Annotated in this window: 50 protein-coding genes; 24 read left to right on the top strand and 26 right to left on the bottom strand. The window is 54.7% G+C overall.

Annotated elements, in window-relative coordinates; genetic code table 11:
• Positions 1-432 precede the first annotated feature (432 nt).
• Positions 433-2,472, top strand: coding sequence for a PAS domain-containing sensor histidine kinase (locus tag IXC47_RS15210; protein ID WP_175626274.1), 2,040 nt, complete (start codon positions 433-435; stop codon positions 2,470-2,472).
• A 17-nt stretch (positions 2,473-2,489) separates the two neighbouring features.
• Here IXC47_RS15210 and IXC47_RS15205 read toward each other — a convergent pair whose 3' ends face one another.
• The 8 genes from IXC47_RS15205 to IXC47_RS15170 form a co-directional block, all read right to left on the bottom strand.
• A complete protein-coding gene (locus IXC47_RS15205; protein ID WP_175626275.1) occupies positions 2,490-2,924 on the bottom strand; it encodes a response regulator in 435 nt (144 codons plus the stop codon).
• Positions 2,925-2,982: 58 nt separating this feature from the next.
• Positions 2,983-3,615 carry a response regulator gene (locus IXC47_RS15200; protein ID WP_124574916.1) on the bottom strand — a complete coding sequence of 211 codons (633 nt, stop codon included), beginning with the start codon at positions 3,613-3,615 and terminating at the stop codon, positions 2,983-2,985.
• 35 nt (positions 3,616-3,650) lie between these two features.
• On the bottom strand, positions 3,651-4,766 hold the full coding sequence (locus IXC47_RS15195; protein ID WP_175626276.1) for a sigma-54 interaction domain-containing protein: 1,116 nt from the start codon (positions 4,764-4,766) through the stop codon (positions 3,651-3,653).
• Positions 4,767-4,936: 170 nt separating this feature from the next.
• A complete protein-coding gene (locus tag IXC47_RS15190) occupies positions 4,937-6,049 on the bottom strand; it encodes a YbdK family carboxylate-amine ligase (RefSeq protein ID WP_175626277.1) in 1,113 nt (370 codons plus the stop codon).
• 17 nt (positions 6,050-6,066) lie between these two features.
• A complete protein-coding gene (locus IXC47_RS15185) occupies positions 6,067-7,269 on the bottom strand; it encodes a cation:proton antiporter (protein WP_175626278.1) in 1,203 nt (400 codons plus the stop codon).
• Positions 7,270-7,673: 404 nt separating this feature from the next.
• The gene (locus tag IXC47_RS15180; protein WP_195876176.1) at positions 7,674-9,044 is read right to left on the bottom strand and encodes an NAD(P)/FAD-dependent oxidoreductase; all 1,371 of its coding nucleotides are present in this window, start codon (positions 9,042-9,044) and stop codon (positions 7,674-7,676) included.
• Positions 9,045-9,196: 152 nt separating this feature from the next.
• Positions 9,197-13,144 carry a translocation/assembly module TamB domain-containing protein gene (locus IXC47_RS15175; RefSeq protein WP_230089590.1) on the bottom strand — a complete coding sequence of 1,316 codons (3,948 nt, stop codon included), beginning with the start codon at positions 13,142-13,144 and terminating at the stop codon, positions 9,197-9,199.
• Entirely contained in the window at positions 13,134-14,933 is a 1,800-nt protein-coding gene (locus tag IXC47_RS15170; RefSeq protein ID WP_195876175.1) for an autotransporter assembly complex protein TamA, read from the bottom strand. The genes IXC47_RS15175 and IXC47_RS15170 overlap by 11 nt, the downstream gene beginning before the upstream one ends.
• Positions 14,934-15,137: 204 nt before the next feature.
• Here IXC47_RS15170 and IXC47_RS15165 point away from each other — a divergent pair, with 204 nt between their 5' ends.
• Positions 15,138-15,980 carry a class I SAM-dependent methyltransferase gene (locus tag IXC47_RS15165; RefSeq protein WP_195876174.1) on the top strand — a complete coding sequence of 281 codons (843 nt, stop codon included), beginning with the start codon at positions 15,138-15,140 and terminating at the stop codon, positions 15,978-15,980.
• On the opposite strand, the gene IXC47_RS15160 is transcribed toward IXC47_RS15165, so the two are convergent.
• Positions 15,981-16,796, bottom strand: a complete 816-nt coding sequence (locus IXC47_RS15160) for a c-type cytochrome (protein ID WP_195876173.1) — start codon at positions 16,794-16,796, stop codon at positions 15,981-15,983.
• Between the two features lie 73 nt (positions 16,797-16,869).
• On the opposite strand from IXC47_RS15160, the gene IXC47_RS15155 reads away from it, so the two are divergent.
• Both IXC47_RS15155 and IXC47_RS15150 read left to right on the top strand, forming a co-directional pair.
• Positions 16,870-17,169 carry a GIY-YIG nuclease family protein gene (locus IXC47_RS15155; protein ID WP_195876172.1) on the top strand — a complete coding sequence of 100 codons (300 nt, stop codon included), beginning with the start codon at positions 16,870-16,872 and terminating at the stop codon, positions 17,167-17,169.
• Between the two features lie 16 nt (positions 17,170-17,185).
• Positions 17,186-17,779, top strand: a complete 594-nt coding sequence (locus IXC47_RS15150; protein WP_195876171.1) for a DUF938 domain-containing protein — start codon at positions 17,186-17,188, stop codon at positions 17,777-17,779.
• Between the two features lie 10 nt (positions 17,780-17,789).
• Here the strand turns inward: IXC47_RS15150 and IXC47_RS15145 are convergent, their stop codons facing one another.
• Entirely contained in the window at positions 17,790-18,524 is a 735-nt protein-coding gene (locus IXC47_RS15145) for a YbaY family lipoprotein (RefSeq protein WP_195876170.1), read from the bottom strand.
• 205 nt (positions 18,525-18,729) lie between these two features.
• Here IXC47_RS15145 and IXC47_RS15140 point away from each other — a divergent pair, with 205 nt between their 5' ends.
• Positions 18,730-19,818, top strand: coding sequence for a lipid A deacylase LpxR family protein (locus tag IXC47_RS15140; RefSeq protein ID WP_175626286.1), 1,089 nt, complete (start codon positions 18,730-18,732; stop codon positions 19,816-19,818).
• Positions 19,819-19,871: 53 nt separating this feature from the next.
• Here the strand turns inward: IXC47_RS15140 and IXC47_RS15135 are convergent, their stop codons facing one another.
• Positions 19,872-20,510 (bottom strand): carbonic anhydrase, encoded by a 639-nt coding sequence (locus IXC47_RS15135; protein WP_175626287.1) that lies wholly within the window; start codon positions 20,508-20,510, stop codon positions 19,872-19,874.
• 309 nt (positions 20,511-20,819) lie between these two features.
• Positions 20,820-21,101, bottom strand: a complete 282-nt coding sequence (locus tag IXC47_RS15130; RefSeq protein ID WP_124574929.1) for a TFIIB-type zinc ribbon-containing protein — start codon at positions 21,099-21,101, stop codon at positions 20,820-20,822.
• Positions 21,102-21,226: 125 nt separating this feature from the next.
• Here IXC47_RS15130 and nhaR point away from each other — a divergent pair, with 125 nt between their 5' ends.
• Complete coding sequence (gene nhaR, locus IXC47_RS15125; protein ID WP_175626288.1) at positions 21,227-22,126, top strand: transcriptional activator NhaR; 900 nt, start codon at positions 21,227-21,229, stop codon at positions 22,124-22,126.
• Here the strand turns inward: nhaR and IXC47_RS15120 are convergent.
• The 7 genes from IXC47_RS15120 to xseA all read right to left on the bottom strand — a co-directional run bounded on the left by IXC47_RS15120 (position 22,123) and on the right by xseA (position 30,074).
• Complete coding sequence (locus tag IXC47_RS15120; RefSeq protein ID WP_195876169.1) at positions 22,123-23,388, bottom strand: FAD-dependent oxidoreductase; 1,266 nt, start codon at positions 23,386-23,388, stop codon at positions 22,123-22,125. The two genes, nhaR and IXC47_RS15120, sit on opposite strands and share 4 nt — an antisense overlap.
• Positions 23,389-23,642: 254 nt before the next feature.
• On the bottom strand, positions 23,643-23,837 hold the full coding sequence (locus IXC47_RS15115) for a hypothetical protein (RefSeq protein ID WP_124574932.1): 195 nt from the start codon (positions 23,835-23,837) through the stop codon (positions 23,643-23,645).
• Between the two features lie 432 nt (positions 23,838-24,269).
• Positions 24,270-25,121, bottom strand: a complete 852-nt coding sequence (cysW, locus tag IXC47_RS15110; RefSeq protein WP_217703463.1) for a sulfate ABC transporter permease subunit CysW — start codon at positions 25,119-25,121, stop codon at positions 24,270-24,272.
• Positions 25,122-25,131: 10 nt separating this feature from the next.
• Complete coding sequence (gene cysT / locus IXC47_RS15105) at positions 25,132-25,968, bottom strand: sulfate ABC transporter permease subunit CysT (protein WP_175626290.1); 837 nt, start codon at positions 25,966-25,968, stop codon at positions 25,132-25,134.
• A 169-nt stretch (positions 25,969-26,137) separates the two neighbouring features.
• Positions 26,138-27,148 (bottom strand): thiosulfate ABC transporter substrate-binding protein CysP, encoded by a 1,011-nt coding sequence (gene cysP / locus IXC47_RS15100; RefSeq protein WP_175626291.1) that lies wholly within the window; start codon positions 27,146-27,148, stop codon positions 26,138-26,140.
• 627 nt (positions 27,149-27,775) lie between these two features.
• The gene (sodB, locus tag IXC47_RS15095) at positions 27,776-28,354 is read right to left on the bottom strand and encodes a superoxide dismutase [Fe] (RefSeq protein ID WP_124574935.1); all 579 of its coding nucleotides are present in this window, start codon (positions 28,352-28,354) and stop codon (positions 27,776-27,778) included.
• Positions 28,355-28,712: 358 nt separating this feature from the next.
• Positions 28,713-30,074 carry an exodeoxyribonuclease VII large subunit gene (gene xseA, locus IXC47_RS15090; RefSeq protein WP_195876168.1) on the bottom strand — a complete coding sequence of 454 codons (1,362 nt, stop codon included), beginning with the start codon at positions 30,072-30,074 and terminating at the stop codon, positions 28,713-28,715.
• 177 nt (positions 30,075-30,251) lie between these two features.
• Here xseA and IXC47_RS15085 point away from each other — a divergent pair, with 177 nt between their 5' ends.
• Positions 30,252-31,973 carry a methyl-accepting chemotaxis protein gene (locus IXC47_RS15085; protein ID WP_195876167.1) on the top strand — a complete coding sequence of 574 codons (1,722 nt, stop codon included), beginning with the start codon at positions 30,252-30,254 and terminating at the stop codon, positions 31,971-31,973.
• A 33-nt stretch (positions 31,974-32,006) separates the two neighbouring features.
• Here the strand turns inward: IXC47_RS15085 and rarD are convergent, their stop codons facing one another.
• Entirely contained in the window at positions 32,007-32,894 is an 888-nt protein-coding gene (rarD, locus tag IXC47_RS15080; RefSeq protein WP_195876166.1) for an EamA family transporter RarD, read from the bottom strand.
• A gap of 503 nt (positions 32,895-33,397) precedes the next feature.
• Here rarD and IXC47_RS15075 point away from each other — a divergent pair.
• Positions 33,398-35,023 carry an AAA family ATPase gene (locus IXC47_RS15075; protein WP_175626296.1) on the top strand — a complete coding sequence of 542 codons (1,626 nt, stop codon included), beginning with the start codon at positions 33,398-33,400 and terminating at the stop codon, positions 35,021-35,023.
• A 70-nt stretch (positions 35,024-35,093) separates the two neighbouring features.
• On the opposite strand, the gene IXC47_RS15070 is transcribed toward IXC47_RS15075, so the two are convergent.
• From IXC47_RS15070 to IXC47_RS15050, 5 genes are all read right to left on the bottom strand, one after another.
• Complete coding sequence (locus tag IXC47_RS15070) at positions 35,094-36,791, bottom strand: carbon-nitrogen hydrolase family protein (RefSeq protein ID WP_195876165.1); 1,698 nt, start codon at positions 36,789-36,791, stop codon at positions 35,094-35,096.
• Positions 36,792-36,939: 148 nt separating this feature from the next.
• Entirely contained in the window at positions 36,940-37,923 is a 984-nt protein-coding gene (locus tag IXC47_RS15065; RefSeq protein ID WP_195876164.1) for an ABC transporter substrate-binding protein, read from the bottom strand.
• A gap of 26 nt (positions 37,924-37,949) precedes the next feature.
• On the bottom strand, positions 37,950-38,735 hold the full coding sequence (locus tag IXC47_RS15060; protein ID WP_230089588.1) for an ABC transporter permease: 786 nt from the start codon (positions 38,733-38,735) through the stop codon (positions 37,950-37,952).
• Positions 38,732-39,550, bottom strand: coding sequence for an ABC transporter ATP-binding protein (locus tag IXC47_RS15055; protein ID WP_175626299.1), 819 nt, complete (start codon positions 39,548-39,550; stop codon positions 38,732-38,734). The genes IXC47_RS15060 and IXC47_RS15055 overlap by 4 nt, the downstream gene beginning before the upstream one ends.
• Positions 39,551-39,684: 134 nt before the next feature.
• Positions 39,685-39,990 carry a hypothetical protein gene (locus tag IXC47_RS15050; RefSeq protein WP_175626115.1) on the bottom strand — a complete coding sequence of 102 codons (306 nt, stop codon included), beginning with the start codon at positions 39,988-39,990 and terminating at the stop codon, positions 39,685-39,687.
• Positions 39,991-40,101: 111 nt separating this feature from the next.
• Between IXC47_RS15050 and IXC47_RS19485 the strand changes: the two genes are divergently transcribed.
• From IXC47_RS19485 to IXC47_RS14970, 16 genes are all read left to right on the top strand, one after another.
• Complete coding sequence (locus IXC47_RS19485; RefSeq protein WP_255485111.1) at positions 40,102-41,766, top strand: sigma-54 interaction domain-containing protein; 1,665 nt, start codon at positions 40,102-40,104, stop codon at positions 41,764-41,766.
• A gap of 279 nt (positions 41,767-42,045) precedes the next feature.
• On the top strand, positions 42,046-42,657 hold the full coding sequence (locus IXC47_RS15040) for a MotA/TolQ/ExbB proton channel family protein (RefSeq protein WP_175626301.1): 612 nt from the start codon (positions 42,046-42,048) through the stop codon (positions 42,655-42,657).
• A gap of 21 nt (positions 42,658-42,678) precedes the next feature.
• Positions 42,679-43,113, top strand: a complete 435-nt coding sequence (locus IXC47_RS15035; protein ID WP_195876163.1) for an ExbD/TolR family protein — start codon at positions 42,679-42,681, stop codon at positions 43,111-43,113.
• A gap of 63 nt (positions 43,114-43,176) precedes the next feature.
• The gene (gene lpxK, locus IXC47_RS15030; RefSeq protein WP_195876162.1) at positions 43,177-44,220 is read left to right on the top strand and encodes a tetraacyldisaccharide 4'-kinase; all 1,044 of its coding nucleotides are present in this window, start codon (positions 43,177-43,179) and stop codon (positions 44,218-44,220) included.
• Positions 44,201-44,383, top strand: coding sequence for a Trm112 family protein (locus IXC47_RS15025; RefSeq protein WP_175626304.1), 183 nt, complete (start codon positions 44,201-44,203; stop codon positions 44,381-44,383). Before lpxK ends, IXC47_RS15025 begins: the two co-directional genes overlap by 20 nt.
• 9 nt (positions 44,384-44,392) lie before the next feature.
• Complete coding sequence (kdsB, locus tag IXC47_RS15020; protein WP_175626305.1) at positions 44,393-45,145, top strand: 3-deoxy-manno-octulosonate cytidylyltransferase; 753 nt, start codon at positions 44,393-44,395, stop codon at positions 45,143-45,145.
• A gap of 155 nt (positions 45,146-45,300) precedes the next feature.
• On the top strand, positions 45,301-45,957 hold the full coding sequence (gene adk, locus IXC47_RS15015) for an adenylate kinase (protein WP_195876161.1): 657 nt from the start codon (positions 45,301-45,303) through the stop codon (positions 45,955-45,957).
• Between the two features lie 252 nt (positions 45,958-46,209).
• Positions 46,210-48,357, top strand: a complete 2,148-nt coding sequence (locus IXC47_RS15010) for a sodium-translocating pyrophosphatase (RefSeq protein ID WP_195876160.1) — start codon at positions 46,210-46,212, stop codon at positions 48,355-48,357.
• Between the two features lie 189 nt (positions 48,358-48,546).
• Positions 48,547-50,325, top strand: coding sequence for a gamma-glutamyltransferase (ggt, locus tag IXC47_RS15005; RefSeq protein WP_195876159.1), 1,779 nt, complete (start codon positions 48,547-48,549; stop codon positions 50,323-50,325).
• Between the two features lie 56 nt (positions 50,326-50,381).
• Positions 50,382-51,584 (top strand): patatin-like phospholipase family protein, encoded by a 1,203-nt coding sequence (locus IXC47_RS15000; protein WP_175626309.1) that lies wholly within the window; start codon positions 50,382-50,384, stop codon positions 51,582-51,584.
• A gap of 149 nt (positions 51,585-51,733) precedes the next feature.
• Positions 51,734-52,108 carry a ribonuclease domain-containing protein gene (locus IXC47_RS14995; RefSeq protein WP_175626310.1) on the top strand — a complete coding sequence of 125 codons (375 nt, stop codon included), beginning with the start codon at positions 51,734-51,736 and terminating at the stop codon, positions 52,106-52,108.
• A 44-nt stretch (positions 52,109-52,152) separates the two neighbouring features.
• Positions 52,153-52,551, top strand: a complete 399-nt coding sequence (locus IXC47_RS14990; RefSeq protein WP_124574954.1) for a barstar family protein — start codon at positions 52,153-52,155, stop codon at positions 52,549-52,551.
• 180 nt (positions 52,552-52,731) lie between these two features.
• Positions 52,732-53,343: a phosphoribosylglycinamide formyltransferase gene (gene purN, locus IXC47_RS14985; protein ID WP_195876158.1), complete on the top strand. Its 612-nt coding sequence runs from the start codon at positions 52,732-52,734 to the stop codon at positions 53,341-53,343.
• A 95-nt stretch (positions 53,344-53,438) separates the two neighbouring features.
• Positions 53,439-54,695, top strand: a complete 1,257-nt coding sequence (locus IXC47_RS14980) for an RsmB/NOP family class I SAM-dependent RNA methyltransferase (RefSeq protein ID WP_175626312.1) — start codon at positions 53,439-53,441, stop codon at positions 54,693-54,695.
• Positions 54,696-56,060: a mechanosensitive ion channel family protein gene (locus IXC47_RS14975; RefSeq protein WP_175626313.1), complete on the top strand. Its 1,365-nt coding sequence runs from the start codon at positions 54,696-54,698 to the stop codon at positions 56,058-56,060.
• A gap of 105 nt (positions 56,061-56,165) precedes the next feature.
• Positions 56,166-57,359 (top strand): DesA family fatty acid desaturase, encoded by a 1,194-nt coding sequence (locus IXC47_RS14970; RefSeq protein ID WP_175626314.1) that lies wholly within the window; start codon positions 56,166-56,168, stop codon positions 57,357-57,359.
• A 44-nt stretch (positions 57,360-57,403) separates the two neighbouring features.
• On the opposite strand, the gene IXC47_RS14965 is transcribed toward IXC47_RS14970, so the two are convergent.
• A partial coding sequence (locus tag IXC47_RS14965) for a hypothetical protein (protein WP_230089587.1) occupies positions 57,404-57,671 on the bottom strand: 268 nt, incomplete at its 5' end.

The following is a 57,671-nucleotide window of genomic DNA, read 5'->3' as shown; positions in this document are numbered from 1 at the left end:
TTTTGTAAAAATTACCGGGTAGCTTGAACACGCTACATGTGGGAAAAGCGGACTTTGTTTGCCTCTCGGCAAGGGCAGGAGGCGACGCTGATCAGCAAAACGGATGCTACAATTTGTTGGCTTTTTGGAACCATTTCACAGGGGCAGCATCTGAACTGCTGTTTGCCGGAAAGCAGCGAGAACCGGCATCAAAAATTGCGTCGGTTTGCAGGTGTTTGCAGACTCTATGCATGCTGCTATGCTGATTCCGATCACATCTATATTCAGGTAGGAACAGCTGCAGTCACCATCGCTGCGTGTGCCGCCCGTATTGCGGTTAGTGCGCATAGTGTATTTTCGCAGTCCGGTTCAGTTCAGCAGCGTAGCCGTCGCCATCGCATGCATGGTTGTTCGTAGTAGCTGTTGCTACCCATTACTCACACAGGAATATTTATGCTGACTACCCCGCCGGTACGTACCACGTTCACTCCGTTGTGGGCGCCGCTATTGGCTGCATTGCTGATGGCGGGTGTGGGCGTGCTGGCTATGGTCAATGTGCGGCAAGACCTGTGGGTGCTGAATTACCGCTTGTTTGATTTGGTGCCTATCCTGGCAAATACCGCGCTGGCTTTTGTATTGGCCGGTCTGGCGCTGGTACTACGCTCCTTCAAGGTATCCACGCCGCGTGCCAGCACCGTATTTGCCGTACTGGCATCCATCGTTGCGCTTTGTGTCGCCTTGCTCGGTTTGTCGACCCTGCTGCAGTATATGTTTGGTGTGCATGTCGGTATCGAGCGCGTATTCCCGACCCTGGCAACATCTGAATACAAAGCCTATCTGGAGCGTATGGCACCGCTGCCTGCGCTCGGCTTTACGCTGGCTGGCCTAAGCTTATTACTGCTGGATTACCGTACTGCGCGCGATCACTATCCGTCCGAGTACGGAGCCTTCATCCTCGCCGGCGTGATGGGTATCCCGCTGATCGGCCATTTATACAATGTGATGTCGGTTGACGAGCTGAATGCCGCGCATACCGTCACACCGTTTATCTCCATCATCTTCTTCATCCTGGCGCTCGGCATTTTGTCGGCGCGGCCGGAGCACAGGCTGATGAGCTTGTGGAACAGTACTTCGCCCGGTGGCCCCTTGTTGCGACGTTTGTTGCCGAACAGCCTGATCCTGCTGGTGATCCTCGATTTCGCGATCAAGTGGGGTGTACAGAATCGTTACTACGATGCCGACAAGGCTTCGCCTTTGCTGATTCTGCTGAGCAGCTCGCTGTTGTTCATTATGTTTTGTCGTACCGCTGCATTGCTCAACCGCGAGTATGAAGGGCGGCAACAAGGTGAGGCGGCGCTGGCAGAGAGTAATGCGCTGTTGCGTGCCGTCAGCGATAACACGCCGGATGCGATTTTCGTCAAGGACAGCAGTGGTCGCATGGTGTTTGCGAATCCGGCCAAGCTGCGTTTGCTCGGCAAGCAGCGTGATGAAGTCATCGGTTACCGCAGCATAGACCTCTATCCGTTGCGGGAAGACGCGGAGCAAGTCAAGCTGGAAGACCAGAGCGTGCTGGATGCCGGCGTGCCCAAGGTATTTGAAACGACGATACATTTTGCCAGCGGCGTGCATACGATGCATTCCACCAAAGCGCCTTGGCTGAATGCGAACGGACAAGTCATGGGACTGGTCGGCATCAGTACCGACATTACCGAACGCAAGCGCATGGAAGATTCACTGAAAGCGCACGAGACGCAACTGGAAGCACTGGTCGCGGCGCGTACTGCTGAAGTCAGCGAATTGATCGGCCATCTGGAAACTACACGTGAAGAAGAGAAGCGTTCGATCGCACGCGAATTGCATGACGACCTGGGCTCCGCACTCACAGCCTTGAATATGCATTTGTCTTTGCTGTTCCAGCAAATACCGGCAGAGCCTAAATTTACCGAGCGCTCACTCAAAATCAAAGCCTTGCTGAGTTCGATTACAGATGCGACACGCCGTATCCAGAATGGTTTGCGGCCGGACAAGCTGGATGTGTTTGGTATCAAAATTGCGATCGCTGAACAGGCTGCGGAGTTCGAGAAGTACACAGGTGTAACCTGTAATGCGAGCCTGCCGGACGACAGATTGATTTATGCGCCGCGCGTGGATATCGCTTTGTTCCGCATGGTGCAGGAGTCACTCAATAATATCGCCAAGCACGCACAGGCAACGCGGGTCGACGTGATCCTGGATGATGCTGACGATGAAATCATGCTGACCATACGCGACAATGGCGTCGGCATACCGACTGCACAATCGGGCGTGATTACACATGGCTTGCGCGGGATGCGTGAGCGCGCCGGTTATCTTGGTGGTTCAGTGCGGGTGAGCAGTAGTGCGGGGGGCGGGACGACTATCGCGATCAGCATACCGAAGACGGCTGAGAACATGCAGATAGAAGTGGATGACGAAAACGAAGAAGGTATAGAGGCGGAAAAATCGCGTAGTTGAATGGCGAGGGCAGGTGTTTAGCCGCGGGCGTTGTATTCCAGGTTGGCAGAGCTCAGGCTCTTGACCAATTCAAACAATTGCGGAAACTCGGACGTCTTGTCGAAGAAGTGGTTGACGCCGTATTGACGACCGACGCGGCGGAACACTTCGGTGGCATTGTTGCTGCATATGATTTTCAAGGCATTCACTGCTTTGGCTTTTTCGGAAATCTGGCGCAGCAGGTTGATGCCATTGCCTTTTTTCAGCTGGATATCAACGATCAGCACATCGCAGGGCAGTGCGTTCAACTGATTCAGTGCATCGCCTTCCGACTCCGACACACCAGCTACCACTACGCCGGGGATCATCGCCAGGTTCTCTATCATCAGTTCACGGACGTCCAGAGAATCTTCTACGAGGAAGACCCGTAAGGGCTGGCTCACTGTGTTTTCAAAAGTCGTCGCTTGAGTCATATTTCAACCACGGTTAAGAATTTCGATTGCTGTACTTGCCTTGCTACTTCCGGCTGCATCAATCAATCAGGTTTTGCTTGATTGCGTAATAAATGATGCCGGCGTTATTTTCCATATTCATCTTCTGCAATACGCGTGCCCGATAGGTGCTGACTGTTTTCACGCTCAGGCACAGTTCTTCCGCTATCTTGGTCACGCCATGCCCCTGACACAGCTTGTAGAAAATTTCATACTCGCGTTTCGACAGGGTTTCGTGCAATGGCTTTTCGGTACTGGTATCGAGTTCTGTCGTCAGTAATTCGGCAACGGTATGGCTGATGTATTTGTGGCCGCGCAGTATGGTCTGGATCGCGTTCACCAACTCTTCAGCCAGTGCTTCTTTCTGTACATAACCGCTGGCACCGCTGCGCAGGATCTGGACCGCATAGCGGCTTTCCGGATGCATGCTCAGGATCAGTACCGGCAGGTCCGGTTTCTCACGCTTGATCTGTTTCAGTACTTCGACACCACTTTTGTCCGGCATATTGATGTCGAGCAGCACGATGTCCCAATCCTGGGAGCGAACCAGGCGTATGGCTTCCTGTGCAGTAGCAGCTTCACCTTCGATTTTCATGTCCGGCACCTGGGCAATGAAATATTGCACACCGGCTCGTACTACTGCGTGATCATCGACTACAAGAATTTTTATCATTATGGTTATGCGCGTTTAACTGACTACCTGGCCGATTATTGATTCCGGCTTTGTGCGCCATAGGGGCGCACGTGCGGTATGACATCGCCCAGGAACAGCTTGGCCTGGTATTCATTCAAACGATTGTAAAGGGTTTTCAGGCTCACACCTAACACCTCGGCGGTCAGAGTCTTATTGCCGCCACAGTGACCCAAAGTGGCATAAATCAGGCGTTGCTCGGCATCCGCCAGCTTGCTGCCCAGCTGTACGGTGACGCAATCGCCGATCTGCTCACTGACCATGGTTTTGTTCGGATTGACCAGCGGTAACAACTCCAGCTCGTGGTCTGCCATGATGTAGGCGCGGTGCACGACGTTTTTCAATTCGCGTACATTGCCGGGCCAGCTGTATTCATTCAACAGACGCCACGACGCTTTGGAAAAGACGCGGTCGCGACCGTCTTCCTCATTCAGCTGATGCAGGAACAGGCTGGCCAGCAGGCGGATATCTTCGCTGCGCTCACGCAACGGCGGCAGATCCAGCGGGAACACTGCCAGGCGATAAAAGAGATCGCTACGCAGGATGCCGCTCTTCATGGCTTCCAGCGGATCGCGGTTGGTCGCCGCGATAACGCGGACTTTGACTTCGGTTTCTTCTTCTGCGCCGATACGGCAGAAGCGGCTGCTCTCGAGTACGCGCAGCAGTTTGACTTGCATATCGAGCGACATTTCCGTCACTTCATCGAGGAACAGGGTGCCGCCGTTCGCACGTTCGAAACAACCCTTTTGCATGCGGATTGCACCGGTAAAGCTGCCGCGTTCATGGCCAAACAATTCGGCTTCGATCAATTGTGGAGAGACGGCACTACAGTTCAAGGCGACGAAAGGTTGGTCCTGTTCGCGGCTCAGTTGATGAATGGCCTGTGCGACCAATTCCTTGCCGGTGCCGCTTTCGCCTGCGATCAGGACGTTGGCAGTGGTCGGCGCCACTTTGCCTATCATTTGGAATAACTGCTGCATGGGTGCGGACGCGCCATACAGGTCGCCGCAACGCGCCAGCTGGCTGAGCGTATGGGTGTGGGAGCTATTCTGGGCTTGCAATACGGCCATGTCATGAAGGCTGGAAATCGATATATCTGTGACTTCAGCGCTACCATTCAATCCGTTCGACATTCACTTCTCCTCTGTTAGGCAGCTACGACTTTTACAGAGTGAATTGTGAAGTAGTTGATAACATTGCAGAATCGGTGGTTTTCCGATTCTGCTGTGGGAAAGCGCTTACATGTGCAAGCAGCAGAGGGAGATTGGGGAGATTTGCTGTGCAGTGCAGCAAGGAAACATGCCTAGCGGGCCATCCACACCGCACTTTGTTGACGCACGACATCGCTTAGCGAACCCGATTTCTCGTAGCAAGCGCGCAGCCAGTCGGCGTCGGACTGACCTGCCTGTATGCGCTGGCGCAACAACTCTATCGCTTCGGTGGTACCTAGCTCCTGGGCAATATCGGCCAGCATATCGAAGGTTTGCAGTATGTCTTCCTTGATCGAAGTCTGGGTGCCGTTGATCGGATTGATGATGGCACCGTTGAAGCCGAAGCGGCAGGCCTGGAAGCGATTGTAGGAATAGGTCAGGTAAGTGTCTTGCGCCGGCTTCAGTTCCTGTTGCGCAAAGAAGAACTTGCTCAGCGTCTGTGCGTAACCTGCCAGTGCGACCGCCACTTCTATCGACAGCGGGGTATCGCAGACACGGATCTCTACCGTGCCGTATTCCGGCTTGGGCCGGATGTCCCAGTAAAAGTCTTTCATGCTGGCCACGATGCCGAGGCTGGACATCTTGTCGAAGTAGGCATTGAACGCATCCCAGTCGGTGACGAAAGGCATGTAGCCACTCAGCGGGAAAGCATTGATGCTGGTCAGGCGCGAGGACTGGAAGGTGGTATCCACACCCTGGTAAAACGGTGATGATGCCGACAGTGTGATGAAGTGTGGAATGTAGCGCGCCAGCATATGTGCCAGGCGTATCGCTTCATCACCGGTGGCACAACCTATGTGTATGTGCTGGCCGTACACGGTGAACTGTTTCGCGAGGTAGCCATACAACTCGGACACCAGGCGATAGCGATCAGTCGGATAAATGCGCTGGTCTTCCCAGTGCTGGAACGGATGCGCACCACCACCGGCGAGGCCGAGGTTGAGCTTGTCGGCAGCGCTCACCAGCAAGGTACGCATGGCGGTCAACTCGGCCAGCATTTCCTTGTGATCGGTATGCACGGAAGTGGCGATCTCGATCATGCTCTCGGTGATTTCCGGTTTGATGTCATAGCCGTGATCGGTCTTGTCGATAATGACGAGCAAATCGCTGGAGCCGCGTGTGAGGTTGTAGTCGCGGCGGTTGACGATTTGCAGTTCGAGTTCCACGCCCATCGTCAACGGAGTCGAATTATTGAATTCCAGCATAGGGTTTCCTTGTTTGCTTATTGCTTGGCTTCACCGGATGCAACGAGTGCATAGCGGGTGCAGACCGGGCCTATGATTTCCAGGATGACGAGTATCGATACGACCAGTGCCGCGAGTTGCGAACCGAACTGCGGATAGTAGCCGACTGCATGCTGCACCATGATGATGTTGAAGCCGGACAGCGGCATCAGGCCTATGCCCAGCAACGCACCTTTGCGCAGGGTTACGCCGTTGATACGTGCCATGGCGGTGGTGGTGGTCATCGCGATTGCGAGGCGCAGTGCGATGAAGGCCAGCACTGCCGGCCACAAGGTCAACAGGTGGGACAGTTCCAGCTTGGCACCGGCAAAGACAAACAGCGCGACATAGAACAAACCGCTGAACTGGCTCAGGTCAGGCTCAACAATCGCGTGGCGTGCATCGTAGCTGCGGCTGGCGATACCAAACACCAGCAGTGCGATTAGCGCCGACAAATTGAACATGACGGAGATACCGACTGTGGCGGCGATCAGCGCCAGCACCAGTATCAGCTGCGCCTGGCTATCACGACCCAGCCATTGACCTATCCATACCAGCAGGCGGCTGATGATCCAGCCAAGTGCAGCGGAGCCCAGCAACAGGTAGAGCGGGTGCAGGATGTAGCTTTGCCAACCTGCCGCGTATTCAACGTGTACCGCTGCCAGCCCCATAGAAAAGATAATGAAAGCCAGTGCATTACCGATCACGACGATGTTGAGCATGCGCTCGGTCAATTGTCCTTCAGCTTTGACTTCACGTACCACGTTCAGGATCACGGCAGGTGAGGTCGCCATGCCGAGTGCGGCGACCATGCTGGCGACCAGTTTGCTGACGCCGAATTGCGTCAGCAGCAGGAACAGTGCGAAGAAGGTAACCAGACTCAGCAAGACGCCGGTAATCAGCAAGCCGCGTTCACGCAGCAACCACTTATAGTCGACCCGGCGGCCGAGTTCAAACAATACCAGTCCCAGTGCGAGGTCGACCATGATGCTGATTTCTTCCAGCATGGCGGCGTCGATCAGATTCAGTACCGATGGACCTATCAATAAACCTGTCAGCACGTAGCAGCTGATAGCAGGTATTTGCGGAAAGAAACGGCGCAGCAAATGCGAGCCGAGGATACCGACGATGAGGATCAGGCCGGTGGCGGTCAGCACATTCAGAGCGTGCGGCATGGACGGAAAAAAACTATGTGATGTCATGTTGTTCCCGGCAATTTAAAGTAAGTGTCCACGCAAGATCAGACGACTTGTGTAGCAGGACGCCTTGTCTATTCCGCAGACAGTACAGCGGCGACCATGTGTTGGGTCGAGCAACTTTACTCACAGATTGTTTTGGATGTTACTGCCTGCACTCACTGCAGGTGTCATCCGGTTTGTTGTGTCGTGATACTAAGGACACATTAGCGAATAAGACTGTTAGGTTCTTAACGGAGATACCGTTTTATTAATTTGACTGCCGAAAGTGTAGCAGCAGTTTTAGCAAAAGGCCGTATACATTTTTCTGCGATGCATATTACGAAATACGCCGCATGCCCGATACACAGGCAGCGGCGCATTATAGTGCAATTACTTTTTTTCTACACCTGCACGCGATTAAGGTGTGTTTAGTGCAATTTTACGCGTGGTGAAGTTTTGCGCCTTAACCAATGTGCCATGGTATCAGCGCAAGTGCGTATCACACCGTGCAATGCAACCAGATGCATGCGATACAGCGAGATGTACAGCAGGCGCGCGAGCACACCTTCAATAAACATCGCACGGCCGAGCAAAGGCCCCATCAGGTTACCGACCGCATCGAAGCGACCGAGTGATACCAATGAACCAAGATCGCGATACTGGAACAGCGGCAACTCTTCATTGTCGAGGCGTTTCTTGATGGCATGGAACAGGAAGCTGGCCTGTTGATGTGCCGCCTGTGCACGTGGAGGCACCGTGCTATTTTTCTCCGGCCAGGGGCATGCAGCGCAATCACCGAAAGCAAAAATATTCGGATCGATTTCGGTCTGCAGGCTTTGTGTCACTACCACCTGACCGAGGCGATTCACCGGCAAGCCGAGTTCGCTGAGTATCTGCGGCGCGCGTATGCCTGCTGCCCATACTGTCAGGTCGGCTGGCACACTGTCGCCGTTCGCGAGCATGACTGCATGCTCCTGAACTTCGGAAACCTTGGCATCGATGAGGACATCGATTTCCATGTGGTTGAGCAATTCGGTGGTCTTGCTCGACACACGTTCCGGCAATGCAGACAAGATGCGCGGTGCCGCTTCTATCACGCTGATGCGGATATCGCGGTGCGGATCGAGGTGATGCAAGCCATAGGCACCGAGTATCTCTGCCGTGTTGCGCAGCTCGGCCGACAATTCGACACCGGTAGCACCACCACCGATGATCGCGATGTTGAGCTTGCTTTGAGCCTGGTCGGCACGTACGCACAGTCCTATCATGCGACGCCGGAAGTGCTCGGCCTGGTGCATGGTGTCTATCGAGATCGCATTCTTTTCTGCGCCTGGCACATTAAAGAAGTTGGTCACACTGCCGATCGACAAGACCAGCGTGTCGTAAGGAATCTCACGGCGTGGCAATAACTCGACGCCATCGTCGTCGTTCAGGCTGCCTATCGTAATGGTCTGGCGTGCCCGATCCAGCCCTTGCAGTTCACCCGGTTGATAGACGAAGCGGTGCCAGCGGGCTTGTGCCGCATATTCGAGCTGGTGTGAGTTTGCATCCATGCTGCCCGCTGCTACTTCATGCAGCAGAGGCTTCCAGATGTGGGTGGATGAACGGTCGACCAGTACGACACTGATGCGTCCGCTTTTGACGAGCTTGTCACCGAGCGCGGTGGCCAATTCAAGGCCACCGGCACCACCGCCGACGATGACGATGCGATGTACTGCCGCAGCGTTGTCGGTCAAGGTTTGTGATTCAGTGTTGGTCTGGCTACTCTGGTTTACATCTCCATCAAGATCGTTAGACATAGCTACTCTCCAATTGTTGAAAATCGTGAGCGGCGGGACGATCAGCCCCGCGATGCATGCCTTTCCTGGAAACGGCGGGTGTTCAGCACGGTTTCAACAGGAAAACATGCGCAATAGCGTTGTTATATCAGTTTCAGGCTGATTGTGCATAGTCAGTCGAAGGCAAAGTTGTAGAACACAGATAGCGCGCTACTGGTACCGGCTTCGCCTTCCAGTGTAATGCGTGGTGTCAGCGTATAGCGTAGCAACAGGACGCTGCCGACGGTATCCAGGCTTTGCTTGAAGCTGAGGTAGAGGCGCGACGAGATACGTTTGCCGAGGGTGATAATGCGATCCTGCAGGTCAGTGCCGCCTTTGCCTATGCTGACGTCGTCAAAGCCGAAAGCGCTGGCGATTTGCGACTGCAAACCAGCCGCTGCAGTACCGGACAGCAGTGAAGTGGCGGCACTTTGCAGTGCATCGCGGTCTGCATCGCCGGTACCGGACAAGCCGCGACCCAAGACCAGCCACGACAGTTTTTCCGCATCGCTGACAGTCGGTTCCGACACCAGCGTGATGCGTGGGGCGAGGGCAGTGCCGCGTATTGATACACCAGCTTCCACTTCCTGCCCGCGGCGCATGGCACGGATATCGAGTGCCGGATTATTCAGCGGGCCACTGAACAGGACCGAACCTTGCTCGATTTTCAATTCACGTTGATAGGCTTTGAAAGTACCTGATGAGACACGCAACGTGCCCACTGCGCGCAAGGTATCACCGGCATTCGCTTGCAAGCGTACCTGGCCGACCAGCGTCGCATCCAGTCCGCGGCCTTGCAGTTTGATGCCGTCGCCCAGGCTGATGCTGACGTCGAGTGCGATGGCTGTCTTCTTGCTGGTATCTTCGCCCTGGCCGACTATGATGACGTCGTCCGATAGCTCCGGCGTGCCGGACACACCGATATCAACCAGGCCGGAGTTGACTTCAAACTGTCCGTTCGCTTTGGCGACACCTGCCTGCCAGCCGACCACACTGTCGCCGCTGATGACCAGTTTGCGGTCGCTGCGGTCTATCAATTTATAACGCGTTACTTTGACTTTCAGTTCCAGTGCCAGTTGCTCACGCAGCAAACTGATAGGGCCGGAGATCAGCAGGTCGCCATCGTTCTTGAAACTGAGTTGGGTAATCATCAGCTGATCGGTCTGGAAGCTGCTGCGCAATACGCCTTGTTTCAGGTCTATGCCGGTGTCGGTAAACAACAGACGTAAACCATCTGCATTGACCGGCCCTTGCAGGCGCGGTTTGGCGAAACTGCCATCGAGTACGACGTCGGCTTGCAGATTGCCTTCCATCACCAGTGATGGCGAAATCAGCGGACCCAGCCAGGCAAGGGTAGGCGTATTCATCTTGAGCTTGCCTGACAGCGGTGCATTCGGTGCAATCGAGAAGCGTCCGTCGCCGCCTATGGTTGTTGCCAGCTGTCCTTCGATGCGACCGGTACGTTTGCCGTCAGCCAGCAGCTGTGCTGTGAGCTGACCTTTGTTGGCAGTGGCGTTCACTTCGAATGCGTTCAGGCCCAGTGCGGTCGATGCGCTACCGTGTATCGCGATATCACCGCTTTCACGGCGGATGCTGAGATTGCCATCGAGTTTGTCGGCCATCACCAGATTCCATTCGCCGCCTAAGGTGAGGTCACCGGTTGCGATAGGTGCCTGGTTCAGTAAATGCAGAATCTCACCCGGCCGCACACGTTTAAAGTTACCGCGTGTGCTGATGCTGCGTTCGGTGCGCAGGAATTGCTCGACCTGGATGCTGGCGTTGTTGGCGTTAATTTTGAACTGATCCAGTTGCACCTGCTTTTGCGAAATCAGCAAAGGCGCAGGTGCTTCCAGTTTGGCATTGAAACGTCCGGTGGTATCGAGGACGTTGATATTGCCTTCCCAGCGCGCCGCGCGGGCCAGGTTTTTCAAGCCGCCTGCTGCGCTGAACTTCCATTTTTGTTCACGCTCGTCGAGACTGCTGCTCAGTGTGTGTTGCGCCGTTGTGCCGCTGACCTTGAGATCAAAGGTGTTGGCGCGCAGCTGTCCGCTGAGATTATCTGCATGGACGAGGATGGAGAGTGGTGCATGGTCTTGTGCTGCGAACTGCGCTTGCGCATCCAGTTTGGCGAATTGCTGTCCACTGGACTGCACCGCTGTGGCATTCGTATTTAGCGTGAGATTGCTGAGCAGGAAAGCGTTGTCATTCAGGTTCAGTGTCAGGTCGGCTTTGCCCACTACAGTGCCGATGCGGGTCTGGCCGGGTACGCGTACCTGATTGCCTTTCCAGTCGGCGATGATGCGCGGTTGCTGCAACTTGCCGCGTACTTCGCCGTTGACTTGCAGCTCACCGACGAATTCCGATCCCAGCTGCGCCAATGCCGGTGCTTGCAGATCGAAGCTCAGGCGCGAGTTGTTTTCATCCAGCCTGCCGTTGGCGGTCAGGCGGTTTTTGCCTGCGATCAGCAGCAGCTTGGGGATGTTCAGCGTTTGCGCGCGCAAATGCACTTCGCCTTCACCGCTCAAAGGATTGCCTGCCAGCTGGCTGTCATGGATGCGGAAGCTGAGATCACTTTCCAGATGCGGCAGACGTGCGCCGCTGACGGAGAAGTTGCCGTTCAGGTTCAGCGTCGGCAATTGTGCGAAGTCACCGAGCACGCGCGGATTGAATTGACGGATAACGCCTTTCGCACTGTAAGCCTGCTTACCGCTGAAAGCGATATGTGCGCTGGCATCAATCGCGCTGGCATCGGCGCGCAGTTCCAGCTTGTCTACCGTCAATGCTTCATCCGCGATGACGCCGTGCGCGTTCAGGCTGAGCCTGCTTTTCTTTAATGGTTCGGTGGCAGCCAGCGTGATGACTTGCTTGCCTTCGCTATGTGCGATATCCAGCTTGATCGCCAGTTTGGTGGCACGCATGCGCTGATCCAGTTTCTTCAGGTCCAGCGCGTCGGTCTTCAGTGTGATGTTCAATGCGCCATCGGCATATTTACCATGGCCGTTGATGCTGCCCGCAGGGCGTTGCGTGCTGCCGAGCTTGATGACCAGCGGATCCAGCAGGAAGGCTTCCTCCTTTTGTGCGAAGCTGAGCGACAGATCTGTCAGCGGTATGCGACCTTCATCATAGGTACCGGCGGCAGCGTTGTTGATGCTCAGTGTGCCGGTACCGTTTTCAGTGGCATGCAGTTGCAGATTGATATTGGTCTTCGGTAAGTCCTTGCCGAGTTCGTTCAGGTTGAGTGCTGTTGCCGTCAGGTCGGCTGCGCCCAGCATGCTATCGGAAAACGGTTTGGCGACGACCTTGCCCTTGATGATGGCTTTGTTTACTTGTGCATCGATAGTGCTCACGATTTCGGCCAGCGAACCATCCAGGTCTATGCGTGCATTGGCACCCAGATGCTGTTCGTCGAGCATGGCTTCGGTGCTGCTGACCAGACTCGCCTGCAGCGGGTAGGGCTTGGTCGTCGACAGCGAAGCATGACCGTTGATTTTGCCGCTGTAGCTATTGTTGCCGGACGAAGAGCGTGCGGCCAGTTGATCGAGATCGAGCAGATAGCGCTTGCCATCGAAATCCAGCTTGACGGCGAACGCGCCCAGTGTCACTACATCGAGCGGCCCCCAGGCCACGCTACCGCCATTGACTTGCAGCTGGTCTACCTTGAGTTTGACGGGCAGGCTGATGCTATCCGGCAGAGTGGACGGTTCCTTGCTTTGGTCGATTTTGCTGATGATGCCCAGCTTGCCGATTTGCAGCAGCGGGATGTGTACCTTCCCGGCCAGCAAGGCTGAAAGCTGCGTTTCAAGCAGCACATCGTCCAGTGTGATGGTTTGATTTTCCAGCTTGATGTTGAGCTGTTTGATTTGCAGCGGGCCGCTCAGTTGACCGCTGACCTCGCGACTCTGCACCATGCCGCCGCTTAATTTGTCGACCAGGCCGAGGGCAAACTGCGCACCGCTTTCGCTTTTCAGCAGCCAGCCACCCGCCGCCAGCACGACAATGACGACCGCAAGCAAACAGAACAGCCAGACGCGTAATCTGTGCTTGCGTGGCGGAGCGGAAGTTTTTTGATCGTCAGAAGCCATAACCGATAGAGAAGTGTAGACGCAGGTCTTTCGTGTCGTGACCGTAAGCGAGATCGAGGTTGACCGGGCCGATAGGGCTGCGCCAGCGCGCACCTACGCCGCTACCTTGCGCGAGGCGGAAACCTTTCCATGAGTCGGCCGCGTTACCGGCATCGGTAAATACAGCGGCACCCCATTCCGGCGTGACGCTGTAAATTACTTCCGCACTCACTACTGCGCTGACGGTACCGCCGACGATCGCACCATCTTGTGCGACGCCCAATGTGTTGTAGCCATAGCCGCGTACCGTCTGGTCACCACCAGTGCGGAACAGCAAATCACTAGGCACGGTGTCGGAATTGGCACCGAATACCTGACCGACCTGACCGCGCAGCACAGCCTGGAAGCGACCATAGCTGGGTGAGAGCCAGGTGGCGCGGCCTACTGTGCGTACCAGTCCTTTTTTGTTGACCACGCCACCCGGGCCGACGCCCAGTTCGATCGAAGCGTAGTAACCACGTGTCGGTGAAATCAGATTGTTCACGCGACGCATGGTGTAGGTGTAGGACGCGATCAGTGCTTCACGGTTATTGCTGTAGACATTACCGATGCGCTGGCGATCCGTGAGGAAGGCGACGCCGACTATGCTTTCATTGCGTTTGTCCGGGCTGATCAGGCGTGCGCCGGTACGGAATTTATCGTTCGCCTCGCCTGAGCTGTTGGTGTATTCATAGTTGGCACCGACGCTGGGACGCCAGTCGTTTTCCAAAGTCGGCAGGTAGACATCGCCACCCAGCAGGCGGTTGTCACGATCGGCGCGCAGCTGGGATTCCAGACGCCAGTCCTTGCCGAGGAAGTGACGGTCGGTCCATTTCATTTGCGCACGTGCGCCATTGTCGGTGGAGAAGCCCAGACCCAGCGACAAACGACGGCGTTCATTCTCTGTCAGGTCGAGCTTGATCGGTACGTTATGCGGATGCGCGGGATTGACTTCGATAGTGGCAAAGGCTGAGCGGAAATAGCCTGTGTCTTGTACCCGTGCCTGCAGCTCGTTGAGTTTTTCCTGTGAATAGCGCTCACCTGGTTTGATCGGGTTGAGTTTTTCCACCATGGTGCGTGAGTAGCGATTCAGGCCGACGATCTCGAGTTCGCCGAAGGTAAAGGCTGGGCCGGAGTTGACTTGCACTATCAGTGCTGCGGTGTGTGTCGTCGGATCGATGCGCGCTTCGCTATGGGACACAGCGGCGGCTGGATAATCACGGTTGAGCATGGCTTTGAGCAAATCGCCCTTGGCGCTGTCCCATGCACTTTGACGAAAGGTGGAGCCTATTTTCAGACCCCAGTTTTCGCGTAGCTGTTCGATGCGGCGCGGATTCTTTTGCTCAATGTCACCGCTGAAGCTAATGTTGACCGACTCGATTTTGGTTGCCGGACCCGGTTCTATATTGAGGTGCGCCACCCATGGTGTGCTTTGCTGGTCCAGCGTCGCGTTCACGACAGGAGCGAAGTAGCCTTCGGTCGCCAGCAGTGAGCGCACCTGGGTCGGGGCGACCGCGACCAGTCTCTGCACTTCTTCTTCGTTGATGTCTTCGGACTTGCTGCGTTTGACGACGTCCAGATGTTCGTTAAGCAGCGAGGTGTAACTATCCGCACCGCTGATGGAGACAGTGTAGGAAGGGGCGGCTACGCTGGTGAAAGGCAGGCACAGCGCAATCAGTAAGGAGCAAAGCAGGAGCCGCCACGCTGAAAGTTTGTTAAGGGTAACTCTTGGCACGTTGTTGGTAATGATGGGTAATTGGAAAAGCGGCATGACAAGACAAGCATGTCGATTTTGCAAATTCGCTGACAGCCACGAGTTGCCCAATCTTATCAGTATTATCAGTATTTGCCCGGCGTATGGTCGTTTTGACAGCGGAAAAGGCATGGATCACCTGCATGTATCCGGTCTATGCTTGCCGCACAGAGGCAAAATCCCTATAGTGGGCGCACCCCACGATTCACGGAAATCCGCCAGATGAGCAACACCCACGAAATACGTCCCGGCCAGTCGATAGAGCTACTGAAAGAGTTACACATCCTGACACGTGACGGCAAGCTGAATCAGGATAGCCGCCGCAAGCTGAAGCAGGTTTATCACTTGTATCAGTTTATTGAGCCGCTGCTGCAGGAAATCCAGAATGATCATCCAGATATTACGCTGGCTGATCATGGTGCCGGTAAATCCTACCTCGGCTTCATCCTTTATGATTTGTTCTTTAAGGAACGCAAGGACAATTCACGCATTTACGGCATAGAAACACGCGACGAGCTGGTGCAGAAGTCAGAAGCACTGGCCAAAAAGCTGGAATTCCCTGGCATGTCCTTCCTCAATCTGTCAGTGGCGGAATCGATCACCTCGGATTTGTTGCCGGAGAAGATAGATGTGGTCACCGCACTGCATGCCTGCAATACCGCAACGGACGATGCGATTCATTTTGCCTTGAAGAAGCAGGCCAAGTTCATCGTGCTGGTACCGTGCTGCCAGGCAGAGGTCGCCTCAGTCCTGAAGAAGAACAAGGGCAAGACGCTGGCGAAAAGCGCACTGACTGAAATCTGGCGTCATCCTTTGCACACACGCGAATTCGGTAGCCAGGTTACCAATGTGCTGCGTTGTTTGCAGCTGGAAGCACATGGCTATCAGGTCAATGTGACAGAGCTGGTGGGCTGGGAGCATTCGATGAAGAATGAATTGATCATCGCCAGCTATAAGGGCTTGCCACGTCGACGTCCAACCGAACGTTTGCACGAAGTATTGCAGACGCTGGGACTGGAAGAGATGCAGCCGCGTTTCTTTACCGATGCAACGCCTGATAACTAATCACTTCTGCAGTGCCATCTGGCGCAGGTAGGCCAGTAAATCATCCATCTGTGATTCACTCATGACGCTGTCGGCGAAGCCCGGCATCGTCATGCCTGGCCAGCTGCGCACCGCTGCCGGATCGCGCAGATATTTTCTCAGGTAGGCTTCGTTAAAGTATTCAGTCGGATTGGCCGGACGGTTCAGGTCCGGGCCGACTGCTGCATCGCCGCCACCATTAACCTGATGACAGCTGGCGCATTGCGTCGCATAGATTTGCATGCCGCGATAGGCGGCGCTGTCAGCTGCGGTGTGTGGTTTGATTTGCGGGTAGCGGCTGTGCAGTGGCGTGACATCGCTGATGCTGGCGATCTGGTACGGCCATTGTTCTTGCGTGATCTGACTTTTCTCCGGTGCCAGCCAGACCAGGTAAAAAGGTCCGGCGCTGGGGCCGCCTGCCTTTAATGCCGGCCACGGTGCTTGCGGTACTTCTATTGCCAGCCATGCTTCGGACTCACCCAGAAACGACGAGACTGGAATATTCGCGACGAAGCCATCGCTGGCTTTGAACTGCAGGGTATCGATCTTGCTGATGTCGCGCAGTATCGCCAGTAAAGGCAAGGCGCGATATTCCATCGCACGTTTATAGCTTACATCGGCCGGGATTTTGATGGTGCGTATTGCCGGGTGCTTCAGTAAATCGGTGAGAGCCAGGGTTTGCTGCTGGCTGCCGACGCGCAGCTGCAGCCTGGCATCCTGGGCATGTGCCGGAAGCAAGTGGGCGCTTAGCAGCAATACGCTGATGAAGACGGAACGGAAGAAGGCAGGTGCTCGCATAGTGCTGCCAGTATAACCATACAGCGTGTGATACGAATCGCTGTGCCGGTGAAAGCTCTTTATACTAGCGCGCATGACATGGTTTCTTTATCTCCTCGAATGCAGGAACGGCAGCATCTATACCGGTATTGCCGTCGATGTACACGCGCGTTACAAGGCGCATGCGAGCGGCAAGGGTGCACGCTACACGCGTTCTAATCCGCCGCGACGTTTGCTGGCGGTGCTGGAGTATCCGGATCGTTCGACGGCTTCCAAGGCTGAATATGCAATGAAGCGTCTGAGCGCTGCCCAGAAGCGCAGCTTGTGCCTGCAGCGCGATGCGCTATGGACTATTTCCCTGGCTGACCATATAGCCCGGCTATCAACTGATTAATCGTAAGAAGAACGCCATGAGCAAACAATTTTCCAGTGCCAGTGAACGTAATCGTGAACCGATACTGGCAGTATTAAGCAGCGAGCTCGCGAGCAGCAAGACCGTGTTGGAGGTCGGTAGCGGTACGGGCCAGCATGCGGTTTTCTTTGCTGCGCACATGCCGCATCTGATTTGGCAAACCAGTGACTTGCCGCAGAACCATTCGAGCATAGCCGCATGGATGCAGGAAGCGGATTTACCGAATGTGTTGTCACCGCTGGTGCTGGATATGGAGCAGCCGGATTGGCCGGTGCAGACTTATGATGCGGCGTTCACTGCTAACACGTGTCACATCATGGCCTGGCATCAGGTACAGAATATGTTCAAGGGGATTGCACAGCGCCTGAACCCGGGCGGCAAGTTCTGTGTGTATGGACCATTCAATTACGATGGAAAATTTACCAGCGCCGGGAATGCGCAATTCGATGCATCACTCAGGGCGCAGGCTGTGCATATGGGCATACGCGATAGTGAAGCGGTCAACGCTTTAGCAAAGGAGCAGGGTTTGCAGTTGCACGCAGATCACGCGATGCCAGCCAATAATCGCTTACTGGTCTGGCAGCGCGTTTGATGGAGTTGACTTATTTGCCTTTGGCTTGCGGTGAAGGAGCCGTGGCAGGAGGTGGTGGCAGTGGATCTGTTTTGCAGCCTTTGTAGCTGACGCCATTCATTTCAAACAACGCTTCGTTACCTTTGTTCCAGAAGGTAGTGGAGCCGTCCGAGTAGCGAGCACCGGAACCCGAGATCACATGTGGCAGGGTGATGGTGCGGCCCGCCAACATGATTTCTACCTTGTCGTTGTTCGGGAATTTGGCGATGAATTCCAGGTCATCACACTTGAATGCAGCGATATTGCTCTTCGGTGCATTTGCAGCGACCGGATTGCCGACACGTTGCACCATGATGCTGATCGGTTTTTCCGCTTCGTTGAAATTGACCGGATAAGCTTCAGTCGATGTCCACATCAGTTCATCCCGGTTATCCAGAATCACTGCACGTACGTTGTAGCGATGACGCAAGTCGATAGCCGACGGGATGTAGCGCAAATCAAACTGAATAGGAACCTGGCCGCTAGGACGCAAGGTTTGCTGTGCGACGAAGATGGCGCTGGCGTCGGCACGGCTGACGTCTTCCAGGCTGACGACTATCTTGGCATCAGGTGGCAGCGCAATGCGTTCACGATAAATGACAGAGCCGCTGATGCGACCGGATAAATTGGGTTTGCTCTCGGTTTTGTACCATTTGGCACAACCGCTCGCGGCCACGGTCAGTGCCAGCAATGTGAGGATGGTACGCAGAGTGTGTAATTTTTTCATGTTGGTTTCCTGAAAATGACATGCGATGAGGAAGTGTAGCGCCTGCCATCGCAAAGTCCAGTGTTGCTTACGCCAGCCTGACAGCTTGACGCATGCAGGCACGGCAAGTAGTCTTTGTTATCCTGTCAGGCAGGTGATGATGGACAGCATGATTCAATCTGCGTTCCCGTTGGCACGCGTTAAACACTACCTCCGCTATTAATTAATGCATACAGACTGTCATTCCCGTCCGCGTTTTCCCCATTTGTTAGTTGCTGCACTTTTCGCTTTCTCTTCCGGCGCGGTGTGGGCTGACGAAGAAGTCTGTAGCTCCAAGCCCGGCGTCAGGGCGTTGAAAAATTACCCTGATGTGTACAACTTCTATTACGAAAACGATTTGTTTGCCGGTACGGATAATAACTACACCAGCGGCGCCAAGTTTTCCTGGATCTCGGCCAACCTCGAGGATTACATCAACGATCCTTGCTTGCCGAAATGGGTGCGCCAACTGAATCGGGTTTCAGAATGGGTGCAACCGGGTGTATTTGATTCACGCAATATGGTGATCAGTCTGGGCCAGGAGATGTACACGCCGACCGATAAGACACGGAGTGACCTGATTACCAATGACCGGCCGTATGCAGGCTGGCTCTACCTCGGCCTGGCCTACAACGCACGTAACGATACGGACATGGAAGTGACCGAGATCGATATCGGTATGGTCGGCCCGGCTTCGCTGGCACGCCAGTCACAAAACTTCATCCACCGCATACGCGGCATCGATCGCTTCAACGGTTGGGACAACCAGCTCAATAATGAACTGGGCATACAGTTCGTGAAGGAACGAAAAACCAAGTTCTTCAACTGGTCGCGTTCAGGCTGGCCGAAGATGGATGCGATCAGCCATTACGGTTTTGCGCTGGGTAATGTAAATACTTATCTGAATGGCGGGCTGGAAGTGCGTATAGGTAGTTTCCTGCCCAACGATTTTGGTACTGCGCCTATCCGTCCGGCCAGTGACAGCAATGCGCCGCTGCCAGCCAATGCCTCACGCCGGATGGCAGATGGCGGTGTACATTTCTTCGCGTCGGTAGATGGTCGTGCAGTCGCCCGCAATATCTTCCTCGATGGGAATACCTTCTCCGACAGCCACAGTATTTCGAAACGCTATTTCGTTGGTGACGTCGCGGCCGGTGTGGCCTGGCAATGGGTAGGGGGCAAGATCACTTATGCGCAGTATTTGCGCAGCAAGGAATTCCGCGGTCAGGACAAGGCGCAAAGCTACGGCTCGATTACGCTTAGCCTCGAATACTGACACTCAGGATGGAACGTCATGCACAGGCATGCTGTGCATGACGTATGGCGATATTAGTCGAAGCTGAAGTCAGCCGGGAGGCCGTCGAAGAATTCGACTTCACCGGTTTCCAGCGAGTACTCGGCACCGACCACCAGCAAACCTTCGTTCTGGCTCAGGCTTTCCAGTATTTCCGAACCGTGGCGCAGGTGATTGACGGAAGCGCGGATGTTGGCGCGTACCGATTGATGTACCAGCGCATCATGGTCGTGCTTCAGATCCGTTTCCATCAGGGTTTCGATCGAAGGACGGATGCGGTCAACAATGGACTTCAGGTTGCGTGACTGGTTTTCGCTAGGACGCTTCAATTCGTCCAGTGTCGCCAGGATGGCACCACATTGCGAGTGGCCGAGCACGACTACCAGCTTGGTGCGGTAACGATCAGCAGCAAATTCCACGCTGCCAACCTGTGACGGTGCCACGATATTACCGGCGACGCGGATCACGAACAAATCACCCAGACCCTGATCGAACACCAGTTCTGCCGGTACGCGCGAGTCGGAGCAGCCAAGAATAATGGCGAACGGTTCCTGGCCAGCGGCGATTTCGCTGCGGCGGGCATGGGAGGAGGCATTGTCGGGGTTACGGACATCTGCGACAAAACGGCGGTTACCGTCGCGCAGACGCTTTAGTGCGGCTTTTGCTGTTTCCATTAGGTTCTTTCTTTCGATTGCTGTCTGGTGCCTGCGGGAGGGATGCATTTGCGTGGGGAAGCATGACGGCGCGCGCTGGCGCTATCGTGTGCAAAGGCAGGCGTTCGCTACTTTAAAGCATTCTTTAGCGGCTTGCTTGGCAAATTTTTCAGTGCAAATGGGGACAGTGACGCAAGCTCATGCAGGCATGAACGGCGACGAATGGCTATGTTTGAGCGAACTTAAATGGAGAAGTGCGAGGAAGGCGTGAGATGGTGGTGCGACGCAGCATGGCGGATAGCCGGCTTGCCGACTATCCATATACAGTATTCAAAAATCGAATAATTCGCCGATCAGGTCTTTTTTCTGTTTTTGCCCGTAGCCTTCCTTGTTGTAGCCATGTTGCATGGCGCGCACAGGACTGCTGCGCTCACCGCGATAACGCGGCAGCGGCGGTGCTTCCGGTGGCAGGGCATTGGCGGAACGATCGATCAGTTTGTCGAGTTCGCCCCTATCCAGCCACACACCGCGGCAGTTTGGGCAGTAATCAATTTCAATTCCGTGGCGATCAGAAGTGATCAAGTGCATTTCATTGCAGGCCGGACATTTCATCTTGATATCCTCGTCGTTAAAGTCGCCCATTACGGGCGATAAGCTGCACTCTAGGCGCTCTTTAACTGTTTGAAAATTCGAATATAATCAATTTTTCATTCGAAAAAACAGAAGAGAGATCTTGCATGAGTGGAATAAATTACAAGCATTTGCACTATTTTTGGGTGGTCGCCAAGTCCGGTGGCATAGGCCGCGCCAGTGAACGCCTGCATTTGACGCCGCAAACCATCAGCGGCCAGATCAGCCAGTTCGAGGATGTGCTTGGTTATAAATTATTCAACAGGGTCGGGCGACGGCTGGAGTTGAACGACGCCGGTCGCGTGGTGCTCGGCTATGCGGATGAAATCTTCACGCTGGGTGAGGAGTTGCAGGAAGTGCTGCGTTTCCGTCCGGGCGGCTGGCCCTTGCAGTTCCGGGTCGGGGTCGCGGATGCGGTGCCTAAGGCGATTGCCTATCTGCTGCTGGAACCGGCGATGGAGTTGCCCGAATCACTGCGCATCGTATGCCGCGAAGGCAAGCTGACCAATCTGCTGGCCGACCTGGCCGTGCACAGGCTGGATATCGTGATTGCCGATAGCCCGATGCCTGCCAATATTGATGTGCGCGGCTACAACCATTTGCTGGGTGAATGCGGGATGACTTTCTTTGCCACCGATGAGCTGGCGAAGAAATACCAGAAGGATTTCCCCAAGAGCCTGGATGGCGCTCCCTTCCTGATGCCGGGTGAAGATGCTGCCGTGCGTCCGCGCCTGATACGCTGGTTTGAAAAGGAAAAAGTCCGGCCGCGCATCGTCGGCGAGTTTGACGACGGTGCGTTATTGCAGGCATTCGGTGAGGCAGGCAAGGGTATCTTCGCCGCGCCTTCCGCTGTCGCCGACCAGATTAAAAAGCAATATGGTGTGACCGAGATAGGCCGTACGAATGCAGTGTCGGAACAGTTTTATGCGATTTCAGTAGAACGCCAATTGACGCATCCGGCGGTAGTCGCCATCAGCTCGGCTGCACGTGAAAGCCTGATTCGTTAATCAGGTGCGCGGATGTCTTGCTGCTTCGCGTTGGCAGGAGAGTAGACATGCTCCGGTCGTACGCCTATGCCGACCGCATAGGCCGGTATTCCGCGTAACAGCGGTATCAGGTTCAGCAGACGCATAGGCCACGGCACACTCAGCGGTTTATCCTGCGCACGACTCACGACCGGCACCAGGATGCGATTCTGGATCGCAACCTGCGCTGCCTGCGTGACACGGGTAGGGAAGAGGCGACGGGTTTGTACCTTGTCGAGGAAAGGTGTGAGTGCCAGCGGTGCGACCTCCGGATTGGCCAGTGACAGCGCGAGTATATTGGCTGTTGCCACTGCATCCTGTATCGCTAGATTAATACCTATACCGCCGACCGGTGACATTGCATGTGCGGCATCACCTATGCATAGCAAGCCCGGTTTCCACCATTGCTCCAGCCGGTCTACCGACACACTCAGTAATTTAATATCGTCCCAGCTTTGCAGGCTGGCGACACGATCAGCAAACATAGGCGCAATGCGACTGAGTTCCGCCTGGAAGGCAGGCAAGCCACGCGCGTGGATTTCTTCTATGCCGCCTTTCGCTATGACATATGCGCATTGCCAGTAAGTCCCCCTGTGCAGCATCACAAAGAACTGTCCGGCATCGAGGCGTGCGCCGGTACTGGTCGGGTCACCTTCCGCTGTTGGCAGGCGTAACCACAGGACATCGATAGGTGCGCCCAGGTTGCGTACTTGCAGTTGTGCTGCTTCACGCACGGTTGAGTGGCGGCCATCGGCACCTATGACCAGATCGGCATGGACCTGCAAAGGACCGTCGTTGGTCGTGACTTGTACACCGGTGACGCGTTCGCTGTCTTCCAGCAAACTATCTACGCGAGCGTTCTGGATCAAACGGAAGTTGGCATAGCGCACCGCTTCATCGCGCAGGAAATCGAGGAAGTCCCACTGCGGCATCAGTGCGATGAATTTGCACTGCGTACTCAATCGCGAAAAATCAGCGACCTTTAATATGCGACCACCTATATTGATGCTCAGCTCGCGCGCTTCATCATGTGGTCTTTGCAGGAAGGATGTGAGCAAGCCTAGCTCATGCATGATTTGCAGTGTGGACGGATGCACGGTGTCGCCACGGAAATCACGCAGGAAGTCGCCATGCTTTTCGAGCACGATGACATCGACACCAGCGCGCGCCAGCAGCAGCCCCAGCATCATGCCAGCCGGACCGCCACCGGCGATACAACAGCGTGTATGTATTTGATCCGGCATGGAAACACTCCTTGCAGTCAGCGCATCACTAGTGCAACTACCTGAATTGATTATGGCGATAGTTGTGGCTGTGCGCAAAGGTATTCGCAGGCGTAATTCGCTTAATGTACAGCGCAGACGTGACTACGCGCTTGCCTACGATAGTTCGCGGGCAAGACGTGTAGCTGGGTAGTGACTAATTAAGCAGGAAATTGCTTGTAGGATGCAGAACGATCAGCCGCGCTTGCGCGAATCTGACCGGGCAGGATAGGCGCTTACTGGAAGGAACCAGTTTGCGTGGTGTTGAATGGTACGACGATGGTGGTGGAGCCTTCGGACTTGTCTTGCTCGATCGAGCCGGTATCGTTGTCCTGCTCTTCACTGATCTGCTTATGTTCCTTGTCGGAGATATGCTTGCCAGCGTGGATAGGTTTAGCCGTGTGGTGGGCGTTATCGTAGTTTTTGTACATGGTCGATATCCTTATAGATCACAGCGATCAAATTTCGAAAGCTGCTGATTGTTGTGATGGCATGTCGCACTGCCCGTGCCGTTTAAATCGTGTGGCACGACCTGAGTTGCGAGAATAAAGGAGCCGTCCGGAGATGGCGATCAGAGATCATCCTAAAGTTTTGTAGGAAGGCTCTGACTTGATTGTGCAAATGGCATTGTTGCCATGTTGCCGACTATGGGTGAAAACAAGTGGCACAAATTATTGTGCCGGCGAATGATGCTTGCTTGGCATCCCGTATCACGGGAATGAGTGCTGCGAGCAGATGAGCTGCAGCGGCGTAATGATAGTTGATTTTGCAGCGGGGTGGGGAATGATGAAGTGAGTTGCTTTATTGCTTCTGTTTTTCACCACACCGCTGCGGGATGTATTGTGCGGATTAACTCGTGGGAGTTAACCCATGTGTACTTCGTCCGGCTCCGCTTCGCGTCGTTCCTGACGCCATTCCATTGCAGTCTTCAACACCAGTGTCAGCAATGCCATACATGCGAGCAATGCAGCAGCGGTGAAGGCGGCAGCGGTTTTGTAATCGTTGTTGAGTTGCTCGACCAGCAAAGGCAGGGTCAGCGTTTGGTTCATGATGGTACCGGACACCACAGCGACTGCACCGAACTCACCGACCGCACGTGCATTGGTAATGACTGCACCGTACAGCAAGGCCCATTTAATATTCGGCAAAGTAACGCGCCAGAAAATCTGCCAGCCGGTTGCACCCAGCGACAGTGCTGCGATTTCTTCTTCGGTACCTTGCTTCTGCATCAGCGGCATCAGGATGCGTGCGATATACGGTGCAGTGACAAAGACCGTGACCATGATGATGCCCGGCCATGCGAACATCAATTGCACGTCTTTCGCATACAGCCATTTACCGATGGTGCCTTCCAGACCGTACACCACCAGATAGCAGAAGCCTGCTACGACCGGCGAGGTTGCGTACGGGATCTCGACCAGCGTCACCAGCAGGCGACGACCGAAGAAGTCGTAATGCGTGACGCACCATGCGAGCAGGATGCCGAACACCAGGTTGATAGGGACCGTCAGCACCGCAGCCAGTATGGTCAGGCCGAGTGCGTGCTTCATGTAGTCTTCATTCAGATTGGCCCACAAGAGTTCGAGGCCGCCACTGAAGGCTTGCGTGAAAATCAGTATCAGCGGCAGCACCAGCAACAGTATCGTCATTACGATACCGAGGCCGATCAACAGCCATTGATGCAGTTCGCGGGGTTGTTTGATTGCTTTAGCCATGATTATCCCCTTACGCTTTCTTGAAGAATCGTCCCTGCACAACTTGCAGCAGGAACAAGAGGATGAGGGAGGCCAGCAGCACGACCGAAGCGATGGCGGCAGCGGCAGGATAGTTGTACTCCTGCAGACGCACGAACAGCATCAGCGACGTCACTTCTGTTTCGAACGGGATATTACCGGCGATCATAATGACCGCACCGAATTCACCGAGGCTGCGGATGAAGGCTTGCGACGAACCGGTAATCAGTGCCGGGATCAGCGTCGGCAAAATCACGCGCCAGAAAATTTGCCATTTATTGGCACCCAGCATCAGCGCGGCTTCTTCCAGTTCCTTTTCCATATCTTCCAGCACTGGTTGTACCGAGCGCACGATGAAGGGCAGGCTGGTGAAAATCATCGCGACCACGATGCCGGGGAAGGCATAGGAAATCTTGATGCCGAATATTTCAAACCATTGGCCGAGCCAGCCGGATGGGATGAACAGGGCAGACAGCGTAATACCTGCGACCGAAGTCGGCAGTGCAAACGGCAGGTCGACCAGTGAATCGATCAGGCGACGGCCAGGGAAATCGTAACGGGTAACGATCCACGCCAGCAGGAAACCGATGAAGGTAACGACGATGGTGGAATAAAACGCGCCCTGTATCGTGACCTTGTAGCTTTGCAGCACGCGTGCGTCGGTAATCGCAAACCAGTATTGGTCCCAGCTCATGCCGCTGACGTACAGCAACAGCGCCGAAATCGGCAACAGAATCACCAGGCTGATATACAGCGTCGAAAAGCCGAAGCTCATCGAAAAGCCCGGCAGGATGGGCGTACTACGGAAGAAGCGAAGAGACAGATTCACGATATGTGCGGGTCAGGGCAGTGCGGCGTCACTGCAAAACGGTAATTGTAAAAACAAACGACCATCCAGTAACGGATGGTCGTGTGGATGGCGGCATTGTAAACCACCATCATCCTGTATGACAAAGGTGATGCTGGCGCAGTGCTAAATTCACGCCGCCAGCCCCTTATCAACGACGTTGCGACAGCAATTGGTCGAGTACAGCGCCACCAGCGAAGTGCTTGGCCTGGATGTCATCCCACGAACCCAGTACTTTGGTCGGGTCGATCAGGCGGACTTTCGAGTAACGGTCAGCCACAACTTTAGCGACGTCTGGGTGATGCACGCGGTAGTTGAAGGTGGTCAGCAAGAGCTGGATTTCACGCGAGTACTGATAGTTCAGGTAAGCGGTTGCGACTTTACGGGTACCTTTTTCATCCACGACCTTGTCAACAACTGCAACCGGGAATTCAGCCAGTACCGAGACTGGTGGAACCACGATTTCATAGCCGCCAGCTTTGAACTCATCGCTCTTCGCGATGTTGATCACTTCCGATTCAAAGGTCAGCAATGCATCGCCCTGGTTGTTTTGAGCAAACGCTACGGTTGCGCCACGGCCACCGGTAGGGAAGTTAACGACGTTGTGCAACAGTTTGCCGACGAATTGCTTGGTTTTGGCATCGTCACCCTTGAACTTCTCGTTTGCGTACAACCATGCGCCGAGGTAGGTGTAGCGTGCGTTACCGGATGTTTTTGGGTTAGGGAAAACAACTTTCACGTCATCACGTACCAGGTCGTCCCAGGTTTTGATGTTTTTAGGATTGCCTTTGCGGACCAGGAAAGCGATGGTGCTGTAGTAAGGCGAGCTATTGTTAGGGAAGGCTTTTTGCCAGTCCTTACGCACCAGGCCGCGTTGCGCCAGGATGTCGATGTCGGTGACCTGGTTAAAAGTAACGGTATCTACCTTTTTACCCTGGATGATGTCCTGAGCCTGACGCGAGGTACCGGCAAACGATTGGTCGATCTTCAGATCCTGGCCGCTTTCAGCTTTCCATTTAGCCAGGAATTTAGGATTGATCGCAGCGAATACTTCGCGAGCAACGTCATACGACGCGTTCAGCAAAGGTTTTTCCTGAGCCTGGGCAGCGCCGGACAGCAAAGTGGCGGAAGCCGCTGCCAGTAAAACAACTTTCTTAAACATGAACATTCTCCATATTTTGATAAAAAGGGGTGGTAGCAGGATTGCCGACGAGTCGGCATACGGGACGGATATAGCCTGATTCCATCTGTGCAATCGAGTAACTTACCGAACGGAAATGAATATAACAAATTTGCTTATTCGTTCAAACTATAGTTTTTGCATGTCTTCATGCTAAAAACGCATAAGGGAGGGATTTTGTTATGAGTTCGGGGTTTGGGCGGATTGCATGACACCGGTTTAGCGGCTGTGTTGCCTTACTTAATATTGTTCTCTCTTCGTGGAGAAGTGCGTTGCCGGGGTGGCCCGGCGGCCACTCACTTTCTTTGCTTCGCCAAAGAAAGTAAGCAAAGAAAGGCGACCACGGCGCCGCTGCCCCTGCGGGGTTCCCGTTTGTGCAGGACAAAAAATGGGAAGTGGACGAAACTCACTGCGCTAACGCTCCGTTCAAACAACGTCCACTTCTTTTTCCATTTTCTGCCCAGCACAAACGGCATCGTCACAGTGGATAACTGCCACAGCCTCTTTGGGTTGCTGTATCTGACTTTCAAAACAAAAACGCCCCGATTTCTCGAGGCGTTTTTTGTATCAGGCCAAAGCATCAGCTCAAAGGCTCATGCTTAAACATAATTAAGCCAGGTTTTTAGCAACAAAATCCCAGTTAACCAATGCCCAGAACGATTCAACATACTTAGGACGCGCATTGCGGTAGTCGATGTAGTAAGCGTGTTCCCAAACGTCGCAGGTCAGCAATGGTTTGTCAGCGCCGGTCAGTGGGCAGCCAGCGTTCGAGGTGTTAGCCAGGTCGAGCGAGCCGTCAGCCTTTTTCACCAGCCATGTCCAGCCGGAACCGAAGTTGGTGACGCAGGATTTGGTGAATTCTTCTTTGAACTTGTCGAAGGAACCCCATTTTGCGTTGATCGCATCAGCAACTGCACCAGTTGGAGCGCCGCCGCCGTTTGGCTTCAGGCCGTTCCAGTAGAAGGTGTGGTTCCATACTTGTGCTGCATTGTTGAATACGCCACCGGAAGATTTTTTGATGATTTCTTCGAGGGTTGCGTTTTCGAATTCGGTACCTTTGATCAGGTTGTTCAAATTCGTTACGTATGTTTGATGATGTTTACCGTAATGGAATTCGAGCGTCTCTTTCGAGATGTGTGGAGCAAGTGCATCCAACGCATAGGGCAGTGCCGGCAGGGTATGTTCCATGGTCGTCCTTCTTTATGGGGTTGAAAATGAAGATGTTCTTTTTGAAAGGCACTCATTGTAAAGCGGTTACGGCTTGCTTGCACACGACGCAGATCAATTTCCGGCAACGCGAAAAATCACACGTAAAAAACGCTGAAAAATTCAGTGGGAAAAATTTCTGTGATGTCGCGCAAAGCCAATGAATATAAGGATTTGTACGATTTACAGTGCATCATCTTACGCGCATAAATTGAGAATGATTCTCGTTATTATTTGAGGTGATTTTTGTGTTTCGTGCTGGTTCGTGATGAATGTGCAGCGCATTTGCGCATCTGGTTTTTTGGTGTTAACGCAGCTTGCGCAGACTTGCAGATATTTTCTATTCCAGGGTTTCCTGCACGCTGGCGATACCCACTTGCGCTGTGCCATCCGCCAACCTTACCGTCACACTTTGACGTGGCTGCAGTTCTTTCGGCGCACGCACTATCTTGCCCTTGTCGTCGGTAATTATTGCGTAACCACGTTCCAGCGTGCGTTGCGGGTTCAGCATTTCCAGTTGTGCTGATAGCGCAGCGAGGCTTTGCTTTTGCGTCGCGATGTTGTTGCTGATCTGGTTGCTCATGCGACGCGCATGGTTGATGACGTGCAGACGTTGCGCCTGTGTATCCGGCAATTGAGACAACCAGCGGTTGCGTAGTTGCGCCAATGCGAATTGCGCTTTGCTGAGTGGGATGCGGGTCGCGTGACCGAGGCGTGCCTGCAGGTTTTGCAGCTTCATTCTTTCATGCGCGATATACGCGGCCGGACTGATCAGGCGGCGCGACAACCAGTCCAGTGTTTGTGCTGTGTCGGACAGCTGTCGCTTCAACACATAACGCATGTCATCTGCTTGCGCTTCCAGTCGTGCCAGCCAGTCGGCGCGCGGCGTTGCCGCCAGTTCCGCGGCTGCGGTCGGTGTCGGTGCACGCAGGTCGGCGGCGAAGTCGGCGATGGTGAAATCGGTTTCATGACCAACGCCGACGATGACGGGAATGTCGCAACCGACGATGGTGCGTGCCACTATTTCATGGTTGAACGACCACAGGTCTTCTATGCTGCCACCGCCACGACACACCAGCAGTACGTCGCATTCGGCACGCGCGGAAGCAGTGGCTATCGCTTGCGCAATCTTGTTGGCCGAGCCTTCGCCTTGTACCGGTGTCGGGTAGAGGATGACGCGTACGTGCGGTGCACGCCGTTGCAAGGTAGTGAGGATGTCGCGCAAGGCGGCTGCCTGCGGGCTGGTGACTATGCCTATGGTACGTGCGAATTCCGGAATCGGACGTTTGCGTGCCGGATCGAATAAACCTTCTGCGTTCAGTTTCTCTTTTAACTGCAGGAAGGCTTCATACAAATTGCCGACGCCTGCACGGCGTATCGCCTCCACACTTAATTGGTAATCACCGCGCGGTGCGTACAGCGTGACCAGCGCGCGTACTTCCACTTTGTCACCTTCGCGTGGCATGAAATCTGCATATTGAGCTCGACCACGGAACATCACTGCACGCACCTGGGCAGCACTGTCCTTGAGCGTGAAGTACCAGTGGCCGGAGGCGGCGCAAGTGAAGTTGGAGATTTCGCCGGAGACCCAGGACAGCGGGAAATTGCGCTCCAGCATGCGCGATACAGCCTGGTTCAGGGCAGAGACACTGAGTACGGCCGGGGCAGCGGGTGGCGGAACGGAGTAGCGGTCGGAATTCATAAATGGTCGTGCGTGGGGCAATTCAGTGCCGGACGGGTCGCTCATGCACGGAAATAGTGCAATAGAGCAACTTTAGCATGCAGCACCGCAGGCAATCGCCAGCAATTCGTGAGTAACAAACGCAGATGGTAATGGATTTTGGCTATTGAAATGAGTTCTAGTACAGGGAAAATAAAAATGAATATCTTGAATGTAAAAATTGGTGCCCGCCTGGCGCTGGGCTTTGGAACGATATTCATCCTGATGGCCACGCTGATCGTATTGGCCTTGCTGCGTTTTAACAGCATAGGTGAAATCAACCATCAACTGGTCGAGAGCGACTGGGTCAAGGCCGAAGCCGCGGCGACCATAGACAGCACCACACGCGCGAATGCCCGACGCAATATGGAATTGCTGGTAGAGACTGATCCGACCAAAGTAGCTGCGCTGTACGCAGAGATCGCGAAGAACAAGAAGGCGATAGATGACGCGGTGGTGGTGCTGGATAAGCTGGTGTACACCGAGCAGGGCAAGGCGATCATGCAGGAGTTCAAGCAGGCGCGCGGCAAGTATGTCGCGTCCTTTGGCAGGGTCGGCAAACTGGTTGCTGACAACCGTAAAGAAGAAGCGCGGCAAATGATGTTGGCCGAAACCCTGCCTGCGCTGGATGTCGTTCAAGGCATAGTGGCGCGCCTGACCGCAGCGCAAAAGAAAATGGTGGAAGAGCGTGGTGCCACCGCGACTGGACATATAGAAGCAGCGATCCAGATGATGATGGTGCTGGGTGTGCTGGCTGCAATTGGCGGTATCGCACTCGCTTACTGGATCACACATTCGATTACCAAACCGCTGCATGAAGCTGTGAAGATTGCGCAAACCGTGGCTGCCGGTGATCTGACCAGCGTCATCGACGCGAAATACCAGGATGAAACCGGCCAGTTGCTGCAGGCACTGAAGAATATGAACAGCAGCCTGATCCGCATAGTCGGTGAAGTGCGACACAGCACCGAAGCGATAGCGATCGCCTCGACGCAGATCGCCAGCGGCAATATGGATTTGTCGTCACGCACTGAAGAGCAGGCCAGTTCACTGGAGGAGACCGCTTCTTCGATGGAAGAACTGACCGGTACTGTGCGCCAGAATGCGGACAATGCGCGGCAGGCGAATCAACTGGCGTTGACAGCATCGTCAGTCGCGAGCAAAGGCGGGGATGTGGTGTCGCAAGTGGTTGATACCATGGGATCCATTAATGACTCGGCGAAGAAGATAGCCGACATCATAGGCGTTATCGACGGCATCGCATTCCAGACCAATATCCTGGCGCTGAATGCTGCGGTAGAGGCAGCACGTGCCGGTGAACAGGGACGCGGCTTCGCGGTAGTGGCAGGCGAAGTGCGCAACCTGGCACAGCGTTCGGCAGCAGCGGCGAAAGAGATTAAAAACCTGATTGGTGATTCGGTACAAAAGGTGAATGCCGGTTCACGCCTGGTGGATGACGCTGGCAGCACCATGCAGGAAGTGGTGGCCAGTGTGCGCCGCGTGACTGACATCATGGGTGAAATCACTGCGGCCAGCCAGGAGCAAACCACCGGCATCGAACAAATCAATCAGGCCGTGATCCAGATGGATTCCGTGACCCAGCAAAATGCGGCGCTGGTCGAACAGGCTGCGGCCGCTGCGGCTTCCTTGCAGCATCAGGCAGGTAGCCTGGCGCAGGTGGTCGGGGTATTCAAGCTGCATCACAGCGAGGCGCTACATGTCTTGCCAGCGACCGCAGTGCAGCCAAGCGCCAAGGCTGGCATATCAGTACTGCCGCCGAAGGCAGCACCGGTACAGATCGCAGCCAAGGAGGTCACGCCGTCCAGACAGGAGAAGCGCGCCGAGCTGGCGGTAGTCGGCGATGAATGGGAACAGTTTTAAGGAGGGGAGAGGCCGGGATGTTTCCGGCCTTTTTTAAATCTTCAGGTTATGACGCGTGTAAACATTCTTCACGCCTTCGACAATCAGCAACAAGACCGCGATCCAGATCGGGATATAAGTCAGCCATTGTGCACCTTCTATGGTTTCACCCAGCAGCAGTGCGACTACTACCAGTAATACCGGCTCGACATAACCAAGCAAACCAAACAGGCTGAGGCTCAGGGTCTGGCTGGCGATCATGTAAAACAGCAGGGCAAACGCACTGATTACGCCGAGTATAGGGATCAGCGCATACAGGCGCGGATAGTCGGCCAGCGACGCGATGCCGACATCGCCGGTGTAGACAAACCACGCACCTGCAGGCAGCAGGAAGATCATGTCAAACCACAGTCCGCCGATATTGTTGGAGCCCAGTCGGCGACGCAGTACAAAGTAGACCGGATAGCCGAGCGCGACCACCATGGTTTCCCATGACAGGCTACCGACGTTGATCAGCTCGTTGGTGACACCGACCGCAGCACACATGGCGGCCAGGTTTTGCAGGCGCGACAAGCGTTCCTTGTAGATAATGCGGCCCGTCATCAGCATCGTCAGCGGCAGCAGGAAGTAGCCGAGTGAGACATTCAGCGCCCGGCCATGCAGCGGGGCCCACATGAACAACCACAATTGCACACCGAGGAAAGCCGAGGTAGCCAGTACGCCGATCACCAGTGACGGGTTTTGTCGCATCCGGTGCAGCAGGTTCAGCACCAGGCCCTGTTGCCGCCGCGACCAGATGAAGAGCGTCAGGAACGGGAAGGTCAGCAGCGTGCGCCAGCCAAAAATTTCCTCGCCGTTCAGCGGCGTCAGTAAGGTCGAATAAAAATAGAGGACCGCAAACAGGACGGAGCTGGTGACGGAAAACGTAATACCTTTGGACACTGAGACTCCGGATAGATGGTTCTTATAAATTATGCGGGTTTGCTATAGTGGGTGCTTGATTGCGCCGCTAGTATAAAGACTTTCTTTTCCTGGGGTTATTAGCATCATCCGCAAACGGCGGTCTGACAGCGCACATTCGGGTCGTGGCCGGATATGCACGGTGTTTGGCTGGATATCGCCTATCGGTCGTCCGCTCCTGGCCAGCCCCCGGCTTCACATGCCCAACTTAATGCTTTATGATGAGCGAGGCAATGCGGGAAGGATCTGTTCCCAGAGACATACAGCAGCGCACTGAAGACGGGAAGACATGACAGAGGTGGGCTGCTGAACATTGTTTCCGCAACCAGCATCACACATACAGCAGGCTTCCAGATATGGAAGCCGTTTTATTTTGTAATGTTGCATTGCACACTGAACATCTGTTTTTTGGTTTTCTGCCTTGATTACGCCCGCAAGTTAGGGGCATTTACCTGTGCCGAGCACGAAATTAGCAGGGAGTTGTGATGGATTTTGAAATACCGGAATCGATGGTAAATGTGCTGTTGGAGATGATCGAGTCCGAGTCTCCATTGGCCAAGCGTCTTTCCGAACATGGCGTCTGCCATGGCCGCATGATAGTCAACAGCAAGCTGTTCGACGCGAAAGCGATGAACACGCTGTATAGCCTGTGCAAAGCGCAGGACGACCGTGCGTTGATGTTCCAGATGCTGGCACTGGATAACATCCTGGGCGCGCCGCAGGCACGCAAGATTCCCGACCTCGACAAACTGGTACCAGGCCTCGCCGCGTACTTCTCGCGCGATGTAATCGATGGCTGGCTGTACAAACGCAACAAGGACGGCGTGCTGTTGCCGTGGTTGATCCATCGCCTGCGCCATGTGGTGCCGGACCAGGGCGCACCGTATGTGGTGATCGACCTGATCGCCAATACCATGCAGGCAGCCGGACGCGAAGAGTCGTCCGACTTGCGCATGCGCCGTGCCGGTATGACGAATGCGATTGTTATCAACTCGCACGACATCGCCAATCGCACGATTCCTGAACTGCTGACCGAGCTCGGCTATTTCAAGGAATGCCCGGAATTCAAGCAAGAATACGAAGTACAGGCCAAGCGTTTCCTGAAATACCAGCGCCAGTTCGGCAAGCAATTCATCGCGCGCAATGCCGCCTTCACGATGGATGAAAAATTCCGCATCGGCATGCTGCCGTTCAAGGCAGGTACCACCGCGAAGTGCGTGAATGATGAAGAGATCCTGGATCGTCGCTTTGAAATGATGACCGACGCCGAATTCTGGCGTCAGAACGGTTTCGAGCAAGGCTTCGAAAAGATCCCGCTGCATTGCTATGTACACCTGTTCCATCTGGAACTGCACCAGAACATCTGGGTGCACGTACAAAACCTGACGTCCTACGAATACAAGCCGGAACTGCGCGAGAAACTGATCCTGCCGACCCAGCATCGTGAGCTGATCGATATCCTGACTGCCGATATGAATGTCTTGATGGAAGACATCGTCGAAGGCAAATCGGGCGGTACCACCATCCTGTGCAAGGGCGCACCTGGCCTGGGTAAAACCCTGACTGCTGAAGTGTATTCGGAAGTAGTGGGCAAACCTTTGTACCGTGTGCATTCCGGCCAGCTCGGTATTACCGCGGCCTCGGTAGAGCAAAACCTGTCGGAAATCCTGCGTCGCGCAGCGCGCTGGGATGCGATCCTGCTGTTGGATGAAGCTGACGTTTACATCCGTTGCCGCGATAACGACTTGCAGCACAATGCCATTGTTGCTGAGTTCCTGCGTACGCTGGAATACTTCAAAGGCTTGTTGTTCATGACGACCAACCGTGTTGGCGATGTGGACGATGCAATCCTGTCGCGCTGCATAGCCACCATCAAGTATGAAGTGCCGCCGAAGGAAGACGCGATGCGTTTGTGGAAATCGCTGGCGACACAGTTCCACGCTGACTTGTCGGATGAACTGGTCGACTCGTTGAGCAATATCTACGCGAAGTGCAGCGGCCGCGACATCAAGGAACTGTTGAAGCTGACCTCGAAGTATTGCAAGAGCAAGCAGATACCGTTCTCTGAAGACGCCTTCAGGCAATGTGCGGTATTCCGCGGTATTCAGTGAAATAAAGTAGTACATTAAAAAACGCCCGGCATCCTTTAAAGATGCCGGGCGTTTTTATTAGTGCCTTGCTTCAGGCGGCCAGTTCATGCGCAGCTGCGGTGGCAGTGATAGGCGTGTAGCTGGCGATGATGCGATTGCGCAGCATATTCACTTTCGGGATCATGAATTTCTGACGACTCAGTGCCAGGTTCATAAAGCCAGGCATCACTGCGCCGTGACGATTCGTCGCAGGGGCAACGACATCCAGGTTCCATAGCGGGAAGCCATTCGGCGGCACGATGAAGGAGCCACCAGGATACGGAGCGTCGCTGCGGTTGGCGGCAATCAGGAAGATGCGATTGTCTTCCGCCTTGGGTACGGTCAGCAGCGCGCGGTCTTGCGGGCGACGCCATGCGCTGCACCACGCGATCATGTCTGCGCCTTGCAGCGCCAGTACCCGCGTTGCTTCCGGGAACATGCCGTCGTAACCGAGGATGACGCCGAGTCGGCCAAACGGTGTATCAAAGACCGACAAGGTGCTGCCAGCGACACACCACGATTTCATTTCAGGCTCGACATGGCATTGCTGGTAGCGACCGATCAGTTCGCCATCCGGTCCGATGACGACAGCTGTTGACGCGATCTTGTCCTGACGTTTTTCCAGCAGGGGCAGCACGATGACGCAAGCGTAGCGTTTGGCGATGGTCGCGACGCGCTGGATAGTCGCTTCGCTCTGGCTCGCTGCAAGATGCGCTTCGGCCAGGCTGGGCAGCCAGCTGGAGGAGGCGAAGAACTGCGGCAAGACGATGACTTTGACGCCGAGCTTGGCGGTGTGATCTATCATTTCGTAGGCGTCGTGCAAGCTGTCGGCGGCACTGGTCGCATGGATTTGCACCGCTGCTGCCTTGGCCACACTTTGTTCTGGAACGAGGGGCTGTGCGAGTATTGCTGCCAGTGGGGTATCGCTGACCGGCTTGCCTATGATGCCGTACAGGTCAGGGCGACGATCCAGCATGCGATCACCTTCATGGTGCCAGGATTTGTTTTGCGCTTTGCTGGTATCGATTTCGGCTGTTACCACACCGTGCGTGTCGTACGGGATTTTGGCGACGACTTCACCGCCGGGCGCGACTATCATGCTGCCGCCGGGATAGTAGATGCTGCGCTCCACACCCGCCTTGGTGGCGGCAACAAACCAGACGCCGTTTTCATAAGCGCGTGCCGGTACCCACATATCGGCCTGGTCCATCGCAAAGAAGTTGGCCATGTCGACGATAACTTCGGCACCTTGCAGTGCGAGGTTGCGTGTGATCTCGGGAATGCGGCCATCGAAGCAGATCAGCAAGCCTATGCGTCCCAGTTCCGTATCGACCACCGGGCAGCCGTTTTCACCGAGCTCGAACCAGTTCTGGTCATGTGTGGCGAGGAATTGCTTGTGGTAGTGGACGATGATGTCGCCTTTCGGGTCCAGCAGCAAACCGGTGTTAAAGATTTTGTTTTTCTCTTCATTCATTTCGGTAAAGCCGCTGGCGATGAAGATGTTGTGTTCGCGGCACAGGTCAGCCATCGCCTGCACGAAGCGGCCATCGACTGTTTCTGCCAGCTCGGCGCAGTGCTCGGCAGAGTCGAACAGGTAGCCGGTATTCATGCATTCAGGGAAGACCACCAGGCGTGCGCCCTGACGGACTGCTTCCTCGGTGTAACGACGCAAGAGGCCGATGTTGATATCGAGATCGCCGAGTGCGGCCAGGGTTTGGACGACTGCTGCGCGGAATGGTGCTGTTGCCATGATGTTGCTCCTTCAGAAAATTTAATTAATGCAGCGGCCCGGCGAGGGCCTGGCCATCGCTGCTTGCTGCGTGTGGTATTTGCCCCGGAAGTGGAGCGAGAGGTGTGGCAAGAAGCAGCGCCGGGACCGGCGCTGGTCTTAGCCTGGTTTATTTAAGGTCAGTGGGCTTCAACATGATTTTTTGTATATCCATGTGTTCTTTCAGCACGCCTTCTTTTTCAAATACATTGACCAGCGCCTGATACGACTTCACATCGTTGGCAGTCAAATCCTTGTTGGCGCGCAGATAGGGTTGCGCGACGTATTGCACCTGGTCAGGCTGGATTGCAGTGTACTTGGCGATGATGGGACGGTATTTGTCGAAGTTTTCATTCGCCATCTTGGTCGCCTGGTCCAGCACGGCGACGACTTTCTTCGCGACTTCCGGACGCTCTTTCATGAACTTGGTCGAGAGTACCGAGACGCCGGAGTAGAAAGGATCAGCGATGAAGGTGGCGACCGGATTTGTCATCGCACGTCGGGCCTCTTTCGATGCGATGGCGATCGAACCTACCGGTTCCAGCGACAGTGTGGCATCGACAGTACCGGCAACCACGGATGGAATGTGCATAGGCACGGCGATTTCATTGATGCGCACATCCTTGTCCGGGTCCAGGCCGTTTTGACGCAGGATGTAGCGCGTGATGGTTTTCCACTGGATGCCGGGCAGGGTGCCTATGCTCTTGCCCTTGAGATCCTTGAACGAGGAAATGGTCGATGCATTCGAAACGATCAGGCCATCATTGATCATGCCTACCTTGATGCCACCACCTTGCAGGCCAAAGACTTTGAAAGTACCCGGATAGCGCGATTCAGCCAGCGCCGTGATACCGGCTGCCGCACCTGGTGGTCCGAAGTCAGCCTGGCCGGACACCAGTGAATCGATGATCTGGTTCGGGTTCTGGAATTTAACTGAGTTAATTTCTATCCCGGCCTTTTCAAACAGCTTCTCTTCCAGTGCCACGTAGTAAGCCATGGTTTGCATGATGGGCAACCACGACGCAGTGACCTTTTCCATTTTTTCCTGTGCCAGTGCGAGCGATGAATTCAGCAGCAGGGTTCCGACGATAGATGCCAAGACGAACTTTTTCATACCATTCTCCAGAATTGAAAATTAAATTAGCGACCTGCCCAATGCACTACCCATTTCTCGAGTGCGATGAATAAAAGATTGAAGCCGTAACCGACGCCGCCGGTCATCAGGATGGAGGCATACATTTGCTGCAGATCGAATACCTGCTGTGCATCGATGATGCGATGGCCCATGCCATCCATCGAGCCGATGAACATCTCGGCCACGATGATGACGACCAGCGCCAGCGAAACTGCCATGCGCAGGCCGACAAAGGTTTGTGGCAGCGATTCAAAGAACAGCACGTCGCGGAATACACGCCATTTCGAAGCACCCATTACGCGTGCTGCGAGGATGCGCGTCTTGCGCGAGTTCATGACGCCATAGGCCACGTTGAACAGCACCACCAGCCAGGCGGAGAAACCGGCGACCGCGATCTTGGCGAAATCACCGATGCCAAAGATCAGCAGGAAGAGCGGGAACATGGCAGTGGCTGGCGTCGAGCGGAAGAAGTCGACCAGCGATTCAATCGAGCGATAAATACGGTCATTCGAACCGAGCGCGATCCCGGCCGGGATACCGAACAGGGCGGCCAGGCCAAATGCATACAGCGTGCGATACAGCGTTGCTGCCAGGTCTTTGGTCATGGAGCCAGAGACCAGGCTGTCCCATAGGGAGCCGAAAGTGGCGAATGGATTCGGCAGCAGTTTGTTGCTGACCCATGCCGAATCATTGGCGATCCACCAGACCGCTATCAATGCGACCGGCCCGATCAGGCTGCGGCCGACGCGCATGCTGTTGTTCATGAAGGGTGGGTATTGTGTGCTTTTCATTTGCGCACCTCGCGTTGGAAGATGTCCAGGCAGCGCGCCTTGGTTTGCACAAAAGCAGCACTGGAAAGGGTGGCGATATCGCGCGGACGCGGCGCATCGAAGCGCACCGTGTCGGCAACCCGGGTCGGTCGTTTGGTCAACAGCAAGACATGATCGGCGAGGTAGACCGCTTCTTCCAGGTCATGCGAAACGACGATCATGGTGACGCCGGTGGTGTGAAAAATTTCCTGCAGCTTCTCCCGTATGAAGAGAGTCATTTCATAGTCGAGCGCTGAGAAGGGTTCATCGAGGAACAGCACTTCAGGATGCGGTGCCAATGCACGCATGATGGAAATCAACTGCTGCTGGCCGCCGGAGAATTCATACGGGTAACGATTCAAATCAAACTTCACGTCGAAGGACGCGATCAGTTCTTCGACTCGCGCGTCGCAATCGGCCTTGCTCATGCCCTTGATGACGAGTGGATATTTGATGTTGTCTATCGCACGCATCCACGGGAACAACGCTTCGCGGTAGTTCTGGAATACATAGCCGATGGTGGTTTGCTGCAGGGTTTTGCCGTCGAACAGGATGTCGCCGTCGTCGTATGGAATCAGACCAGCGATCATATTGATCAGCGTCGACTTGCCGCAACCGTTGGGGCCGAAGACACAGGTCACACGACCTTTCGGAAAGTCGAGATTGAAATCGGAATATACCGGCGCACCGCCAAATGATTTGCTCAGGCCGCGCACTGTAATGTGCGGCCGTGCAGTGGCTTCCGGCGCGGCATCGTCGCGGTAGCTGTGCAAGGAAAAATCAACGACTGAATTCATGTTTCTGGTTTCCTTATAAAACGCTGCTAGTCCAGGCATGCAGATTTGCGTACACATTTGTCTCAACATGACATCGAGTTATGTTCCTTAACGCAATTGATATGCCAGCACGGAAAATCAGCGCGCTGTGCTGCTTAAAACGCGTGCCTGAATGCAGGTGTAGAAAAGCCGTTAAAAGACATGTCTTCATAGGAGAAATGACTGATACACGGTGAACTTTTAAAGGCCGATTTGGCACAGTCGGGGATGGATAAAAACGGAAGCATGGGCGGGATAACAGAGGTGGATTTCTCGACCATCTTGTTAACCAAATTGTTAACAAGATGACCTGTCCCTGTTTCTTTTTCCTCGGCCAAATACTGATGGAATTGTGTTTTTGCTACGCCTCGCTTTGGCGCATTAAATTGTTGCAGCAGGGCGTATGCGCGAAGACCGTGCATATGGCACATGCGTATTGCTCAAAAACAAGCAAGCAAGAAGGTAAACCGCAGCTTGGTACATGGCAGGGACATTGCTTACACAATGTCCGGGATGTCGATAAGAGGTTGAGTATGGAAATGAAGAGCAAGGAATTCAGTACAGGAATCCGGCCGTATTTGCATTCGACGGCACAGGCAGAGCTGTCGAAGAATGTACATGGCATCGTCGACTGGTCGGAGACACAGCTCTTTGTGACGCGAGAGATATCGAAGCTGATAGGCAAGAGCCTGGATCCGGCTTTTGCGATACGCAATATGTTGCACCTGTTATCCGAATTCCTCGGCTTGAATCGTGGCCGTTTGTTTTTATTCGATGCGCAAAAGCAGCGTCTGGTGATTCGCTATTCATACGGGCTGGATGAAGAGGAGATCAAGCGCGGCGTGTTTCGTCCCGGCGAGGGGATTACAGGCAAAGTGTTCCAGTCGGGCGAAGTGGCGATCATTCAGGATATTGATACCGAACCCAATTACCTGGCGCGCACGGTAGATCGCGATACGCTGCCTAAGGGAACGATCTCCATGTTTGCCTTGCCCATCATCGTCAACGGTACGGTGCGTGGTGTGCTGGCAGTAAATCGCTTTCGCGGTTTGCATCGTCCGCTCAGTGACGATCTGGTGACTGTGCGTCTGGTGGCAGCGCAGATTGCGCAGTTGCTGCGCATAGAACATTTGGTGAACGAGCAAGTCGAGCGGCGTACTGCGGCGTTGACAGTTGAGAACCGTGAACTGAAGAAGGCGCTGGGCAAGCAGGCGCAGCACGGCGGCATCATAGGCGAGTCGGTGGCGTCACGCGCAGCCTTGCGTCAGATCACGCAGGTGGCGAATACGGTGGCTACCGTATTGCTGTTGGGCGAATCAGGTACCGGCAAGGAATTGTTTGCGCGTGCCTTGCATATGGCAAGTGACCGGCGCGATGCACCTTTCATCAAAGTGAATTGCGGTGCCATTCCGGAGAACTTGTTCGAGTCTGAATTGTTCGGCCATGAAAAAGGTTCGTTCACCGGCGCGCACGCCGCCAAGCCCGGACGCTTTGAAGATGCAGACGGCGGCACGTTGTTCCTGGATGAAGTGGGCGACTTGCCATTGTTGTTGCAGGTCAAGTTGCTGCGTGCCTTGCAGGAGCAGCAAATCCAGCGTGTCGGCGGACGCAAGGAGATACCGGTGAATGTGCGCATAGTCGCCGCTACCAACCGTGACTTGCAGCAGTTGGTGGCGAGTGGACGCTTCCGGCTCGACTTGTTCTATCGTTTGAATGTGGTGCCGGTTAAACTACCGGCGCTGCGTGCGCGGGCTGAAGATATTCCTGCGCTGGCGCGTCATTTCATCAGCCTGGCCAACGATACCTTCCAGCGCCATGCCACCCTGACGCCGGGCGCGATGGAACAACTGATACGTTTCCCCTGGCCTGGCAACATCCGTCAACTGCAAAACATTATCGAACGCCTGGTCCTGCTGGCCGAACAACCCGAAATCGAAGCCGCGGATGTCAGCCGGGTACTGGAGTCGGAGCGTGCCGTGGATGCTGTGTTGTCGAGCATGACAGTCGCTGCCGGAACCAATACAGTGACCCGCTCGGTACGGACCAATCAGGCAGTGCGCGGCGATGAGGTCGAGCAGATTGTGTCGGCGCTGACCGAATGCGGCGGCAATAAATCACGCGCGGCACAAATATTGGGGTTGACCTTGCGGCAACTGAATTACCGCATCAAGGTGCTGCAAATCACCTTGCAAAGCTGAGGCAGACAAGCAGATATAAGCCGCCTCATTTTTGAGCGCGGGAAATTTGTTCTTTGAAATCAATGGCTTCGACTGCTTGCACACAGTTACGCACAATGTTATCCACAGAAAATGTGCACAAGCCATGTGTGCGTTCTCATGATCGCGTTAAAAGGCATAGGCATGTGCTTATCTGTCCGCAAGCAATGTAGGCAAGGCTATGAATGTAACTTGCTCTCGCAGCGTCAAACCGTTACATTCTCCATCCATACTTATTGAATCCCACAGAAGGAGCTTATTTTGCTCGCCATTATTCATGCAGCAGGCTGGCCTATCTGGCTGTTGCTGATTGCCTCCGTTATTGCCCTGACCCTGATTATCGAACGTAGCATGTACTTGCGCCGCAATCGCATATTGCCGCCCAGCTTGCTGGACGAGGTCGTGCGGGTCTATCGCAGTGGCCGTATCGATGAGAACGTGGTGACGACGCTGGAACAGAATTCGCCTTTGGGCCGCGTACTGGCTGCCGGTTTGCGCAACGTCGATGCGCCGCGTGATGTGATGAAGGAGTCGATCGAAGAAGCAGGGCGCGGCACTGCGCATACGCTGGAACGCTTCCTGACGACGCTGGGTACCATCGCCACGCTGGCACCGCTGATGGGTTTGTTTGGTACCGTGGTCGGCATGATTGAAATCTTTGGTTCACAAAACGCAACCGGTACCGGCGCGAATCCGGCGCAACTGGCACATGGTATTTCGATTGCCCTGTACAACACCGGTTTCGGCCTGGCGATTGCGATGCCGTCGCTGGTGTTCTACCGCCACTTCCGCGCCCTGGTCGATAGCTTCATCATCGATATGGAGCAACAGGCTGTGAAGTTTGTCGACATCGTGCATGGCGCACGCAAGTAACAGTCCGGAAAGAGACGCCTGATGAATTTCCGCAAAGGACAAGGCCGCGAAGATCCGGAAATCAATCTGATTGCCTTCATAGATGTATTGCTGGTGATCCTGATTTTCCTGATGGTTTCGACCAGTTACAGCAAATTTACCGCCTTGCAGATTACGTTGCCGACCGCCGATGCGGAGAAGGCGATGGACCGGCCATTTGAAATCAATGTCGGCGTCGATACGCAAGGTCGCTACTCGATTAATAATGCACGCGTCGCCGTGCAAAATCCGGATGCGCTGGCAGCAGAGCTGAGTGCGGCGGTGGCGGCTTCCAGCAAGCCGAATGCCGATCCGGTTATCATCATTGCAGCCGATGCGACCGCTACGCACCAGACTGTGATCAATGTACTGGAAGCGGCGCGTATCGCCGGTTATTCCAAGGTCACGTTTGCTGCGCAAACCAGCGGCAAGAAATAAGTAGTTCTATCATGTGGCGGTACTGACGATGTCGGTACCGTCACCTTCATACGGAATCCACCCTTGAGTCTTCAGCGCTCCAATCTTGAAGAATTCCTGACGCGTACCTGGTCGCAGCGCGGCTTGGCGGCTTGCATGCTGCTGCCGGTAGCTGCCCTGTTTGGCGGTTTGTCGGCCGTGCGCCGCGCCGCCTACAGCGCCGGTCTTGCCAAGAGCGAGCGTTTGCCGGTGCCGGTGGTGGTGGTGGGGAATATCTTTGTCGGTGGTACCGGCAAGACACCGCTGACGATATGGCTGGTGCAGGCATTGCGTCAGGCTGGTTATACGCCGGGCGTGATTTCGCGCGGCTATGGTGTGCACAATGAAGTGCCGCAGGAAGTTACTGCGCAATCGCTGGCGCACGAAGTTGGCGATGAACCTTTATTGATTGCGTATCGCGCCGAGTGTCCGGTGATGGTCGGACGCGACCGGGTAGCGGTGGCGACAGCCTTGCTGGCCGCGCATCCGGAAGTCGACGTGCTGGTATCGGATGATGGCTTGCAGCATTACCGTATGCAGCGGGATATCGAAATCGTCCTGTTCGACGGACGCGGTGCCGGTAATGGCTGGCTGCTGCCAGCCGGTCCCTTGCGCGAGCCGACTTCACGCCAGCGCGATTTCACCGTATTGAATGGTGCGGACCATGCGCCGGGTTTGCCACCGGATGCGATCCATATGCAGCTGGTCGGCAATACCGCAGAAAAACTGAATGATCGTTCTCAGGTCAGCCTGTTAAGCTCCTTCGCTGCGACTGACGGCAAGCATGCGCCGGTGATCCTGGCAGCGGCTGGTATAGGCAATCCGGGGCGATTTTTTGGCTTGCTGCGCAGTGCCGGTTTGCAATTCGAGGAAATGGCTTTGCCCGACCATTATGATTTTTCCGACAATCCGTTTGTGCATGTGCAGGCGGATGTGATCCTGATTACCGAGAAGGATGCAGTAAAATGTCGGCAAAACGAAGGTTTGAGAAACGACACCCGTTTGTGGGTCGTGCCTGTAACAGCGCAGCTTGACGGCGCGCTTGCTGAAAAAATTGTGGAGAAACTCCGTGGACGCTCGATTGCTTGATATTTTGGTCTGCCCGATCTGTAAAGGTCCGCTTGAGCATGACAAAAAAGCGCAAGAACTGATTTGCAAGGCCGATAAACTGGCCTATCCGATACGTGATGGCATTCCTATCATGTGGGCGGACCAGGCACGTGACCTGCAAGTCAACTCCGGCGCAAACTGATCATTACTGATGTCTTTTACCGTCATTATTCCTGCCCGCCTGGCGTCAACCCGCCTGCCGAATAAACCGCTGGCAGACCTCGGTGGCAAGCCGATGATAGTGCGCGTGGCTGAACGTGCGATGCAGTCTGGTGCAGCCCAGGTCATCGTCGCTACCGATCATGCCGATATTTTTGCCGCCTGCGCGCAGCACAAGGTAGCGGTGCAGATGACGCGGGCTGACCATCCATCGGGTACCGATCGTATAGCCGAAGTAGCAGCGTTGATCGGTCTGCCGGATGACGCGGTGGTGGTGAATGTACAAGGCGATGAGCCGTTGATAGACCCGTCGCTGATCGCGGCGACGGCGACACTGATTTCGCGTGATGTGCCGATGGCAACTGCGGCGCATACCATCAGTGATATTGAGGAAATCTTCAATCCGAATGTAGTGAAAGTGGTGCTGGATAAAGCCGGACGTGCGCTGTATTTCTCACGCGCGACTATTCCCTGGCACCGTGATGCTTTTGCCGTGAGTCGGGATGCGATGCCAGCGGGCTATGCGCCGCTGCGCCATATCGGTCTGTATGCTTATCGCAATGCCTTCCTGCAGGAATACCCGCAGCTCAGCGTTTCGCCGCTGGAGCAACTGGAAGCGCTGGAGCAATTACGCGTGTTATGGCATGGCGTTCCTATCGCCGTGCACGTGACGCCGCATGCCCCGGTGACGGGTGTGGACACCCCGGAAGACCTGCAGCGCGTAAGGCAATTTTTCGGTCAATGATGCGCTGCAGCAAGCGCAAAACAGCGCTTTGATATAATTTTGTGGTAAGTTTCGTGCAAAGTTCATAGTTCAAATCTATAAATCACGACTATCCTCCGGTGCCGCATTAGCGCCCTTCGGTAATAGAATTCAAAAACTCGTTTTAGGAAAATTTCATGCGCCTCATCCTTTTAGGAGCGCCTGGTGCCGGTAAGGGCACGCAAGCTGGTTTCATCAAAGATAAATTCAATATCCCGCAAATTTCGACCGGCGACATGTTGCGCGCAGCGGTCAAGGCTGGCACGCCACTCGGCATCGCCGCAAAAAAAATCATGGACGAAGGTGGCCTGGTGTCGGACGACATCATCATCGGTCTGGTCAAGGATCGCCTGAAAGAACCGGACTGCGCCAAAGGTTATTTGTTCGACGGTTTTCCACGTACCATTCCGCAAGCTGACGCGATGAAAGAAGCGGGCGTTGCGATCGACTACGTATTGGAAATCGATGTGCCTGACGAAGCGATCGTTGAGCGCATGAGCGGTCGTCGTGTACATCCGGCATCGGGTCGTACTTACCACGTCAAATTCAATCCACCTAAAGTGGCAGGCAAGGACGACCTGACTGGTGAAGAATTGATCCAGCGTGATGACGACAAGGAAGAAACCGTGAAGAAGCGTTTGTCCGTGTACCACGAGCAAACCGAAGTGTTGGTTGGTTACTACAACCAATGGGCAGCTTCCGGTCAGCCAGGTGCGCCCAAGTATCGCAAGATCGCAGGCGTAGGCCCGGTCGATCAAATACGTGACAGCGCGTTTGCCGCGTTAGCAGGTTAAACAAAAAAAGCGGACACCATGTCCGCTTTTTTCTTATTTGCTCAAATTGCCTTATCGCTATAGCATCGGTATTGTATTGATGCAGTAGTAACAGAATCAGGGAAGCAATCCCGCAACAGACTCAGCCAGCCCTGGCATCCAAATAATAAAAAGGGCGACAGAAAGTTTTGCAGTACGCAGCACGGAACATGTTTATGTCTGTTGCATAGTCGTAGTGGTCAACTTGGTCGTGAAAAAACAGGAGGAGTCGATATGGCATCAAGTCTATGGTTCGCCATTGCGTGCGGCGTTGTTGCCGTTATCTATGGCCTGATCTCACGTAGCTGGATACTCAAGCAAGACGCCGGTAATGAACGCATGCAGGACATTGCCGCCGCGATTCAACAAGGTGCTGCTGCCTACTTGGCGCGCCAGTACCGCACGATAGCCATCGTCGGCGTCGTTCTCTTCATCATCATTGCATTGGTGCCCGGACTCGGGCTGATGACTGCGATCGGCTTCCTCGCGGGTGCGGTGTTGTCGGGTGCTTGCGGCTTCATCGGCATGAATGTGTCGGTGCGAGCCAATGTACGCACGGCGCAGGCGGCAACCAAAGGTATGAATGAGGCGCTCGATGTGGCGTTCAAGGGCGGGGCGATTACCGGCATGCTGGTGGTCGGCCTCGGTTTGCTTGGCGTGGCCATTTTCTTCCTGATCCTGACCAGCATGGCGCGCGATGGCGGCGTGTATCACGTCACCTTGCACGACATCATTACGCCGCTGATCGGCCTGGCTTTCGGCGCATCGCTGATTTCGATTTTTGCCAGGCTCGGAGGCGGTATCTTCACCAAAGGTGCGGACGTCGGCGCTGACCTGGTGGGCAAGGTGGAAGCAGGCATTCCGGAAGACGATCCACGCAATCCGGCCGTGATCGCAGATAACGTGGGTGACAACGTAGGCGACTGCGCCGGTATGGCGGCAGATTTGTTTGAAACTTATGTGGTGACCCTGATCGCGACCATGTTGCTCGGCACACTGGTGATGCGCGGACTGGAAGTGCAGGCGGCAATTTATCCGTTGCTATTGGGTGGTGTGTCCATCCTCGCGTCGATAGTCGGTTGCTCTATGGTCAAAGCGAAAGAAGGTAAGAAAATCATGTCGGCGCTGTACACCGGTTTATGGTGGGCTGCCGGTTTGTCGCTGATCGGTTTTGCAGTTGTGACCTGGCTGGTGATTCCGCCTGAATTGCGTGTCGCGATGATGGGTTCGGCGGTAGTTGGCATCATCCTGACCGGTTTGATGGTCTACATCACCGAGTACTACACCGGTACCGATTTCAAACCGGTGCAACATGTGGCGCAGGCTTCTACTACCGGCCACGGTACCAACATCATCGCGGGTCTCGGCGTCTCGATGCGCTCGACTGCATGGCCGGTGGTATCGGTGTGTTTCGCTATCCTGGCTTCGTATTGGTTGGGTGGTTTGTACGGGATCGCGATTGCGGCGACCTCCATGTTGTCTATGGCGGGCATTATTGTTGCGCTTGATGCGTATGGCCCGATTACCGATAACGCTGGCGGTATCGCCGAGATGTCCGGCATGCCGGAATCGGTACGTGCGATTACTGATCCGCTGGATGCGGTTGGCAATACCACCAAGGCAGTGACCAAAGGCTATGCGATCGGCTCAGCCGGACTCGCTGCGTTGGTGCTGTTTGCCGATTACACGCATGCACTGGATTCGGTCGGCAAGAGCACGACCTTCGACTTGTCCAATCCCATGGTCATCGTTGGGCTTTTCATCGGTGGCTTGATTCCATACTTGTTTGGCGCGATGGCGATGGAGGCAGTAGGTCGCGCTGCCGGTGCGGTGGTGGTCGAAGTGCGCCGCCAGTTCAGCGAGATCAAGGGCATCATGGATGGCAGCGGCAAGCCGGAATACGACAAGGCGGTCGATATGCTGACCACTGCAGCCATCAAGGAAATGATTATTCCGTCGCTGTTGCCGGTGGTGATACCTATTCTGGTTGGCCTGATCCTCGGACCTGCGGCGCTTGGTGGTTTGCTGATGGGTGCAATCGTAACCGGTATCTTTGTTGCGATTTCGATGACTACCGGTGGTGGCGCCTGGGATAACGCGAAGAAGCATATCGAAGACGGCCATCACGGCGGCAAGGGATCGGATGCGCACAAGGCAGCAGTGACCGGTGATACGGTCGGTGATCCGTACATGGACACGGCTGGTCCTGCAGTCAATCCCTTGATCAAGATCATCAACATCGTAGCCTTGCTGATTGTGCCTTTGTTGCCAGCAACAGGTTTGCAAGTGGTGGATACCGTCACCAATGTCACTATCGTCACGCCGGTACAGACCATTGTCGTGCCGGTGGATTCTGCGCCGATTACCCCGACGCGTCCTTGAGTTTTAGATGATGGTTATGCGGAAAAGGCAGCGCAGGCTGCCTTTTCTTTTATCCGCGGCCTGTATTTCCGGCCAGATGCAGCGAACTCAATTGAAAAAACCTCGTCCTAACAAACTGACATCTGCGCCCAAGCGGTTTACACTGGGGACGCACCTTTTGCCTTCTTCTACGTTACTCCGGGATTCTGCATGATTAAAACGACTGTTTTTGTCGCCGTATTATCAGCCTTGCTTACCGGCTGCAGCAGCCCGCCAGTAGTCAAGCCATACATCCCGATAGAGCCGGAAGGCAGTAGCGGCTATACCGAAAAGAGCGGTTGGGTCGCAAAGAAATTCATGGTGGCAGCCGCCAATCCACTGGCGGTGGATGCAGGTTACCAAATGTTGAAGGCCGGTGGTTCTGCAGTTGATGCTGCCATCGCAACGCAAATGGTGCTGGGCCTGGTGGAACCGCAATCGTCCGGCCTGGGCGGTGGTGCGTTCATGTTGCACTTCGATGGCGCGCGTGTACTGGCCTATGATGGCCGCGAAACAGCGCCGCGCAATGTGACGGGTAAATTGTTCCAGAACGCGGAAGGCAAGGCCATGCCTTTCCACGAAGCGGTAGTTGGTGGTCGCGCTGTCGGTGTGCCGGGTGTATTGCGCATGCTGGAGCTGGCGCACAAGCAGAACGGCAAGCTGCCATGGGCAACCCTGTTCAATCCGGCGATCAAGCTGGCGACTGAAGGTTTTGCCGTCAGTCCGCGCCTCGCCATCTTGCTGCAACATGAAACTTATCTGAAGCAGGACCCGGTCGCCGCCGCTTACTTTTACGATGCGCAAGGCAAGCCCAGACCTGTCGGCTACATCCTGAAAAATCCGGCACTGGCTGAAACCATGAAAGCGATAGCGCGCGATGGCGCAAATGCGTTTTACCGCGGCCAGATCGCGCACGATATTGCAGCCAAGGTTGCGCAGCATCCTACCAATCCCGGTGAAATGGGTTTGCACGATATCTCCAGTTACAAGGCCAAGGTACGTGAACCTGTTTGCAGCGATTACAAAGCATGGACTGTGTGCGGTATGCCGCCACCTTCGTCGGGTGGTATCGCGATAGCGCAAATCCTGGGCATACTCGAAAAGAAAAACATCGCGGCCTATTCGCCGGTTAATGGTGCGTGGAATGCGAATGCCGTGCATCTGTTCGCGGAAGCAGGGCGTCTCGCTTACGCGGATCGCGATCGCTATATAGCCGATCCGGATTTTGCGCCGCTGCCGGGTGGTAGTGTGCAACCGCTGCTCGATAAAAAATACCTGGCACGCCGCGCCGCGTTGATAGGTGATGAGTCCATGGGTAAGGCGCAGCCTGGTGATCCTTTCAATACGCGCCTGGCCTGGGCCACCAGTACTTCCCCTGAGCTGCCTTCGACTTCGCATATTTCCGTGGTGGATGCGAAGGGCAATGCGGTCGCCATGACGACTACCATTGAAAACGGTTTTGGTTCGCGCCAGATGGTCGATGGCTTTCTGCTGAATAATGAACTGACCGATTTCTCGTTTGATCCCAGCGATGTGAATGGCTTCATCGCCAACCGTGTGCAACCCGGCAAGCGACCACGTAGTTCGATGGCACCGACTTTCGTGTTTGAAAAGGGTACGAAGAAACTGGTGCTGGCGGTAGGCTCACCAGGTGGTGCTTACATCATCAATTACGTCGGCAAGGTATTGGTCGGTATGATGGATTGGGGGCTGACGGTACAGCAGGCGATTGATTTGCCTAACGTCGGCAGCCGTAACGGACCGACTGAGCTGGAGCGCGGTCGTGTGCCGAATACCCTGGTCAGGGCACTGACGGAACGCCAGCATGAGGTGCAACTGGTGGAGCAGACTTCGGGCTTGCAAGGCATCATGCGCTTGAGTATCCATGGTGAAGAAGTCTGGTTTGGTGGGACAGATCCTCGTCGTGAAGGCATCGCCAAAGGAGACTGATCCTTGGTGTCGTGCCCGCTTGTCTGAAATCCGAAAGGCCTGAATAATTGGTGTCTATGCGAGACAAAAAGAAAATTGGCCTGGTGCTGACGGGAGGCGGAGCGCGCGCGGCCTATCAGGTCGGCGTGCTGGAATCGGTATCGGCCATCCTGTGTGAGGCTGGCTGGGCGCCGGAGAAAAATCCCTACGACATTATTTGCGGCACCTCCGCCGGTGCGATTAATGCGACTGCACTGGCTTGTCACGCCGACGATTTCTGTCCCGGCCTGCAACGAATTGTGCATGTATGGGAAAACTTCACGGCTGAACAGGTCTACCGCGCGGACTCGCTGGGCGTGCTGCGTTCCGGCGCGAAGTGGCTATCACTGCTGTCGTTTGGCTGGCTGCTGCGCACATGGAAAGCCAATCCACCAAATTCCTTGCTCGACAATACGCCTTTGGTCAGCCTGCTGAATCGCATGCTCAACCTGCCGCGCCTGGATGCGGCACTGGTGGACGGCAAGTTGCACGCGCTGGCCGTCACTGCCTCGTCCTATACGGCGGGCAAGCATATGACGTTTTATCAAAGCGAAGCTGATATAGAACCGTGGGTCAGGACCCAGCGTATCGCGGTACGCAGTCAGATCGGTGTTGAACATTTGCTGGCGTCGGCGGCGATCCCGCTGATTTTTCCGGCGACGCCGATTTTTTGCGAAGGTCGACGCGAGTATTTCGGTGACGGCTCAATGCGGCAGGTGGCGCCGATTTCACCGGCCATCCATCTGGGTGCCGACAAAGTGCTGGTGATAGGGGCGGGGCGGTTGATGGAACCGGCAATCGATCAGTCGCGCAATGCGCAGTATCCGAGCCTGGCGCAAATTGCCGGGCATGCCTTGTCCAGTATCTTCCTTGATAGTATCGCCAGCGATATCGAACGCCTGAATCGCATCAATCAAACCTTGTCGGTGCTGACCGACGAACAAAGAACCAAGACTCCGCTGCGGCCGATAGAGATGCTGACCATCGCGCCATCTGAACGACTTGACACAATTGCAAGTCGCCACATCAGCAGCCTGCCACGTCCGGTCCGTATGTTGCTGTCGGGCATAGGTGCGGCTGAAGTGCGTGGTGCAGCGCTGGCTTCTTACCTGTTGTTTGAAAAAAGCTACACCTGCGAACTCATTAATCTGGGACGCAAGGATGCCTTGGCGCACAAGACTGAAATCCTGTCATTTTTCTCTTCGCAAGACACAGGTGTGGCCGAAAACGCCGATATCTAAGCAGCAGCCTATCCCATGCTTGTCAAGCAATTAGTGTTGATTCGGACAACACAACACGTTACTCTCGGGTATTGGACTCGTTAATTCAATAGGCTGCGTTGATAGGGTGCGTCGATAGACGACACCCATTATTAAGAAAAGGTATTTCGGTGAAAGTTAAATTTATCACGCGCTTTTTCCTGCTTTTCGCTACATTCTTACTTTCATTCAACGCTTTTGCTTTCGATTCCGGCGCGCTTGGAGTTGTTTCAGTTAATGAATTGCCGCGTGAAGCGCAGGAGACGATCGCCTTGATACGCCAGGGTGGACCTTTCCCTTATGACAAGGATGGTTCCATATTTGGCAATTATGAAAAGGTTTTGCCTCAGCAAAAGCGCGGGTATTACCGCGAATACACTGTAAAGACACCGCGGGCTCGCAATCGTGGTGCGAAACGGATCATTACCGGCGGCGAGAAGACCAGGCCGCGCGAATATTATTACACCGCCGATCACTACAGAAGCTTCAAAAGAGTCATGGAGTGAGCGGGGTGTTATGTTGATAATAAATAGCTGGAGATGAGGGAGAAATGAGTTTGTTTAAAACCGTGCCGCTCAATGTAGTGCAGTCGATCCGGGCCTTCCGGGTCGCAGATTTGCAGGCAGAAGCCGCGCATCTTGGACAGCACTTCCTGTACGCACATTGCGCACATGCGACCACCAAGCAGCAGGTATTGGCCGTGATTGCGGAGGCATTCCAGTTTCCCAAGCATTTTGGCAAGAATTTCGATGCCTTGTCCGATTGCCTGACCAGCCTGGCACACAAAGCAGGCCCGCAGCCTGGTTTCCTGGTGGTGCTGGAGCAACTGCCGAATACACCGAAATTCGACAAGGAAGCACGCGAGACTTTGCTCGACGTATTCCGCGATGCCGCTGATTTCTGGGCTGACAAGAAAATCGCATTCCGGGTGTTTTACTCCTTTCAGTAAGTCGTATTCTCGCAGCCGCTGGTACATCGCGGCTCGCTGCCTCGCCTGAATTCCGGGCACATTTCCTCGGTTTTGCTTCGTCGTCGCTGAGCGTTGGCGCGCTCTGTACTGCGCTGATAGTTAATGATCCGGCCGGTTGCCGTCGTTCTGATCGGCCCGCGGTACGGTACAATGCGCGCCATGAGAAGAATCGTCATTTTGATTTCCGGGCGCGGTAGTAATATGCGGGCCATCATCCGCGCTGCGCAAAATGAAGAGTGGCCAGCACAGATCGCGGCCGTTATTAGCAATAAGGCCGATGCATCGGGCCTGGCCTATGCTGCCGAACACGGTATTCCGGCACTGGTTGTGGCAAACAAGGACTATCCGAGCCGGGAGGCCTTTGACGCAGCACTCCAGAGCAAGATCGACTCTTTTACGCCTGATTTGGTGGTTTTGGCAGGTTTTATGCGTGTGTTGACGACACCTTTCGTCGCACATTACGCCGGACGCATGCTCAATATCCATCCATCGCTGTTACCAAGTTTTGTTGGTTTGGCAACGCACAGACAGGCTTTGGCTGCGGGTGTCAAATTGCATGGCGCAACTGTGCATTTTGTCACTGCCGAGCTGGATCATGGTCCTATCGTGGCGCAGGCGGCGGTGCCGGTACTGGCCGACGATACGGAAGATACCCTGGCCGCCCGTGTGCTGGAACAGGAACACATTATTTATCCACGCGCTATACGCTGCTTCATAGACGGACGATTGTCCGTGCTGGACGGTGTGGTGCGTATTAATCAAGCAGCTTAACGCCCAGAGTCCTGACGAAACTGATGCAGCGGTTCGCTACCCGAACCAGCTTGCCCGGCGACTGTCAGACAAGAATATTTTATGAAGGAATATGCATGAGATTGCCTCCAGCGATCATTAATAACACCGAAGAAGTACTGCGCGAGATCCTGCGTTTCACAGGTCCGGCCGACGGTACCTTATCGCGTTACTTCCGCGAACATCCTAAGCTCGGTTCGCGTGAGCGCGGTGTCGTGGCAGAAGCGGTATACGGTTTGCTGCGCAATAAAGCGGTGTACACCAGCTTTGCCGAATCCGGCAATGGCCCGACCATGCGTCGTATGACTTTGCTTGGTCTGGCTGATGCAGTCGGCGTTGAATCGTTGGGTGGCCTGACCGAAGAAGAAACCGAATGGCTCAAGCACGTGATGCAAATCGATCGCACCTTGTTGCCGTCGCTGTTGCGTTCGAATTTGCCGGAATGGCTGTTCGACAAACTGGTGGCTCGTGATGGCGAAGCAACTGCACTGGAACTGGCGCACGCCGTGAACCAGCCAGCACCGCTGGATCTGCGCGTCAACGCATTGAAGGCGACGCGCGAAGAAGTGATTACATCGCTGGCAGAAGCACCTATCTTGTGTGAGCCTACACCGTACGCACCTTTGGGTATCCGTGTCATCAAGAAGCCTGCATTGCAGAACCTGCCTTTGTTCAAGAATGGTTCGATCGAAGTGCAGGACGAAGGCAGCCAGTTGCTGTCACAAGTGGTCGGTGCCAAGCGTGGCGAAATGGTGGTCGACTTCTGTGCAGGCGCGGGCGGCAAGACTTTGTCACTGGGTGCCGCGATGCGCAACACCGGCCGTCTGTATGCGTTCGATATCTCCGACAAACGCCTGGCCAAACTGAAACCACGTCTCGCGCGTAGCGGACTGTCGAATGTGCATCCGGTACTCATCGCGCATGAAAACGATGCCAAGGTAAAACGTCTGGCAGGCAAGATAGATCGCGTGCTGGTCGATGCTCCATGCAGCGGCCTCGGTACCTTGCGTCGCAATCCTGACGTGAAGTGGCGTCAGACTCCGCAATCGCTGGTAGAGTTGAATGAAAAGCAGGCTTCCATCCTGGCCGGTGCAGCGCGCCTGGTTAAAGCAGGTGGTCGTCTGGTGTATGCAACCTGCAGTATTCTGGATGAAGAAAATGAAGCGATTGTTGCCAGCTTCCTGGCATCGCGCGATGACTTTGTTTTGATCCCCATGAGTGAAGTGCTGGCGGAACAAAAGATAGATTTGAAGATGGGTGATTATCTGAAGCTGTCGCCGGCGCAGCATCATACTGATGGATTTTTCGCGGCGGTACTCGAACGTAAAAAATAAATGAAACAAAACCTGCTAACTACTCTCTGGGCTGATTTGTGGACTGACCTGGGCATACCTGGTCTGCGCTGGCAAATTGTTGCTGTAGTACTGTGTTTTGCATTGGGTTGGGGTATCGCACGTGTGGTGCGCAGCCTGCTGGCGACACAAGAGCCACAGCAAAATGCATTACGCAGGTTGGGAGTAGAAAGTTTCACGCGTGTTTTGTGGCCACTGCTGACCTGGCTGCTGTTGGCTATCTCTAAAGCTGTCCTGGAACGGCTGGATGGTGTCGACGGTGTGGATGTCTTGCGCGTCGTGATGCCGCTGGTCGCATCGTTTGCGTTGATACGCCTGGCTTTCTATGTCATGCGACGCGTGTTTGCGCGCAGCGGCAAGGTCAGTGCATTCGTCCTGCTGTTTGAACGCAGCTTTGCTTCACTGGTGTGGATCATCGTAGCGCTGCATATCACGGGCGTGCTGCCGGAGTTCATCGAATTCCTCGACGACACCTTTGTCCCGCTGGGCAAACATAAAGTCTCCATCATGACGATGCTGCAAGCGATCGTCTCGGTGGGTGTGACGCTGATTTTTGCGCTGTGGGGATCGGCCCTGATCGAAGAACGCCTGATGCGACTCGACGGCATGCATTCGTCGATGCGCGCCGTGCTGTCACGCATGAGCCGTGCAGTCCTGATCCTGATCGCCTTGCTGGTCAGCTTGTCCATGGTCGGTATCGACCTGACCGTACTGTCGGTATTTGGTGGTGCGCTGGGCGTCGGCCTGGGCCTGGGTTTGCAAAAGATAGCCAGCAGTTATGTTTCCGGTTTCATCATCCTGCTCGAACGCAGCATGACCATAGGCGACACGGTGACGATAGATAAATTCACCGGCCGCGTGGCACAGATCAATACCCGCTACACCGTGTTGCGCAATGGCGACGGCAGCGACACCATCGTGCCGAACGAGGTCTTCGTGGCGAATTCGGTGCAGAATTTATCCCTCAGCGACACTGTGATTCAAATGACAACAAAGGTTTCAGTTGATTACCGGACTGATATCGATTTGGCATTGCGATTGCTGGAAGAGGCCGCACTTGGAGTGGATAAAGTGCGCAAGGGGCCGGATCGCGTACCAGCAGCCACCATGGTGGCCTTTGGTGCGGATGGGATCGACCTGCAGCTGGGGTTCTGGGTCAATGAACTGGATGGACGCGGTACGGTTTTGTCTGATGTCAATCGTGCAATATGGCGATCATTTCAGGCGAATGAGATCAATGTACCGTTCCCGCAACGTGAAATAAGGTTGATTGACGAGCAATATCAGCCGGTAAAAGAACGTTTAAATACCGCGAAAAACCCTGCAAAATCGGATATAGGCCCTTAAAAAGGGTACAATTCGTCTCGAAAATTTGCCAGCAACCCTAGCAATTCGATTTAGCGATACCATCTAGGGGATACCATTATCCATGGCATTCATATTGGAGCCACAATGATCGACGCAGTACTTGATTTCCTATCGAACGGCCTGACCCGCGCCAGCGGTTGGGAAGTGTTTTTCTACGCGCTCGCCGTGACACACATCACGATTGCGGCGGTCACTATCTATTTGCATCGCAGCGCCACCCACCGTGGCCTGGACCTGCATCCGATTCCTAGTCATTTCTTCCGTTTCTGGCTGTGGCTGACCACTGGTATGGTCACCAAAGAATGGGTTGCGATCCATCGCAAGCACCACGCCAAATGCGAAACCGAAGAAGATCCGCACAGCCCGGTTACCCGCGGTATCAAGAAAGTGTTTTTCGAAGGTGCTGAGTTGTATCGCGCAGAATCGAAAAACATGGAAACCATGGAAAAGTATGGTTACGGTACGCCGGACGACTGGATCGAACGTAATGTTTACACGCGTCATAGCGCGATGGGTATCGTCCTGATGCTGTTCATCAACGTCGCTTTGTTCGGCGTGATCGGTGTTTCGGTATGGGCCCTGCAAATGGCATGGATACCTATCACTGCGGCTGGCATCATCAACGGTATCGGCCACTACTGGGGTTACCGTAACTACGAATGCAGCGATGCAGCAACCAACATCTTCCCTATCGGTATCCTGATCGGTGGCGAAGAGCTGCACAACAATCACCACACCTTTGGTACTTCGGCCAAGCTGTCGGCCAAGTGGTACGAATTCGACATCGGCTGGATGTACATCCGCATGCTGGAAACAGTAGGTCTGGCCAAGGTCAAGAAAGTCGCACCGCAACCGAAATTCGACACCAGCAAATTGCATCTCGATTTCGACACGCTGCAATCCGTCATCGCCAACCGTTATGACGTGACTGCAAAATACGCGAAGTCGCTGAAGCAAACCTGGCACGATGAAGTTGAGCACCTGAAAGAAAAAGCGCAGCTGGAGTCCGGCTTCTTGCGTTCCGCGAAGAAGCTCCTGCATCGCGAGCCTAACAAGCTGGAAGCACCGCATAAAGAACAACTGACGACTTTGTTCGCACACAGCAAGCCGCTCAAAACAATGCATGAAATGCGCGTTGAACTGGGTGCGATCTGGGAGCGTTCACATGCTAGCCGTGATCAGTTGCTGCAGCAGTTGCAGGATTGGTGTGCACGTGCTGAGGCTTCGGGGATTACTGCTTTGCGTGATTTCTCGTTGCGTTTGCGTAGTTACGCTTAAGTAGTCTGATGTATTGAATAAAAAGCCCGCTGATGCGGGCTTTTTTATTGGTGTTTGGTTTGCGTGTTGATTGTTGCTGATTCTGTTTGCTCTCCGTGGAGAGCGGGGTTGCCGGGGGTGGCCCGGCGGCCACTCACTTTCTTTGCTTCGCCAAAGAAAGTAAGCAAAGAAAGGCGACCACGGCGCCGCTGCCCCTGCGGGGTTCCCGTTTGTGCGGGACAAAAAATGGGAAGTGGGCGAAACTCGCTGCGCTCAGACACACCCACTTCTTTTTCCATTTTCTGTCCCGCACAAACGGCATCGTCACAGTGG

The sequence above is a fragment of the Herminiimonas contaminans genome (genome assembly GCF_015645465.1).
Lineage (GTDB): Bacteria > Pseudomonadota > Gammaproteobacteria > Burkholderiales > Burkholderiaceae_D > Oxalicibacterium > Oxalicibacterium contaminans.
The sequence above is the reverse complement of the archived record's forward strand: the minus strand, read 5'-3'. Positions and strand labels throughout refer to the sequence as shown.

Excerpts from the sequence above, each read along its gene's own strand:
- IXC47_RS15210 (WP_175626274.1), top strand. The coding sequence starts at position 433 with ATGCTGACTACCCCGCCGGTACGTACCACGTTCACTCCGTTGTGGGCG.
- IXC47_RS15205 (WP_175626275.1), bottom strand. The coding sequence starts at position 2,924 with ATGACTCAAGCGACGACTTTTGAAAACACAGTGAGCCAGCCCTTACGG.
- IXC47_RS15200 (WP_124574916.1), bottom strand. The coding sequence starts at position 3,615 with ATGATAAAAATTCTTGTAGTCGATGATCACGCAGTAGTACGAGCCGGT.
- IXC47_RS15195 (WP_175626276.1), bottom strand. The coding sequence starts at position 4,766 with ATGTCGAACGGATTGAATGGTAGCGCTGAAGTCACAGATATATCGATT.
- IXC47_RS15190 (WP_175626277.1), bottom strand. The coding sequence starts at position 6,049 with ATGCTGGAATTCAATAATTCGACTCCGTTGACGATGGGCGTGGAACTC.
- IXC47_RS15185 (WP_175626278.1), bottom strand. The coding sequence starts at position 7,269 with ATGACATCACATAGTTTTTTTCCGTCCATGCCGCACGCTCTGAATGTG.
- IXC47_RS15180 (WP_195876176.1), bottom strand. The coding sequence starts at position 9,044 with ATGTCTAACGATCTTGATGGAGATGTAAACCAGAGTAGCCAGACCAAC.
- IXC47_RS15175 (WP_230089590.1), bottom strand. The coding sequence starts at position 13,144 with ATGGCTTCTGACGATCAAAAAACTTCCGCTCCGCCACGCAAGCACAGA.
- IXC47_RS15170 (WP_195876175.1), bottom strand. The coding sequence starts at position 14,933 with ATGCCGCTTTTCCAATTACCCATCATTACCAACAACGTGCCAAGAGTT.
- IXC47_RS15165 (WP_195876174.1), top strand. The coding sequence starts at position 15,138 with ATGAGCAACACCCACGAAATACGTCCCGGCCAGTCGATAGAGCTACTG.
- IXC47_RS15160 (WP_195876173.1), bottom strand. The coding sequence starts at position 16,796 with ATGCGAGCACCTGCCTTCTTCCGTTCCGTCTTCATCAGCGTATTGCTG.
- IXC47_RS15155 (WP_195876172.1), top strand. The coding sequence starts at position 16,870 with ATGACATGGTTTCTTTATCTCCTCGAATGCAGGAACGGCAGCATCTAT.
- IXC47_RS15150 (WP_195876171.1), top strand. The coding sequence starts at position 17,186 with ATGAGCAAACAATTTTCCAGTGCCAGTGAACGTAATCGTGAACCGATA.
- IXC47_RS15145 (WP_195876170.1), bottom strand. The coding sequence starts at position 18,524 with ATGAAAAAATTACACACTCTGCGTACCATCCTCACATTGCTGGCACTG.
- IXC47_RS15140 (WP_175626286.1), top strand. The coding sequence starts at position 18,730 with ATGCATACAGACTGTCATTCCCGTCCGCGTTTTCCCCATTTGTTAGTT.
- IXC47_RS15135 (WP_175626287.1), bottom strand. The coding sequence starts at position 20,510 with ATGGAAACAGCAAAAGCCGCACTAAAGCGTCTGCGCGACGGTAACCGC.
- IXC47_RS15130 (WP_124574929.1), bottom strand. The coding sequence starts at position 21,101 with ATGAAATGTCCGGCCTGCAATGAAATGCACTTGATCACTTCTGATCGC.
- nhaR (WP_175626288.1), top strand. The coding sequence starts at position 21,227 with ATGAGTGGAATAAATTACAAGCATTTGCACTATTTTTGGGTGGTCGCC.
- IXC47_RS15120 (WP_195876169.1), bottom strand. The coding sequence starts at position 23,388 with ATGCCGGATCAAATACATACACGCTGTTGTATCGCCGGTGGCGGTCCG.
- IXC47_RS15115 (WP_124574932.1), bottom strand. The coding sequence starts at position 23,837 with ATGTACAAAAACTACGATAACGCCCACCACACGGCTAAACCTATCCAC.
- cysW (WP_217703463.1), bottom strand. The coding sequence starts at position 25,121 with ATGGCTAAAGCAATCAAACAACCCCGCGAACTGCATCAATGGCTGTTG.
- cysP (WP_175626291.1), bottom strand. The coding sequence starts at position 27,148 with ATGTTTAAGAAAGTTGTTTTACTGGCAGCGGCTTCCGCCACTTTGCTG.
- sodB (WP_124574935.1), bottom strand. The coding sequence starts at position 28,354 with ATGGAACATACCCTGCCGGCACTGCCCTATGCGTTGGATGCACTTGCT.
- xseA (WP_195876168.1), bottom strand. The coding sequence starts at position 30,074 with ATGAATTCCGACCGCTACTCCGTTCCGCCACCCGCTGCCCCGGCCGTA.
- IXC47_RS15085 (WP_195876167.1), top strand. The coding sequence starts at position 30,252 with ATGAATATCTTGAATGTAAAAATTGGTGCCCGCCTGGCGCTGGGCTTT.
- IXC47_RS15075 (WP_175626296.1), top strand. The coding sequence starts at position 33,398 with ATGGATTTTGAAATACCGGAATCGATGGTAAATGTGCTGTTGGAGATG.
- IXC47_RS15070 (WP_195876165.1), bottom strand. The coding sequence starts at position 36,791 with ATGGCAACAGCACCATTCCGCGCAGCAGTCGTCCAAACCCTGGCCGCA.
- IXC47_RS15065 (WP_195876164.1), bottom strand. The coding sequence starts at position 37,923 with ATGAAAAAGTTCGTCTTGGCATCTATCGTCGGAACCCTGCTGCTGAAT.
- IXC47_RS15060 (WP_230089588.1), bottom strand. The coding sequence starts at position 38,735 with ATGAAAAGCACACAATACCCACCCTTCATGAACAACAGCATGCGCGTC.
- IXC47_RS15055 (WP_175626299.1), bottom strand. The coding sequence starts at position 39,550 with ATGAATTCAGTCGTTGATTTTTCCTTGCACAGCTACCGCGACGATGCC.
- IXC47_RS15050 (WP_175626115.1), bottom strand. The coding sequence starts at position 39,990 with ATGCACGGTCTTCGCGCATACGCCCTGCTGCAACAATTTAATGCGCCA.
- IXC47_RS19485 (WP_255485111.1), top strand. The coding sequence starts at position 40,102 with ATGGAAATGAAGAGCAAGGAATTCAGTACAGGAATCCGGCCGTATTTG.
- IXC47_RS15035 (WP_195876163.1), top strand. The coding sequence starts at position 42,679 with ATGAATTTCCGCAAAGGACAAGGCCGCGAAGATCCGGAAATCAATCTG.
- kdsB (WP_175626305.1), top strand. The coding sequence starts at position 44,393 with ATGTCTTTTACCGTCATTATTCCTGCCCGCCTGGCGTCAACCCGCCTG.
- adk (WP_195876161.1), top strand. The coding sequence starts at position 45,301 with ATGCGCCTCATCCTTTTAGGAGCGCCTGGTGCCGGTAAGGGCACGCAA.
- IXC47_RS15010 (WP_195876160.1), top strand. The coding sequence starts at position 46,210 with ATGGCATCAAGTCTATGGTTCGCCATTGCGTGCGGCGTTGTTGCCGTT.
- ggt (WP_195876159.1), top strand. The coding sequence starts at position 48,547 with ATGATTAAAACGACTGTTTTTGTCGCCGTATTATCAGCCTTGCTTACC.
- IXC47_RS15000 (WP_175626309.1), top strand. The coding sequence starts at position 50,382 with ATGCGAGACAAAAAGAAAATTGGCCTGGTGCTGACGGGAGGCGGAGCG.
- IXC47_RS14990 (WP_124574954.1), top strand. The coding sequence starts at position 52,153 with ATGAGTTTGTTTAAAACCGTGCCGCTCAATGTAGTGCAGTCGATCCGG.
- purN (WP_195876158.1), top strand. The coding sequence starts at position 52,732 with ATGAGAAGAATCGTCATTTTGATTTCCGGGCGCGGTAGTAATATGCGG.
- IXC47_RS14980 (WP_175626312.1), top strand. The coding sequence starts at position 53,439 with ATGAGATTGCCTCCAGCGATCATTAATAACACCGAAGAAGTACTGCGC.
- IXC47_RS14975 (WP_175626313.1), top strand. The coding sequence starts at position 54,696 with ATGAAACAAAACCTGCTAACTACTCTCTGGGCTGATTTGTGGACTGAC.
- IXC47_RS14970 (WP_175626314.1), top strand. The coding sequence starts at position 56,166 with ATGATCGACGCAGTACTTGATTTCCTATCGAACGGCCTGACCCGCGCC.